General features: G+C 71.5%; 45 protein-coding genes (1 of these 45 running past the window's edge). 15 read left to right on the top strand and 30 right to left on the bottom strand.

The features are described from left to right. Nucleotides 1–1,517: the 3' portion of an ATP-binding protein gene (locus tag NCG93_RS08705; protein ID WP_194414377.1), read on the top strand. 1,369 nt of this gene lie to the left of the window's left edge; the window shows 1,517 of its 2,886 coding nt (coding positions 1,370–2,886); its start codon lies beyond the left edge, outside the window; the stop codon is at nucleotides 1,515–1,517. 40 nt (nucleotides 1,518–1,557) lie between these two features. Here NCG93_RS08705 and NCG93_RS08700 read toward each other — a convergent pair whose 3' ends face one another. The 5 genes from NCG93_RS08700 to NCG93_RS08680 all read right to left on the bottom strand — a co-directional run bounded on the left by NCG93_RS08700 (nucleotide 1,558) and on the right by NCG93_RS08680 (nucleotide 8,867). After that, nucleotides 1,558–2,088: a GNAT family N-acetyltransferase gene (locus tag NCG93_RS08700; protein ID WP_194414378.1), complete on the bottom strand. Its 531-nt coding sequence runs from the start codon at nucleotides 2,086–2,088 to the stop codon at nucleotides 1,558–1,560. 213 nt (nucleotides 2,089–2,301) lie between these two features. Next, complete coding sequence (locus tag NCG93_RS08695; protein WP_194414379.1) at nucleotides 2,302–4,344, bottom strand: vWA domain-containing protein; 2,043 nt, start codon at nucleotides 4,342–4,344, stop codon at nucleotides 2,302–2,304. 225 nt (nucleotides 4,345–4,569) lie between these two features. Continuing rightward, nucleotides 4,570–5,961, bottom strand: coding sequence for an AAA family ATPase (locus tag NCG93_RS08690; RefSeq protein ID WP_194414380.1), 1,392 nt, complete (start codon nucleotides 5,959–5,961; stop codon nucleotides 4,570–4,572). 93 nt (nucleotides 5,962–6,054) lie between these two features. Then, the gene (locus NCG93_RS08685) at nucleotides 6,055–6,513 is read right to left on the bottom strand and encodes a hypothetical protein (RefSeq protein WP_194414381.1); all 459 of its coding nucleotides are present in this window, start codon (nucleotides 6,511–6,513) and stop codon (nucleotides 6,055–6,057) included. Next, a complete protein-coding gene (locus NCG93_RS08680) occupies nucleotides 6,510–8,867 on the bottom strand; it encodes a molybdopterin oxidoreductase family protein (protein WP_194414382.1) in 2,358 nt (785 codons plus the stop codon). Before NCG93_RS08680 ends, NCG93_RS08685 begins: the two co-directional genes overlap by 4 nt. A 172-nt stretch (nucleotides 8,868–9,039) precedes the next feature. Here NCG93_RS08680 and NCG93_RS08675 point away from each other — a divergent pair, with 172 nt between their 5' ends. The 3 genes from NCG93_RS08675 (at nucleotide 9,040) to NCG93_RS08665 (ending at nucleotide 10,664) form a co-directional block, all read left to right on the top strand. Then, the gene (locus NCG93_RS08675; RefSeq protein WP_194414383.1) at nucleotides 9,040–9,516 is read left to right on the top strand and encodes an SRPBCC family protein; all 477 of its coding nucleotides are present in this window, start codon (nucleotides 9,040–9,042) and stop codon (nucleotides 9,514–9,516) included. Nucleotides 9,517–9,636: 120 nt separating this feature from the next. Further along, on the top strand, nucleotides 9,637–10,101 hold the full coding sequence (locus NCG93_RS08670) for an Hcp family type VI secretion system effector (RefSeq protein WP_194414384.1): 465 nt from the start codon (nucleotides 9,637–9,639) through the stop codon (nucleotides 10,099–10,101). Nucleotides 10,102–10,181: 80 nt separating this feature from the next. Beyond that, complete coding sequence (locus NCG93_RS08665) at nucleotides 10,182–10,664, top strand: hypothetical protein (protein WP_194414385.1); 483 nt, start codon at nucleotides 10,182–10,184, stop codon at nucleotides 10,662–10,664. 34 nt (nucleotides 10,665–10,698) lie between these two features. Here NCG93_RS08665 and NCG93_RS08660 read toward each other — a convergent pair whose 3' ends face one another. Further along, nucleotides 10,699–11,727, bottom strand: coding sequence for an NADPH:quinone reductase (locus NCG93_RS08660; protein WP_194414386.1), 1,029 nt, complete (start codon nucleotides 11,725–11,727; stop codon nucleotides 10,699–10,701). 149 nt (nucleotides 11,728–11,876) lie between these two features. Between NCG93_RS08660 and NCG93_RS08655 the strand changes: the two genes are divergently transcribed. The 4 genes from NCG93_RS08655 to NCG93_RS08640 are packed head-to-tail and all read left to right on the top strand — an operon-like array spanning nucleotide 11,877 to nucleotide 21,953. Next, nucleotides 11,877–14,171 (top strand): DUF6603 domain-containing protein, encoded by a 2,295-nt coding sequence (locus tag NCG93_RS08655; RefSeq protein ID WP_194414387.1) that lies wholly within the window; start codon nucleotides 11,877–11,879, stop codon nucleotides 14,169–14,171. 2 nt (nucleotides 14,172–14,173) lie between these two features. After that, nucleotides 14,174–16,777, top strand: coding sequence for a hypothetical protein (locus tag NCG93_RS08650; RefSeq protein WP_194414388.1), 2,604 nt, complete (start codon nucleotides 14,174–14,176; stop codon nucleotides 16,775–16,777). Next, the gene (locus tag NCG93_RS08645; protein ID WP_194414389.1) at nucleotides 16,774–20,430 is read left to right on the top strand and encodes a hypothetical protein; all 3,657 of its coding nucleotides are present in this window, start codon (nucleotides 16,774–16,776) and stop codon (nucleotides 20,428–20,430) included. Before NCG93_RS08650 ends, NCG93_RS08645 begins: the two co-directional genes overlap by 4 nt. Further along, on the top strand, nucleotides 20,427–21,953 hold the full coding sequence (locus tag NCG93_RS08640; RefSeq protein WP_194414390.1) for a hypothetical protein: 1,527 nt from the start codon (nucleotides 20,427–20,429) through the stop codon (nucleotides 21,951–21,953). Before NCG93_RS08645 ends, NCG93_RS08640 begins: the two co-directional genes overlap by 4 nt. 42 nt (nucleotides 21,954–21,995) lie before the next feature. On the opposite strand, the gene NCG93_RS08635 is transcribed toward NCG93_RS08640, so the two are convergent. Beyond that, nucleotides 21,996–24,356, bottom strand: a complete 2,361-nt coding sequence (locus tag NCG93_RS08635) for a glycoside hydrolase family 65 protein (protein WP_194414391.1) — start codon at nucleotides 24,354–24,356, stop codon at nucleotides 21,996–21,998. A gap of 153 nt (nucleotides 24,357–24,509) precedes the next feature. On the opposite strand from NCG93_RS08635, the gene NCG93_RS08630 reads away from it, so the two are divergent. Beyond that, a complete protein-coding gene (locus NCG93_RS08630; RefSeq protein WP_252787493.1) occupies nucleotides 24,510–25,379 on the top strand; it encodes an SAM-dependent methyltransferase in 870 nt (289 codons plus the stop codon). A gap of 47 nt (nucleotides 25,380–25,426) precedes the next feature. Here NCG93_RS08630 and NCG93_RS08625 read toward each other — a convergent pair whose 3' ends face one another. The 13 genes from NCG93_RS08625 to NCG93_RS08565 form a co-directional block, all read right to left on the bottom strand. After that, a complete protein-coding gene (locus NCG93_RS08625; RefSeq protein ID WP_194414393.1) occupies nucleotides 25,427–26,773 on the bottom strand; it encodes an amidohydrolase family protein in 1,347 nt (448 codons plus the stop codon). Next, nucleotides 26,770–28,026, bottom strand: coding sequence for an amidase (locus NCG93_RS08620; RefSeq protein ID WP_194414394.1), 1,257 nt, complete (start codon nucleotides 28,024–28,026; stop codon nucleotides 26,770–26,772). Before NCG93_RS08620 ends, NCG93_RS08625 begins: the two co-directional genes overlap by 4 nt. Then, nucleotides 28,023–29,288: a M24 family metallopeptidase gene (locus NCG93_RS08615; protein ID WP_194414395.1), complete on the bottom strand. Its 1,266-nt coding sequence runs from the start codon at nucleotides 29,286–29,288 to the stop codon at nucleotides 28,023–28,025. The genes NCG93_RS08620 and NCG93_RS08615 overlap by 4 nt, the downstream gene beginning before the upstream one ends. 30 nt (nucleotides 29,289–29,318) lie before the next feature. Then, nucleotides 29,319–30,380 (bottom strand): sugar phosphate isomerase/epimerase family protein, encoded by a 1,062-nt coding sequence (locus tag NCG93_RS08610; protein ID WP_194414396.1) that lies wholly within the window; start codon nucleotides 30,378–30,380, stop codon nucleotides 29,319–29,321. Further along, a complete protein-coding gene (locus tag NCG93_RS08605) occupies nucleotides 30,377–31,816 on the bottom strand; it encodes an FAD-binding oxidoreductase (RefSeq protein WP_194414397.1) in 1,440 nt (479 codons plus the stop codon). Before NCG93_RS08605 ends, NCG93_RS08610 begins: the two co-directional genes overlap by 4 nt. 14 nt (nucleotides 31,817–31,830) lie before the next feature. Continuing rightward, complete coding sequence (locus NCG93_RS08600) at nucleotides 31,831–32,928, bottom strand: sugar phosphate isomerase/epimerase family protein (RefSeq protein ID WP_194414398.1); 1,098 nt, start codon at nucleotides 32,926–32,928, stop codon at nucleotides 31,831–31,833. After that, nucleotides 32,925–33,794, bottom strand: a complete 870-nt coding sequence (locus NCG93_RS08595) for an ATP-binding cassette domain-containing protein (protein WP_206687621.1) — start codon at nucleotides 33,792–33,794, stop codon at nucleotides 32,925–32,927. Before NCG93_RS08595 ends, NCG93_RS08600 begins: the two co-directional genes overlap by 4 nt. Further along, on the bottom strand, nucleotides 33,791–34,705 hold the full coding sequence (locus tag NCG93_RS08590) for an ABC transporter ATP-binding protein (RefSeq protein ID WP_194414399.1): 915 nt from the start codon (nucleotides 34,703–34,705) through the stop codon (nucleotides 33,791–33,793). The genes NCG93_RS08595 and NCG93_RS08590 overlap by 4 nt, the downstream gene beginning before the upstream one ends. Continuing rightward, on the bottom strand, nucleotides 34,702–35,664 hold the full coding sequence (locus NCG93_RS08585; protein ID WP_194414400.1) for an ABC transporter permease: 963 nt from the start codon (nucleotides 35,662–35,664) through the stop codon (nucleotides 34,702–34,704). Before NCG93_RS08585 ends, NCG93_RS08590 begins: the two co-directional genes overlap by 4 nt. After that, complete coding sequence (locus NCG93_RS08580; RefSeq protein WP_194414401.1) at nucleotides 35,661–36,686, bottom strand: ABC transporter permease; 1,026 nt, start codon at nucleotides 36,684–36,686, stop codon at nucleotides 35,661–35,663. Before NCG93_RS08580 ends, NCG93_RS08585 begins: the two co-directional genes overlap by 4 nt. A gap of 71 nt (nucleotides 36,687–36,757) precedes the next feature. Next, complete coding sequence (locus NCG93_RS08575; RefSeq protein ID WP_194414402.1) at nucleotides 36,758–38,326, bottom strand: ABC transporter substrate-binding protein; 1,569 nt, start codon at nucleotides 38,324–38,326, stop codon at nucleotides 36,758–36,760. A 43-nt stretch (nucleotides 38,327–38,369) separates the two neighbouring features. Next, nucleotides 38,370–39,659 carry an amidohydrolase gene (locus NCG93_RS08570; protein WP_194414403.1) on the bottom strand — a complete coding sequence of 430 codons (1,290 nt, stop codon included), beginning with the start codon at nucleotides 39,657–39,659 and terminating at the stop codon, nucleotides 38,370–38,372. Between the two features lie 117 nt (nucleotides 39,660–39,776). Further along, nucleotides 39,777–40,451, bottom strand: a complete 675-nt coding sequence (locus tag NCG93_RS08565) for a GntR family transcriptional regulator (RefSeq protein ID WP_194414404.1) — start codon at nucleotides 40,449–40,451, stop codon at nucleotides 39,777–39,779. 175 nt (nucleotides 40,452–40,626) lie between these two features. On the opposite strand from NCG93_RS08565, the gene NCG93_RS08560 reads away from it, so the two are divergent. Beyond that, a complete protein-coding gene (locus NCG93_RS08560; protein ID WP_194414405.1) occupies nucleotides 40,627–41,403 on the top strand; it encodes an alpha/beta fold hydrolase in 777 nt (258 codons plus the stop codon). A 6-nt stretch (nucleotides 41,404–41,409) separates the two neighbouring features. Here the strand turns inward: NCG93_RS08560 and NCG93_RS08555 are convergent, their stop codons facing one another. Then, complete coding sequence (locus NCG93_RS08555) at nucleotides 41,410–41,733, bottom strand: ArsR/SmtB family transcription factor (RefSeq protein WP_194414406.1); 324 nt, start codon at nucleotides 41,731–41,733, stop codon at nucleotides 41,410–41,412. A gap of 16 nt (nucleotides 41,734–41,749) precedes the next feature. Between NCG93_RS08555 and NCG93_RS08550 the strand changes: the two genes are divergently transcribed. Beyond that, a complete protein-coding gene (locus NCG93_RS08550) occupies nucleotides 41,750–42,214 on the top strand; it encodes an SRPBCC domain-containing protein (RefSeq protein WP_194414407.1) in 465 nt (154 codons plus the stop codon). Nucleotides 42,215–42,244: 30 nt separating this feature from the next. Here NCG93_RS08550 and NCG93_RS08545 read toward each other — a convergent pair whose 3' ends face one another. Next, complete coding sequence (locus NCG93_RS08545; RefSeq protein ID WP_252787492.1) at nucleotides 42,245–43,270, bottom strand: glycerophosphodiester phosphodiesterase family protein; 1,026 nt, start codon at nucleotides 43,268–43,270, stop codon at nucleotides 42,245–42,247. 159 nt (nucleotides 43,271–43,429) lie between these two features. Here NCG93_RS08545 and NCG93_RS08540 point away from each other — a divergent pair, with 159 nt between their 5' ends. Together NCG93_RS08540 and NCG93_RS08535 are read left to right on the top strand one after the other, a co-directional pair. Further along, nucleotides 43,430–44,350 (top strand): Bax inhibitor-1/YccA family protein, encoded by a 921-nt coding sequence (locus tag NCG93_RS08540; RefSeq protein ID WP_194414409.1) that lies wholly within the window; start codon nucleotides 43,430–43,432, stop codon nucleotides 44,348–44,350. Between the two features lie 235 nt (nucleotides 44,351–44,585). Continuing rightward, entirely contained in the window at nucleotides 44,586–44,963 is a 378-nt protein-coding gene (locus NCG93_RS08535) for a DUF8738 domain-containing protein (protein ID WP_241741876.1), read from the top strand. A 137-nt stretch (nucleotides 44,964–45,100) separates the two neighbouring features. Here the strand turns inward: NCG93_RS08535 and NCG93_RS08530 are convergent, their stop codons facing one another. Then, nucleotides 45,101–48,217 carry a S8 family peptidase gene (locus NCG93_RS08530; protein WP_241741878.1) on the bottom strand — a complete coding sequence of 1,039 codons (3,117 nt, stop codon included), beginning with the start codon at nucleotides 48,215–48,217 and terminating at the stop codon, nucleotides 45,101–45,103. A gap of 258 nt (nucleotides 48,218–48,475) precedes the next feature. Here NCG93_RS08530 and NCG93_RS08525 point away from each other — a divergent pair, with 258 nt between their 5' ends. Further along, nucleotides 48,476–48,835, top strand: coding sequence for a helix-turn-helix domain-containing protein (locus NCG93_RS08525; protein WP_194414411.1), 360 nt, complete (start codon nucleotides 48,476–48,478; stop codon nucleotides 48,833–48,835). A 49-nt stretch (nucleotides 48,836–48,884) separates the two neighbouring features. Then, nucleotides 48,885–50,126: a non-homologous end-joining DNA ligase gene (gene ligD, locus NCG93_RS08520; protein WP_194414412.1), complete on the top strand. Its 1,242-nt coding sequence runs from the start codon at nucleotides 48,885–48,887 to the stop codon at nucleotides 50,124–50,126. A 256-nt stretch (nucleotides 50,127–50,382) separates the two neighbouring features. Here the strand turns inward: ligD and NCG93_RS08515 are convergent, their stop codons facing one another. The 7 genes from NCG93_RS08515 to NCG93_RS08485 form a co-directional block, all read right to left on the bottom strand. Continuing rightward, on the bottom strand, nucleotides 50,383–50,976 hold the full coding sequence (locus NCG93_RS08515) for a ClpP family protease (protein WP_194414413.1): 594 nt from the start codon (nucleotides 50,974–50,976) through the stop codon (nucleotides 50,383–50,385). After that, entirely contained in the window at nucleotides 50,973–51,617 is a 645-nt protein-coding gene (locus NCG93_RS08510; protein WP_194414414.1) for a ClpP family protease, read from the bottom strand. Before NCG93_RS08510 ends, NCG93_RS08515 begins: the two co-directional genes overlap by 4 nt. A 147-nt stretch (nucleotides 51,618–51,764) precedes the next feature. Continuing rightward, nucleotides 51,765–53,192: a glycosyltransferase gene (locus NCG93_RS20340; RefSeq protein WP_194414415.1), complete on the bottom strand. Its 1,428-nt coding sequence runs from the start codon at nucleotides 53,190–53,192 to the stop codon at nucleotides 51,765–51,767. A gap of 97 nt (nucleotides 53,193–53,289) precedes the next feature. Continuing rightward, entirely contained in the window at nucleotides 53,290–54,909 is a 1,620-nt protein-coding gene (guaA, locus tag NCG93_RS08500; RefSeq protein ID WP_206687735.1) for a glutamine-hydrolyzing GMP synthase, read from the bottom strand. A 5-nt stretch (nucleotides 54,910–54,914) separates the two neighbouring features. Next, the gene (locus tag NCG93_RS08495; RefSeq protein WP_194414416.1) at nucleotides 54,915–55,415 is read right to left on the bottom strand and encodes a DUF3817 domain-containing protein; all 501 of its coding nucleotides are present in this window, start codon (nucleotides 55,413–55,415) and stop codon (nucleotides 54,915–54,917) included. An 83-nt stretch (nucleotides 55,416–55,498) separates the two neighbouring features. Then, entirely contained in the window at nucleotides 55,499–56,317 is an 819-nt protein-coding gene (locus NCG93_RS08490) for an SURF1 family protein (protein ID WP_194414963.1), read from the bottom strand. Nucleotides 56,318–56,397: 80 nt separating this feature from the next. Next, nucleotides 56,398–57,516 carry a GuaB3 family IMP dehydrogenase-related protein gene (locus NCG93_RS08485; RefSeq protein WP_194414964.1) on the bottom strand — a complete coding sequence of 373 codons (1,119 nt, stop codon included), beginning with the start codon at nucleotides 57,514–57,516 and terminating at the stop codon, nucleotides 56,398–56,400. Nucleotides 57,517–57,671 lie beyond the last annotated feature (155 nt).

Raw genomic sequence — 57,671 nt, 5'->3', positions numbered from 1 at the left:
AGGCCGCGCCGATCATCACCCGACTGCTCGACAGTCAGCAGCTGACGCAGGCGGCTCGAGGCGAACTGCGGTTCGCGCTCGGCCGGCTGTACCGACAGCAGGGCTTCGCCCGCGACGGCTACGGCGAGATCGAGCGTGCGGTCGACGACCTCTACGACCGGCCCGACCTCCAGGCGCGCGCGCTGGCCGTGCTGGCGGCTCCCGAGACCGTGGTAGACGTGCCCCTCGAGGTGCATCTCGCCCGATCCGTTCAGGCGGAAGAGGCGGCGAGGCGAGCCGGATCGCCGGAGGTCGAGCTCGGTGTGCGCATCGCGCGGGCATCGCTCCTTCTGGAGCAGGGCGATCCGTCCGCGTGGGAGCTGATCGAGTCGGCCCGTCACGACATCGTCCTGCTCACTCAGCCTCGGGAGCACGCGAGAGCCGCGATCAACTGGGCACAGGGGGCGCTCCACATCGGCGACGTGAAGCGGGCCGACGAGCTGCTGGGCGAGGGGCGGTCGATCGCCGAGCGGTCGGGTTCACCTCGGCTGCTGGAGGTGTACGAACTCGTCTGCGCCATGGTGGACCATGCCGCCGGCCGCTGGGACGGTCTCGCCGAACGCACCCACGACCTGGCCTCGCGCGCGTTCGGATTCGGTGCGGCATCCATCGAGGCGCGGTACCTCGACTGCCTCATGCTCGGCTCGCTCGGCAGCACCGTGGAGGCCGCCGATCGCCTCGCCGACCTCATCCGCGACTGCGAAGAGGTGGGCACGGCGTGGCCCCTGATCCCGGCGCGCGCCGCACTGGCCCGTGTTCGGCTGATCCTGGGCGATGCCGGCGGCGGCTTCGACGAGGCCGCGGCCGCCCTGGACCAGATCCAGCGCAAAGGGATGTGGACCTGGGCAGCCGATGCTCTCGTCTGTCTGGTGGATGCCGCGGCCGCACTGGACCGGACCGACGACGTACGAGCCAGAGTGGAGGCGATCGGCGCGCACGCCCGTCAGGTCGAAGCACCGGCGATCTCGGTGGCGGTGACCATGTGCGACGCGCTGATCGCACAGCTCGACGGCGGCGGTGACACCGCCGAGGAGCTGATGTCCCGCGCGCGGAGCATGGCCCACGCGGCAGGCCTGGTCCAGGTGACGGCGCAGGCGACCGAGCGCCTGGGCGACTGGCGGTGCACCCGCGGGGCCGCCGACGGCCCGGGCCTCCTGACCGAGGCACTGACCATCTACGGCCGACTGGCGGCGCGGCAGGACATCGCCCGGGTCACCCGGACGATGCGCCGCCACGGTGTTGCGGTGCCTTACCCGTGGCGCGGCGGGCGCCCGGCCCACGGCAACGACCTGTCGCGACGCGAGCGCGAGGTCGTCGGACGAGCGGCCGCCGGACGGACGAATCGCGAGATCGCCGCAGAGATGTTCCTGTCGCCCCGCACGGTCGAGACCCACATGTCCAACGCGCTCCGCAAGCTCGGCCTGCGCTCGCGCGACGAGCTCGACGCCGACGTCCTGGAGATCGAGGCCGACGACTGACGGGGCGGCCCGACTCGTCGGCGGCGGGCCCGTCGGATCCTCAGAGGTCCTTGACCGTCAACAGGCTGTAGCCGTGGGCGGACTCGGGTTCCACCCGGCCGACCTCACGGAACCCGAGCTTCTGCAGGACTCGGCGTGACGCGGCGTTCCAGTCCCAGACGCCGGCCCACAATCGCCGGTAGCCCGCCGTCCTCGCCCAGGCGACGACAGCTTCCCCGGCCTCCGTGGCGTACCCGTGATCGTGCGCGGCCTGAACCAGCTCGTAGGCCAGCTCGGGCTCGTCGGCGGATCCGTTCCCGCGGGCGATCAGTCCGCAATAGCCGATGACCTCAGCCGTGTCTTTCAGCTCCACCGTCAGGAGCCTCACACCCGCGTCGTCGCTCTCAGCACCGATCTGAGCGGAGATGTCCTCGACGGTCGGTCGCCCCTCCGCATCGATCCGCCGATGCGGAGGCACCCGCGGATCACGCTCGGTCCAGAGCCGGCGATAGACCACGGCATCCTCCGCACGCGCGCGCCGCAGGATGAGGCGATCCGACTCCAACGGCTCCTCACCTGGCACCAGCGGCATGAAGGCATTCTGTCAGGGCCCCGAAGGCCCGCGGAGTTCCGGAGGGGACGGCGTTGTCGGCGCCCGATGCCACGCTGAGATCAAGACGCGCACGCAAGGCGCGGGCAACGATCGACGCGGTGATCGCTGACCACCGGCTCTCGCAATGACCCCGATCGCGGCATCCGAAAGCACCTGAGCCACCCGAGCGGCGACCCGCATCGCTGAACCGGTCTACCACCACCAGGATCGGCCGTGCAGCATGTCGCCGAAGTCTTCGGGCGAGCCGCGACCCGTCTGCCGCGAGCCCAGGTAACTGTCGACGACCGCCCGCCCGAGGTCGTCGAGTTCGGGGGCGACGACGTGTGCTTCGGCACGCCGCGCCAGAGCGTCCACGAACCGGGCGAGGCCGGGGTCGTCGCCGAGCCGGAAGAACGTCGTCTGCGCGCCGAGCCGGTGCACCGTGTCGAGCTCGCGCACGGTGGCCGCCACCGTGCGCGGGTCGGGCGGATACGCGAAGTGCACGTGACCGTCGGGGCGCAGGTGCGCCGTCGGCTCGCCATCCGTGACGATGAGCAGCACCGGCTGCGCCGTGGGATGGCGACGGAAGTGCCGCTGTGCCAGCATGAGCGCGTGCTGCAGATTGGTGCCCTTGTCCCAGACGGAGTCCTTGGCCGTCAGCTGCTCGATGTCCATGACCTCCGCATAGCGCGCGAACGCGATGAGCTGCAGCTGGTCGCCGCGGAACCGCGACGAGATGAGGTGATGCAGAGCCAGCGCCGTGCGCTTCATCGGAACCCACCGGCCGTCGAGCGCCATCGAGAATGAGGTGTCGACGAGCAGGGCGACGGCGGCCTGCGTGCGCTGCTCGGTCTCGACGACCTCGACATCCTGCGTCTCGAGGCGCACGCCGGCTGAGGCATCTCCCCCTTCGAGCACGGTCCGGAGGACGGCGTTCGACACCGTGCGAGGGATGTCCCACGGCTCGGTGTCGCCGAACGCCCACTCGCGCGTCGAGCCGGTGCGGTCGCCGGCCGCACCCGCATGCCGCGTCTCGCGGCCGCCCGTGCGAGCCGACTGCCGGGTCGCGATATCGCGGAGGAGCGCCCGCCCCAGCTGCCGCATGGCCCGTGGCGTGAGCCTGAGCTGTCCGTCGGAGGCCCGCTGCAGCATCCCGGTGTCCTTCAACTCACGCTCGAGGTCGCGAAGCGTGCGTGCGCTGACCGCGGCGTCCTCGCCGATCAGCCGCTCGATGGCGTCGAGGTCGATGTCGTCCATCCGCGCGCCGGGATACGACTGGCCCAGCTGATCGGTCAGCGAATCGAGGTCGGAGAGGTCCTGCATGATGCCGGTCGCTTCGCCGAGCCCCGTCGGCTCGTCTCCCGAGAAGGATGCCGAACCCGTCCAGTCCTCGCCGGGACGGAGCGAGCGCAGATTGTCGTCGAGGCGCGACAGCGACTGCATGAGGTCAGGTGAGCCGAAGGCCTGAGCCGCGAGGTTCATGAGCTCGTCGCGCTGCTCGGGGGTCATGGAGTTGAGCATCCGCTGCGCCGCGGCGGAACGCTCCGCGAGCGTATCGAGGAGCTCGTCGAGGTTCTGCGGATTCTCGGGGAACTGATCCCCGTGCTTCTCCATGAAGTCGTCGAAGTCCTCCTGCGTGTCGTCGCCCAGCCGGCGCTTCTCGAGCAGGTCGTTGAGGTCGTTCAGCATGTCGCGCACGGCCTGGCGGTCGGCATCCGTCGCGTTCTCGAGCGCGTTCTTCATGCCGGCGAAGCGCTGGTCGAGGAGCTCACGGCCGAGCAGTTCGCGGATGCGGTCGTAGTCCGCCCGCGCGCTCGGGCTCTGCCAGTCGTAGTCGGCGAGCTCGTTCACGGCCGCGGCGGTGCTGGTGGGCAGGTTCTCGAGGCGCATCTCGGCGAAGGCGCGGACGTCGTCGTCGAGCTGCACGTCGCGCACGAGGTGCTTGCGCTCCTCGAGCACGGCGCGGTCCAGCAGCTGGCGGACCTCCTCGAGCGTGCCGTCGAGCCGGTGCCGCCGCACCAGCTCGGCCCGGCGCTCGCGCACCCGCCGGGCGAGGTCGTCGAGGCCCTCCCGGTCACGGTCTCCGCGCCGCAGGTACTCGCGCATCGCCCGTTCGGCGGAGGTTCCGGCCATCACGTCCTGCCCGATCGCCTCGAGCGCCGTCTGCACCTCGACCGGCGGCGCGAGCGGATCGCCACCCGTGTAGCGCCCGTACCGCGCGGCGTGGCCGGGCGTGCGGTGGAAGCTGCGAGGCATTACGGGGCGCCTCCTCCCGGGCTGAAGAAGAGCGACGGATGCCGGGGGCCGCGGTTGCGCGTCTCGCGAGTCGGTCGCTTAGCGAGCGCCAGCGAGACGAAGCGTCCTCGCTCGCTCAACGACCGGAAGCCAAGGCGCTTCGACTGGCTCAGCGACCAGTAATGAGTCGGTCGCTGAGCGAGCGCCAGCGAGACGAAGCGCGCCCGCCCGCCCGAGGACCGTGTCTCAGCCATAGACCGTCTCACCGCCCGCGGTGTCCTTGCCGATGCGCTTCTCGAGGTAGAGCGATTCGAGCAGCAGCTCGAGCGCGCCGGCACGCTCGCCCGCGGTGCGGGCCTCGAGGCGCTCGGCCACCTGCTCGTAGAGGTCGGACTCACCGAGCACCGGCATCGCCGCGAGCACGTCGGCGGCGGTCACCTGTTCGCCGGTCATGACCGTCGCGCCGTCGTGCAGCGCATCGGCGAGCACGCGGGCGTCGAGCCCGCGCAGATGAGCGCGGGCGGTCTCGGCCACGGCGGTGCGGAGCAGATGCTCGAGGATCGCGCGCTCACGACCCTCCTCCCCCGTCTCGAACTCGATCTTGCCGCCGAGCACGTCGACGGCGGTCTCGAGGTCCACCGGGCGCGCGACGGCGACCTCTTCGTGCTGCCGCGTCGCGCGATGCAGGGCCGCAGCCGCGATCGTCTCGGCGCCGGCGATCGCGAACCTCGCGGACACGCCTGCACGCTGGTCGACGGCATCCGATTCCCGAAGGTTCCGCGTGAAGCGCGCGAGGATCTCGAGGAGGTGCGCGGGAACCTCGGCCACCAGGTCCGCCTCCTGGCGGATGACGGCGATCTCCTCGTCGACCGTCTGGGGGTAGTGGGTGCGGATCTCGGCACCGAAGCGGTCCTGCAGCGGCGTGATGATGCGGCCGCGGTTCGTGTAGTCCTCGGGGTTCGCGGTGGCGACCACGAGCACGTCGAGGTCGAGGCGCAGCACGTAGCCGCGGATCTGGATGTCGCGCTCCTCCATGACGTTCAGCAGCGACACCTGGATGCGCTCGGCGAGGTCGGGCAGCTCGTTGATCGCGACGATGCCGCCGTTGCTGCGCGGCACGAGCCCGTAGTGGATCGTCTCAGGGTCGCCGAGGGAACGGCCCTCGGCCACCTTGATCGGGTCGACATCGCCGATGAGGTCGGCTACCGATGTGTCAGGCGTGGCGAGCTTCTCGGCGTATCGCTCACTGCGATGGCGCCACACGACGGGCAGGTCGTCGCCCCGTTCGCCGGCGCGACGGACGGATGCCGGGGCGATCGGGTGGAACGGATGCTCGCCGAGCTCCGACCCCTCGATCACCGGCGACCATTCGTCGAGCAGTCCCACCAGGCTGCGCAGCAGCCGGGTCTTGCCCTGCCCGCGCTCGCCCAGCAGCACGATGTCGTGGCCGGCGAGGAGGGCGCGCTCGAGCTGCGGGATCACGGTGTCGTCGAACCCGTGGATGCCGGGCCAGGGGTCGCGGCCGTTCGCGAGCGCGTCGAGGAGGTTCTCGCGCAGTTCGACCCGCACCGGCCGGTAGGTGTGACCCGACGCGCGCAGCTGTCCGGCGGTGGCGATTCCGGTGGGCGATGGTGTCATGCCGGGAGGCTACGCTGCCTGCGCAGCCGTGAGGGCCGGATCGGCGAAATTCCTCGAGCTCTCTGCGCGGGCGAGGTGAGCCCGCGCGACGGTTCACGGCCCGACGAGCACCTGCGGCGCGGACTGCTTCATGCGCGTCTGCAGCCAGACGAGCTGCGCGGCGGTCTGCTGCTCGCAGGCGTCGACGACGCCGATCAGCTCGCTGTCGCGCAGAGCGTGGGCGGACTGGCCGACGACGGTCCACGTCATGTCGACGAAGCCGGCCAGCACGTAGACGTCATGGAGGTCGCGCAGCATGCCGAGCGGCCCGGAGCGGGGCTCGCCCAGCCCGCGGGCGTGGAGGCGCTCGGGCTCGTCGTCGACCGGTGCGGCGCCGAGGCGATGCACGACCGGCACCAGCTGCTGCGCGTGATCGACGCACTGGCGGGCGAAGCTGAGGCAGAGGAAATGGATGTCGGGCTCGTGGCCGTGCGCCTCGGCGACGTCGAGGTAGGCCTCAGCGAGCGTCGTCTCGGCATGGCCGAGCAGCGAGAGGTAGATCGGCAGTCTCATGACGCGTCCTCGATCCGCGACAGCTGGACCGCCGCGACCTTGTACACCGGCTGCTTGGAGACCGGGTCCCACTCGGTGATCGTGAGCTCGTTGGCGGCGGTCGGATGCCGCTCCTCGGCGCCCTCCGGGGCATCCCAGTAGCCGTAGTGGAACGGCGCGAAGACGGCGCCCTCGCGGATGCGCGTGATGCGCAGCGGCGCGACGATGCGGCCACGGCGGGAGCGGACCTCGACCACGTCGCCCTCGTAGAGGCCGCGGGCAGCCGCGGTCGCGGCATCCGTCTCCACCCACACCGAGGGCGCGGCAGCGACGAGTTCGGGGGTGCGGCCCGTCTTGGTGCGCGTGTGGAAGTGGTACACCGAGCGCCCCGTCGTGAAGGTCAGCGGGTACTCGGCGTCGGGCGGCTCGTGCGGACCGGTGTAGGCGGTGGTCTTGAGCAGCGCCTTCCCGTCGGGCCGCTGGGCCTTGAAGGACTCCGCGGTCACGGCGCCGCCCGTCGCGAGGTCGTGCCCGAAGGTCTCGCAGTAGTCGGGCTGCGTCGCGAACACCGCGTCGGCGTAGAGCCGGTCCGTGCTGGCGGACTCTCCCTCGCGGCGCGGCCAGCGGATGCCGCTCTCACGTCGCAGGTCGTCGTACGAGATGCCGGTGTAGTCGCAGGGGCGCCCGCGCGAGCACTCCTGCCACGCCCGATAGGCGTCCTCGGGCGTCGTCCACTCCAGGAGCGGTCGGCCGTCGTCGCGACGGAAGTCCATGCGTCGCGCGTAGTCGAGGAAGATGTCGAGATCCGAGCGCGCCTGCCCGGGCGGGTCGATCGCCTTCTCCGCCAGGTGCACCGTGCGCGTCGCGTTGGTGAATGTGCCGGTCTTCTCGCCCCACGCGGCCGCGGGCAGGACGACGTCGGCGAGCGCGGCCGTCTCGGTGAGGTAGAGGTCCTGCACGACGACGAAGGTCTCCGGCTTGGCGAGGATGTCGCGGATGCGAGGCAGCTGCGGCAGTGAGACCGCGGGATTGGTCGCCGAGATCCAGAGGAAGCCGATCGTTCCCAGCTCCACGTAGCGGAACAGCTGCATGGCATGCGTGGACTCCGCCCAGTGCGGGATGACGTCGGCATGCACGCCCCACAGCTCGGCGAGCCGGCGGATGTGGTCGGGGTTCTCCCAGTTGCGGAAGCCGGGCAGGTCGCCGTCGGCCCCGCATTCGCGGTTGTTCTGCGCCGTCGGCTGACCGTTCATCTGAAGGATGCCGCATCCCGGCCGGCCGATCATGCCGCGCAGCAGATGCAGATTGTTCACCTGGCACGACGACGCCGTCGCCTGCGCCGACTGGTAGAAGCCCTGCAGCACCGTCGACACCACGCGCTGCGAAGTGCCGAAGATGCGGGCGGCGCGGCGGATGTCGTCGGCGTCGACACCGCAGACCTCGGCGGCACGCTCTGCCGTCCACTCCGCCACCTGCGCCCGCAGCTCCTCGGCGCCCAGCGTGTGCGCCGTCATCCACTCCTCGTCGACCCAGCCGTTGACGAACAGCTCGCGCACGAGGCTGTGCATGAGCGCGAGGTTGGTGCCTGGGCGCACGGCGAGGTGCACGTCGGCCCGGGCCGCGACCGGGGTCTCGCGAGGATCGACCACGACGACGGCGGGCGGCTGCGCGCCGTCCAGCCGGTCGAGCACGCGGGCCCACAGCACCGTCTGGGTCGCGGCCGCGTTGTGCCCGAACAGGAACAGCGCGTCGCATTCGTCGATGTCCTCATAGCAGCCGGGCTGACCGTCCGCACCGAAGGACTCCTTGAGCGACGCGGCGGCCGTCGCCGTGCACAGCCGCGTGTTGCCGTCCATGTGCGGGGTGCCGATGCCGGCCTTGCCGATGACGGCGAGTGCGTAGTACTCCTCGAGGAAGAGCTGCCCGCTCGTATAGAACGCGTGACTCAGCGGTCCCTTCTCGCGCAGCAGGCGCGAGCTGCGCTCGACGACGAGCTCCATCGCCTCCTCCCAGCTCACGGCCACCAGCTCGCCGTCCCGGCGGACGAGCGGAGTCGTCAGCCGCTCGTCGTTCTGCACACCCTGCCAGCTCGCGTACAGCCCCTTCGGCCCCAGCCGGCCGCGGTTGATCGCGTCGTCGGCACGGCCGCGGATGCCGACCATCCGGCCGTCCTTGACGGCGATGTCGCAGCCGCATCCGTTGCTGCACAGCACGCACGCCGAGCGCACCCACGTGTCGACATCCCCCTCGGCGATGCCGTCCGCCAGCTGCTGGTCGACCCGCGTCGGCCATGCTTCTCCGGGCGCATGCGGAGTGCGCGCCCCCCAGATGTCTTTGACCCGCTCCGCCGGCTCTGCACGCAAGGTCTCCTCCATGGGCACCATGGTGAGACGACGGATGCCGCGGCTCGACCCCCTTGACGAGCGGCGTTTTCGCGCACCCACGGATCGCCCACCGGGCCGCCGTCAACCGGTGGTCCGCTCGGCGCCGTCCCCGCCCCGCACGCACCGCCACACGCGGGCGGCCCCCCGGTCGTACTCTGAGCGCATGGGTGTCATCGAGTTCCAACTGACCCGCACGATCCCTGCGGGCATAGACGACGTGTTCGCCCGCCTGGCCGACATCGAGGGATACAACGAGTGGATGCCCGGCGCGGGAAGCATGCTGCGAGGCACCACGCTGACCTCGCCCGGCGCCCCGGCGCTCGGCACGACCTATCTCGATGACACATCGTTCGGTCCCACCCCAGGTGAGATCACGGAGTTCGAGCCGCCGCACACGCTCGTCTACCACTGGTGGAACAGGACGAAGGCGGGCAGGCTCACGGTGGAAGGCTGGCCCGCGTACCAGCTCGAGGCCACCCCCGACGGGACGACGCTCGTTCGCCACCACGCGGAGGTGCGCACCTACGGCCTGTACCGGCTGGCGACTCCCTTTCTGCGGAGGATCGCGAAGAAGGAGCGCACCGCCACGCTCGCGGCGCTCGCTGCGTCGTTCGAGCCGCGCCGGCGCGCCGACGGCTGATCCACCCCCTTGCGCAGACGCACCTCTTGAAAGTGGTGTCGGCGGGGAGTATCCCTGAGGTGGTCGTGCGAGCGATCGCGCGGCCGGGGGACCGCGGATACGGACGGGGGCGAGCCTGCCATGGCCGAAGACCAGTTCCTCACCATCGCGTCCATTCCTGGTGAGGCCGCGGACGACCGTCATCCGGGTGCCATAGAGGTGCTGAGCTGGAGCTGGACGGTGTCGAACCCCACGCCCGCCGCCGGTGGCGCGGGAGGCAGGGTGGGCAGGCCCACGCTCTCGGATATCGTCGTGTCGCTGCGCTTCGATGCTGCGACGCCGCGCCTCTTCGACGCCTGTGCGCGCGGCATCCGTATGGATGACGCATTGCTGTCGGCACGCCGCGCGGGCATGATCGGCGACTATCTCACGGTGCGGATGCAGCACGCCGTCGTGACCTCGGCGACCACCGCGCTCTCGGGCGATGAACCCGCGGTGCAGGTCACCTTCGGGTTCGACGACGTGACGCTGACCTACCAGCCGCAGCTGCCTGACGGCTCCCTCGGCGACCCGGTCGCGGTCACGCTCAGTCGTCGCCCCAGGTGATCACGTCGCCCGCTGCCTGGTTCGGCAACGGCGCACAGGAACGTGGACATGCCGTCCACCGATCCGAAAGGGAACCACCCATGAGTTGGAACGAGATCAGCAGCACTGTCCGCATGCTGTCCCTGCTGGGGCGCATCAGGCCCGAGATCTTCGACGTCTACCCGCCGCACAGCCACCGGGCGCACCTGCAGAGCAGATTCGACGCGGTCGCGCTCAATCCGCAGCCGCTCCCGCCCAGATGGCTCGTGGCGGCCTCTGAACTGTCGGGCCATATCGCCGAGGCTGTGCTCGACGCCGATCTGCGGGGTGAGGATCGCCCCGGGTGGGTGAGCGAGGTGGTCGACGACTGGTGCGGCACCGGCTGGCCGAGGAGGCTGCCCATTCCGCTGCCCGGTCCGCGCGCCGACGGCCCACAGCCGGATCCGTGGGATGTCGCGGCGGCGCAGCTTGCCGGCGCCGTGGCCTTCGCCTCGCTCGCTGCCCGTCTCGGCGGCGGAGGCGCACAGGAGACGTTCGCCCGGCTGGCCGAGAGCCTCGCCGAGGCATCGAGTCGCGAGATGTAGTCGGCGGCGCCGCCGCGCGGGGGCGCCGCCGGCGTCAGCGGTTGTCGCCCGCGACGTCGATGAGCACCTTGCCCACCGCGCCGTGCTCGACGGCGTCGTGAGCGGCGGCCGTCTCCTCCAGGGTGAACCACGTCAGAGGCAGGCCTGCCTGCTCGCCGACGGGGAGGGCGCCGTCGCCCAGCGCCGCGGTGATGTCTTCAGCGGCGGCGGTCAGGGCGAGGTCACCGACCGTGTACAGCAGGAGACCCTGGGTCCGCACGTTCTTCGCGAAGGTCGGCCGCACCGGGAGGGTGGCCTGGTCGCCGCCGTTGTCGGCGTAGTACGCGATGGATCCGTGGTTCGCGACGACCTGGCCGTCGAGCGCGGCGTTCTGCGCAAGAGACACCTCGACGATGTGGTCGACGCCGGCGGGGGCGAACGCGGCGATCTGTTCGGCAGTGTCGCCCTCCCGGTAGTTCACGACGTGGTGGGCCCCCGCAGCGAGCGCGAGCGCGGCCTTCTCGTCGCTCGAGATGGTGGCGATCACCGTCGCGCCGGCCCAGACCGCGAGCTGGATGGCGGCGTGGCCGACGGCACCCGCTCCCCCGGCGACGAGCACCACGCGGCCCTGGAGGGCGCCCGGCGACAGCCGCGCCGGCCCGGCCTCGTGCACGGTGAGCGCCCGGTGCGCGGTCATGGCGGGAACCCCGAGGCTGGCCGCGACGTCGAAGCCGACACCCTCGGGAAGCCTCACCGCCCGCGCGGCGGGCACGACGGTGTACTCCTGCGCCGTCCCGGTCGGGCGCTGATGCTGAGCGAGGTAGAGCCAGACGCGATCGCCGACGGAGAGTTCTGTCACCCCGTCGCCGAGGGCGTCCACCACTCCTGCCCCGTCCTGATTCGGCACGATCTCGTCGAACGCCAGCGCTCCGCTGGATCCCACGCGCGCCTTCCAGTCCGTCGGGTTGACGCCCGACACCGCGACCTTCACCCGCACCTCTCCCGGGCCGGGCTGCGCGGGTTCCCGCTCCGCGAGCGAGAGGACGGACGACGTGCCAGGGCGGGAGTAGACGATCGATCGCATGCGGGAGACCAACGCCGGGGAGGCGGCGGGCATTTCCCGTGCCGCCGATCGCTTCCCCTCTTGCGGGTCCCGCCCGCGGGGAGTATCTGTGGGGTGTCGTGCGCGTGATCGCGCGATCGGGGGAATCGGGGAACGGACGGGGGCGCAGCATGGCGTCCGACGAGTTGCGCGCGTATGCGGATCGGCTGCGGGGCACCCTGACGGCCCTCGGCGTCGATGCCGGGTCCCTGACCACGCTCGCCGACGCCGCGCAGCGCATCGCCGAACTGATCGATCACCCCGAGACCGCCACCGAGGCGGCCTGGCGCACCGCGGTCACCCAGTGGGAGAACGCCCGTGGGGCGGTGCTCGACGGGCTCCGCCGGGCCACGCTGGGCACGCTGGCCGAGATCCCCCTCCTGAATGAGCTGACGGATGCCGCGTCCCTCGCGACGAACGGCATCAACGCGGATCTCGACATCGGTCCTGTCCACGTCGCCGTGCGCACCGCCGTGCTGTACGTGGATCCTCCCGTGATCCCCGGGATCGACCTTCCGCCGGTCCCGATCGGCCCCTTCGCACTCGGTGCTGTCGAGGCGTCCCTCACCCCGCCGAGTTCGGGGGGAGGCGCCTCTCTCCCGGGCGGCGGCTCGCTGGTGCGCCTGCCGCCCAACGCGGGCGGTGCGCTCGAGCGCGGCTGGGGAGGATCGATCTCGGTGCCGGTGCCACCCGTGCTCGTGACCGCCTCGGCGATCCTCGCGGTGGACGGCGCCGACCCGAGCTTCCTCGCCGTGCTCGGCATCCAGTTCATCCCGCCGATCCAGCTGTCGTTCGGCTTCGCGCTCGACCGGGTCGGCGGCATCGTCGGCGTCAATCGCGGCATGGACACCGACGCACTGCGAGTGGCCGTGCGCACGGGCGCCGCGGGCGACGCCCTCCTGCAGGTGCGACCACCGGACGACCCGCTCGCCGTCGCCACCACGCTCGACCGCATTTTCCCGCGGCGCACCGGGATGCATGTCTTCGGGCCGTCGCTCCGGTTGACGTGGCTGTCACTGGGCCCGGCAGGCAGCATGGTGTCGCTCGATCTCGCCGTGGTGGTGCAGGTCCCGGACGGCCGGGTGGCGATCCTCGGTGTCGCGCGCATCGGCATCCCCAGCCTCCCCCAGGTCCTGAACCTCCGCGTCGACATGCTGGGACTCATCGACCCGGTCGAGAAGCTCGTGTCGATCGACGCCAGCCTCGTCGACAGCCACGTGCTGGGTGTATTCGAGATCTACGGCGACGCCGCCCTCCGACTCAGCTGGGGCAGCGAGGCCTACGTCGTCGTGTCGATCGGAGGGTTCTTCCCGGGCTTCGACCCGAAGCCGGCGAAGCTGCCGGCGCTGCGGCGGGTCGGGATGTCGCAATCCGTGCCCGGCAGCGGCATCACGCTGCGCGTCGAAGGCTACTTCGCCGTCACCGCCAACACGGTGCAGCTCGGTGGCCGCATCGAAGCGGGCATCGACGTCTCGGTGCTGGCCGCGCACGGTTTCATCGAGACGGACGCGATCCTGCAGCTGCGCCCATTCCGGTTCCAGGCACGCGTCGCAGCCGGGTTCTCGGTCTCGGCCGGCGGCTTCGACTTCGCCTCGGTGCAGCTGTCCGGGCAGATCTCGGGACCCGGGCCGGTCGTCGTGCAGGGATCGCTCTCGGTGTCCGTGTTCCTGTTCGAGGTGGAGTTCGACCAGACCTTCACGCTGGGCAGCGGCCCGGCCGATGCGCTCCCCGTCGCAGAGCCGATTCTCGACGTCCTCGCAGCGGAAGTGGCGAAGAAGGAGAACCTCCACGCCGAGAGCACCGCGGATCGGCTCGTGGCGCTGACGCCCCGCAAGCCGGTGCCGGGCAAGGCGCTGGTCCCGCCGACCGGGACGCTGCTGGTGCAGCAGAAGATCCTGCCGCTCGGCATCCCGATCTCGCGCCTCAAGGGCGTGCCGCTGACAGCGACCGCCGGCGCACGCATCACGGGCACCGGGCCGGACGTCCGCGATTCCTTCGCGCCCGCCGTCTTCCTCACGCTGAACGATGCCGAGCTGGTGAACCGCCCGCCGTTCGACGTGCTTCCGGCCGGCAAGGTGCTCACGCCCCCGCAGCCCGCGCTGAGCACGTTCCCGCACGCCGACGAGGAGCGCACGCTCGAACAGATCGTGATCGACACCCGGACCGGCGGGAAGCGGACGATCACCGCATCGCCGCCCATCGACCTGCTCGCCGCCTTCGCGATGGTCTCGGCGGCGCGCTCCGAGCCGGCGCTGTCCGACCGCACTCCGGTGATCTCGGCCGTCGCCGAGCAGTGGACCGTGATGGGCGTCGGGCAGGTGCACGAATCTGCGACAGAGGCCCACGAATGGGCGCGGGCTATCGGCACCGTCGCGGTGCCGAGCGCCGACCTCGCCGCCGCTGTTCCACTGGCGGGGGTGCTGTAGCGATGGCGATCACGGGCCAGTACTTCGGCAGGTTCGATCGGCCGCTGCGGGTGAAGGCGGGAGCGGCGGAGGGCGGCCGGCTGTCGGCGAAGGTCGACATCGGGATCGCGAACCTCGACGGGTCGGACCCGCGCACCGTCCAGGCGGAGTTCCAGCTCATGGGACCCGGGGACGTCGCCCGGCTCACCCCGGGAGCCATCGTCAGGCGCTACCCCTCTCCCGGCGCCGACGACGCCGAGTCCGAGAAGCTCGCCCACGTGGAGTTCGCAGAGAGCGACCTGCCCTGGCGCTACACGCCGCAGCATCCGTCCGGCGAGCGGCTGGCCCCCTGGCTGGCCCTGATCGTGGGAGTGCAGGGAGCTGAGGGCATCTCCACCCGCCCCGACGGCTCGGTGCGGCTCTCGCCCGCCATCCAGGCCACGCACGGGCTCGACGGCTCGTGGGCGTGGGCGCACGTGCACACCGTGGGCGCGTTCGAGCGCTCGCGCCTGGTGAGCCCGGCGCAGCTCTCACCCGACACGTCCTACCTCGCGGTCGTGGTGCCCGCTTTCACCGCCGACGGATCGGCCGCCTGGTCGGGCGCAGCGGCCGTCACGCTGCCGTGCTACGACCGGTGGGAGTTCCGCACCGGCGCGGAGGGCGACTTCCCCGGGCTGGCGAAGAAGCTCCGCAAGGCAGATCTGGCTGAGCTGGCCCTCCGCGGCGGCCGCCCGTTCGGACGAGCCGACGTCGAGTACCGTCCGCGCACCGGCGACCCCGCTGTTGTCCTGTCGGCCGCCGGTGCCCTCCGCGTGCCCGCCGACCCTCCGCCCGACCCCGCCGACGCGCCTCCTCCGGCCGAGGTCGCCGCCGACGTGGCCGCGCTGCAGACCCCGATCGTCTCGCCGGACGGACGGGACGTCATCACCGCGCCGGACTATCCCGGGGCGTTCCGACCACTCGAAGCCGCGCCGGCCGCCGCCGGGAGCTGGCCGGCGCAGCTGACCGATGATCCGCGGCTGCGCGGCGCCGCGGGACTCGGCGCGTGGACCGCGATCGCCTGGCAGGACCGTATCGCGGACGCCGCCGCGGTGAGGCTCGGCGACACGACCTCGGCGGCCGAGCGCATCCGCGCGCTCGCACTCGGCGTGTGGGCGAGTCGATCGCTGTGGCGTCGACGTGTGCCCGCCGACCCCGCGCAGGCCCTCGCCGTGCTCGCGCCGGCGCTCGGCCGCCTCCCGGCCGGGGGCGTCGGCAGCACGACGGTTCTCGGCGCCGTGGGGGTGCGCCACATCGACGACCCGGGTGGTCCCACTTCGCCGCAGCTCGCGCCCGCGCTGTTCTCGTCGGCCGCACGGCGCGCGCTGCGGCCGGGCACCGCACGGTCCTCGCTCGCCGCGCCCGGCCAGTCGGGCGTCGCCGCACTCGTCTCCGTCGCTGCCGGCTGCCCCGACCCGACGGATCCAGAGGACGTGCTCGGGCGGCAGCATCCGGATCCCGAACCTGATCCGCTGCGCCGTGCGAAGGAGGCGGTCCATGCGGCGACCGACGATCCCGGTTTGGCCGAGAGCGTCACCGACCGGCTGCTCAGCGACGGGGCGGTCGATCCCGCGGGCCTCGCCGCCGTCCTGTCGGCGATGCAACCCGGGCCTGACGGCCGGGTCGACGAAGAGCTGCTGAATCGGCTGCTCGACTCCCGTGACTTCCCGGCGTTGCCGGAGCCTGATGCAGCGTGGGAGGAGACGCCCGACGAGTTCGCGCCCCGGTGCGAACCCGTCGACGTGGGCCGGCTGGGAGGACTGGTCTCCGGCGCGATCGATCCCACGGTGCCCGAGCCGCCGGCCGCTGTCAGGGTCTACGCCACCCTCCCCGGCGTGCGATCGATGCGCCCGCTCGAGGTGGAGCCGGAGCTCGACATCCCGCTGTGGAGCTTCCTCTCGACGGCCTCGCCGGACTGGATGCTGCCGGGCGTCGGCGACCTCGCGACGCACGAGGTGATCGCCGTCGAGACGAACCCGCTGTTCGTCGAGGCCCTCCTCGTCGGCGCGAACCGCCAGGCCGCGGCGGAGCTGCGGTGGCGCAACGTTCCGATGCGGGCCCGGAGCTCGCCGCTGCGGCGCTTCTGGCAGCGCACGGATCGCACGCCGGGTGGCGACCCGGACGCCGTGCACGACATCCGTCCCATCCGCCAGTGGCCCGACGGGTCGGCGCTCGGGGATCCGGGACTGACTCCGAGCGGGCGCAGCAGCGAGGCGGTGGTGGTCTTCCGCTCGCCGATCTTCACGCGGTACCCGACGACGGTCGTCTATCTCTACGACGCCCGCACGGCACCGGGCGGTGCACCCGACTGGGACGATCCCCCTGATGAGAACGTCGCACTCGCACGGCCGCGCCGCGTCGACTTCACGTTCACCGGCACGATCGGGCCCGAGGTCACATTCTTCGGGTTCCCCGTGCCCATCGCCGAGCTCGCCCACCACTGGGTCGTGCTCGAAGAACCGCCCGCCGGCTATCGATTCGCCCACGCCCCCGCCGCGGGCATCGCCGCGACGGAGGACCACAGCGGCGACTTCGCCCACCGACGCTTCGCTCTCCCGGTGCGCGTGCTGATCGGACCTCTCGCATGACGCGCGTCGAAGTCCTCACCCCACTGCGCCTCGAGACCCGTTTCCAGGCAGACGGCGCCGGCGGCTGGATCCTGCGGCTGCGGGCGTATCCCGATGACGTCGCCCTCGCACGTCCGCCGGCGGCGCCTCTCGGCGAGGAGCTCGACATCCTCGAAGACGCGCTCGCCGCCATCGACCCGGCTGCCGACCCGGCGCCCGCCGCCGACGCGGCCTTCCGATCCGTCGCGGCCTCGCTGGGCGGGCGGCGTGCCTGGTGGTTGTGGCGAACCGCGACGACGGTCGAGGCGGGGCCGAACGGGATGCCGCGCCGCGTCGCCGATCGCTCCGCCCAGGCGGCGGCGAGGACGGCCGAGGTCAGGACGCCGCTCGGGCTGCCCGAGGCGCTGGACGTGTGGCTGGTGCTCGACGGCGGCACGCGGCTGGCCGACACCCTCGCGGTGGACCGCGCGCAGATCGCGGCGGAGCTGGGCTTCGGGCCCCTCGAGCCTCACGACCGCACGCTGCCCCGCCTGTGGTGGCTCGACTACGAGCGCGCCAGGGATGTCGGGCTCGCGACCGAACTCGCCCTGACCCAGAGCGAGGTCGACACGCTGAGAGCCCTCGTCGTCGTGGGCGCAGGCGACACGCCCGCTGCCGATCTGCTCGCGTCGCACGCCGCGGCCGGTCGACTCGGAGTGGTGGCGCAGGGCACACCGACGAACACGGTCGCGGGTCGGGACGCGGCGCCGCTCGCCGACGACCCGGAGACCTGGCTCCCGCTGCTCGACGTCGACGGGACCGAGCAGCCGGGCACGGTCGACGTGCTCCGCGCTTTCGGTGCGGACACGGGAGCCGGCACACCCATGCTGCCCCTTCCCGGTGGTGAGTCCGGGCATGGCCGGGCGGCCGCTCTCGCGGTGCGGGGGCTCTGGCCCGTGCTCTGGGGCCGCACGATCCGCGACGTCGTCGGGACGATCGCGGGCTCGACAGCCGAGCCCGACCTGGCCGAATGGGCTGCGCGCACGCTCGCCGTGCAGGGCCCGTGGCCGGCGGTCCGCGTCGGCGATCAGCCGTACGGGCTGCTGCCGACGTCGGACTTCGGCGACGCCGACCTGCCCGGGCCCGGCGATCTCGACGTGCGCTGGCAGGATGCTCCGGGCGACGATCCCATGGCGAGCGATGTCGAGCGGTCGCTCGTGCAGTGGGCGGTGCCCTGGCGCGACGGAGCGGCCCGCGCCGCCGCAGCGGCGACGACGGTTCCGGATGCCTCGCCCGTCGTCGGCGCGGATTCCGCCACACTCCTCGCCCTGCACGGACGGCACGCACCGTCGATGTTCTGGCGGGTCCGCCGCGTGGACGACCTGCCGACCGTGCAGGCCCAGCAGATCGCGCAGGGCCTGGTCGTGAGCCACGCGACCGGCTATGACCGGTCGACGGCACGTGCGTGGCACGGTTCGCCGTTCGCGTTCTCGGCTCTCACCGCCGCGGGCGCACGGCGGCACCTTCCCGGTCCGCCGCGCGACGAGGAGCCCGACCCCGATCGCCTCTTCGAGATGCTCGACGAGCACCCCGAACCGCTCTACTTCGGCGAGCACGTCGAGTTCGGGCTGTTGGGTCACCTCCTGCGCGAGGCGCTCATCATCGCGCGCGCCACGGTGGGGCGCGCGGCGCTGGACCTCGACGCCGGAATCACTCCCGATCCCGGTCGGCGGATTCCGCTGGACGACGACTATCCGAACACGGTCATGCGCGGGTCGGACGACGCGATCGGTTTCGTTGCAGGGTCGGGTCGGGAGGGCGAGCTCATCGTCCGCCGGTTCGATGCGGTGCGCGAAGCGCTGAAGGAACTCATCGAGGAGTACCGCAACAACCCCGCCGACACGCTCCGCGGCATCAAGGCCGCGCTCGACGCCGCCTCTTTCCGCGCCGATCCGTGGCTGATGGGCATGGCCGCACGGCGTGCCGGGCTCATGGCGAACGCGGGCGCGCCGTTCCTCCTCGGCGCATACGGCTGGGTGGATCGCCCGCAGCCGTGGTCTCCGGCACGCCCGGGTCTTCCGCCGGGCCCGACCGAGGCCGGTCTGCTGCACGCCCCCTCGTTCGCCCAGGCGCAGGTGGCCGCGGTGCTGCGCGATGCCGCGGTGCGCACGAGAGACGAGGGCCGCTGGGACCTGACGTTGACCGCCGACAAGGTGCGCGCCGCCATCCGACTCAATGAGCGCGTGCGGCTCGGCGTGCATCCGTTCGAGGCGCTCGGTCTGGAGGTCGAGGCGGTGGCGGGGGACCCGAACGACGTGAGGATGCTGCGGCGTGCGTTCCCGACGACCGGCGAGACGGCCGGGACCGACGACGTGACCCGTCGCGTGTGCGACGGCGCTGCAGTGCTGGACGCCGTGCGGGCGAACAAGCTCCCGCCCGGCCTGCCGGCCGACCTCGGAGACCGGCTCGCGCCGCTGGATGACGTCCTCGACGCCTACGCCGATCTGCTTCTCGTCGATGGCGTGCATGCTCTCGTCACGCGCAGCCCCGAAGCCGGCGGCGCCGCCATGGAGGCGGCCGCCGGACTGGCGACGCCGGTGGAGCTGCTCGGCATCCGCACCCCGCGCGAGGCGACCACCGTCCCGGTCTCGTGCTGGCTCGTGCTGCCGGCCGGTCAGCCCGCGGCACCCGGGGCGGACCCCGTCGCCGTCGCCGACCCGGTCTTCCACGCCCTCGCGGGGGACGCGATCGACGATCTCGCCGATCCCGTCGTCTCCGGTGCGCTCCGGCTCCTGGGCGGGTCGGAAGCGGCGCCGGACGGAATGGACGATCACCCCGCCATCGTGCCCGCGATGATGCAGAGCCTGAAGGATCGGCGGGCCCAGCTTCTGGCCCGCGCCGAGACGCTGCGGGCGGCGCTCACCGATGAAGTCGATGTCGTGACGGATGCCACGGTCACGGATCTCGCCGAGCGGTGGAAGCTGGAGCTGCACGAGGTGACGGAGGACTGGACCGCCGGCGACCGGCGGGCGGAGGCCGCGGCGGCCTTCGCCGCACGAATCGACGAGACGGACGACGAGCCCGCGTCGATCCCGGCGCTGCAGGATCAGCTGCGCACCCTCGTGGGGCGGCGGCATCTGCCCGTCGTCCCCGTGGTCGATCGCGGACTGCTGCCGCCGTGGGTCGCGGTGGCCGACGGCAGGCTCGACGCCGAGTGGCTCGAGATCGTCGCAGCCGTCCGGCCCCGGGTCGCGGCGCTCGAGGCGCACCAGCTCACCGCCGCGCAGCCGTGGCCCGCGGCGATCGACGCTCCCGCAGCCGAGCCGTGGAGCAGGACCGGCCCCGTGCGCATCGCGTACGGCCCCGAGGTGGCCGGAGCCTCGGCACGCGTCGGTCTCGCGCTCCTGGATCGCTGGGTCGACTCGGTGCCGTCGCAGCACCACGTCACGCAGGCGGCCTTCGGCTTCAACGCCCCCAAGACCCGCGCTCCGAACGCCGTGCTGGTGGCGGTGCCGCCCGACCCTGATCGTCCGCTCGAAGGCGAGGCGCTGCTGCGCGTCGTCATGCAGGTGCGACGGCTCGCGCTGGCGCGCGCCGCACGTCCCACCGATCGCGAGGGACTTCCGTGGGCGACGCCGTCGCCGATCGTGCAGGCAGATCCGCCGGTCGACATCAGGCAGGGATGGCCGACATGACGAATCTCCGGCGAGCCTGGTTCGAGCCCGGCCGCACCGACCCCGAGCTCGGGCTGCGCGCCGAGGTCGCCGACCCGGTGTGGTTCCTCGCGCGGCAGTGGGAGCTCGGCGAGTTCCAGGGCGAGGATGCCTCCTCCCCCGTCCGGGTGACGCTCACCCCGCAGCAGATCCCGCTCCGCTACGACGCCGCGCGTCCGCACCTCGATCCCACCGTGATCCCCGGCGAGGCCCTCATCGAGGCCGAACCCGGCGAGTGGTGGACGATCGGAAGACGGGCACGGGCCGGGCGCGCTGCCGCTCCGCTGCTGCCGCCGGAGGATCTCGACGGCGTCCGCTTCGGACCGCTCCCGGCACCGTACGAGGCCCTCGCGGATGCGGTCGACGGCCAGGCGGTCTTCGAAGCGGGACTCCTCGCCGGTGACGCCATCTGGGATGAGCTCGGCGTGCCCTCGCCGCCGCCCGACCGCTTCTCGCGACGCGACCTGTCGTACAGCGCCACCTTCGCGGCCGGCGACATGGGTCTCGAGGTGCGCGAGCACCGCGGCGGCGACGTCGACTGGTTCAGCGTCGACACCGCTGAGGCCGCAGGCGTCCCTGTCGGCGACGCGCCGTTGGAGGCGGAGGTCGTTCCCACACGTCTCACCTTCCCCGGTGCGCCCCATCCGCGCTGGTGGCAGATCGAGGACGCCGCCGTCGACCTCGGAGCGTTCGCCCCAGATCGCTCGCATCTGGCGACCATGCTGCTGTCGGATCTCGCGGTCTCGGACGCGGAGGACTGGTTCGTGTTCCCCGTGCCGGCCGGATCCGACCCGGTCGGCGGCACGGCGCCCCCGACGGCAGGGGTGCTCGCGCGTCTCGGAGCCGTCGTACGGGTGACCGATTCGTTCGGTGAGACGCACGATCTCGCCGCCCCGCCGACCGAAGGACCCGGCGGGTGGTCGCTGTACTTCGTCCGAGGCCTCGCCGCGACCGACCTCGTGGTGTGGCCGGTCGCCGTCGCGTCGCACAGCGGTCCACCCCTCGACGACATCGTGATCGGCGTCGATGAGGACGCCAACATGGCTTGGGCGGCCGAGCTGCGGGCGGACGGCGCCGAGCTGCTCGCTGACACGTCGACGGCGGAGGCCATCGCCGAGACGACGCGCACCGGCACGCGGCGGTTCCGCTACGAGCCGATGACGACACTGCCGTCTCATTGGCATCCTTACACCCGGTCGCAGGACTGGCGGCAGGCGATCCTCGCCGATCTGACCGGACCGGTGCCGCAGCCCCGACCGGGACCGGTGTCACGGCTCATCGGCGGCCCCTCCGGCATGGGCGCCGGCACCGGTCATGAACTCGACATCCGGGCCATCCCGAGCGCGGGCGTGCGGGTCCGGCGCCGCGCCCGACTCGCCCGCGACACGAACGGGGCTCCCGTCCTCTGGGTCGAGCGCAGCGCGCTGCCCGTGGCCGGTCCGCCGGTCTCCCATCTGCGCTGGGACGTCATGGTCGAGGCGCCCCAGCCCGATCCGAACCCATGACAGCCTGAAGCGCGCAGCAGAGCGCCGCCGGCGACGTGACGGCTAATCGCCCCACGCCGCACGCACCTCGCGCGGCGACCGCCCCGGAGGCTGCGAAGGGCGCGGGCCGGGTTCGCTCTGCGGCGGGGTGTTCAGCCTCACCGGCGTCCCGGGTTCGAGGTCCACGACGTCGCCGAAGTGACGGATGCGCAGCGTCCCCTCCCCGACGAGCTCGTAGGTCGTCGCGTCGGCGCCGACGTCCACGCGGAGCACGGATCCGGCCACGCGGACGCCGAAGGCCAGCCGCGTGAGCGGAGCCGCCAGGCGAGGCGCGAACGCCAGGTCGCGGCATCCGTCCCGCATCCCGCCGAGTCCCGACACGACCGCGGACCAGACGCCCGCGAGCGCTGCCACATGCAGGCCGTCGTCGACATCGTCGCGCAGATCGTCGAGGTCGATCGTGGCGGCCTCGCGGAGGTACTCGATCGCGAGATCGAGGTGTCCGACCCGCGCCGCGACGACCGACTGCGACGACGCCGAGAGCGACGAATCCCGGACGGTGAGCTCCTCGTAGTAGGCGAAGGCGCGCGCCGTCTCGTCGGCCGAGAACTCCTCGGGGAAGAACTGGAGCGCCAGCACGAGGTCGGCCTGCTTCACCACCTGCTTGCGGTAGAGGTCGAAGTAGGGGAAGTGGTCCTGCAGCGGGTACTGGTCGTGCGACGTGGCGGCGAAGTCCCACCGCTCGAGGTCGGTGAAGCCCGCCGACTGCTGATGCACGCCCCGTTCCTCGTCGACCGGGACGGCGATCGCGGCGGCGATGCCCTCCCACGCGCCGATCTCGTCGTCCGTGACGCCGAACCGGCGGGCGTCCGCGGGATGCCGGCGCGCGGCCTCGGCGGCGCCCCGCAGGTTCCGCCGGGCGGCGAGGTTCGTGAACGTGTTGTCGTCCACGAGCGCCGAGTACTCGTCCGGCCCGGTGATGCCGTCGATGTGGAACACGCCGTCGCGACCGCGATACCCGAGCGACACCCACAGTCGCGCCGTCTCGACGAGGATCTCGAGCGCCACCTCGCGCTCGAAGTCCGCGTCGCCGGTGACACGCACATGCCGCAGGAGCGCGACCGCGATGTCGGCGTTGATGTGGAACGCGATCGTGCCGGCGGGCCAGTAGCCCGAGCACTCCCGTCCGCTGACCGTCCGCCAGGGGAACGCCGCGCCGGCCAGATGCAGCTTCTCCGCCCGCTCCCGCGCCAGGTCGAGCGTGGAGTGCCGCCAGCGCAGGGCGTGGGCCGCGGCATCCGGAATCGTGTACGTGAGCACGGGCAGCAGGAATGCCTCCGCGTCCCAGAAGGTGTGCCCCTCGTACCCCGGGCCGGTGAGCCCCTTTCCGGGGATCGAGCGGACCTCGGTGCGCGCGGCCGACTGCAGCACCTGGAAGAGCGCGAACCTCACCGCCTGCTGCAGGCGCGCGTCGCCCTCGAGCACGATGTCAGCGGAGTCCCAGAAGCGGTCGAGGTAATCGCGCTGCTCGCGCGCCAGCCCTTCCCAGCCGAGCCCCGTCGCGGCCGCCACGGCGGCCTGCACGCGGTCGCGGAGTGCAGCATCCGTGAGCGCATCCGACCATTCGTGGGCCACGATCTTCACCAGACGGATGCTGTCGCCCGCGGCGAGCCGGGTCGTCACCGTCGTGCGGGCCACGTCGTCGGATGCCGCGGTGCCGACGGTGCAGTCGGCGCCCTCCAGCACGTGGTCCATCGCCACCGCGACACCGATCCCGCTGCGTCGAGTGCGGAGCAGGAGCGTGGCCCCGGAGGTGCCGGCGAGCTGCTCGATGGGCTCGAACGGGTGCTTCAGGGGCTCCATCACGCGGTCGTCCGGATGCACGCGGGGCGGCGGCTCATCTGCCACGATCTCCGAGAGCACGGTGAGGTCGATCGGCCCGCCGACGGCGGTCACCCGGTACTCGATCGCGGCGACCGGGCGGTGCGTGAGCGACACCAGGCGGGTCGATTCGACGTGCACCGTGTCCCCGGCGGGCGACGTCCACCGCAGTTCCCGCCGCAGCGTCCCGGCGCGGAAGTCGAGGCGCTGCTCGTGGTGCGCGAGCCGCCCCTCACGGATGTCGAGCGGCTCATCTCCGACCAGCAGCCGGATCACCTTGCCGTCCGGGGCATTGATCAGCGCCTCGCCGTGCTCGGGATAGGCGTATCCGTCCTCGGCGTACGGCATCGGGTGCTCTTCGAAGAGCCCGTTCAGATAGGCGCCGGGAACTTCGCACGGGTCGCCTTCGTCGATCGTGCCGCGCCAGCCGATGTGGCCGTTGGAGAGCGAGAACACGGACTCGCGTCGGGCCTGGCGGTGCGGATCCCACCCCGACCGGCCGATCCCCCACGGCGAGACGTCGAAACCCGAGCTGTGAGGCATACGGCCAGTCTGCGGGTAGGCCGCGGGGCTCGCGAAGGCCTTGCAATCAGCGCGACGGCCCGGTATCGCCCGGGTTGCGCCGTCAGCGAATCCGGCGGGTCTGCCCCTTCCGCCGGTATGAGGATGGACCGCGTGTCCGTAGAAGGAGTAGGAGTGACCGCCGTCGCGGTCGCCGCAGCCCGTGCGCTCGAGTCCGATCGCCCCGACGCGCTCGTCCAAGACCCGTGGGCGGCCACGCTCGTGCGGGAGTCAGGCGTCGCGGTGCCGTTTCCCGAGCGCTGGCCGGTCGACCTGGGGGACGCGCCTGCCGTGGAGCACTCGATGCTGCTGGGCGCGATGTACATCGGCCTGCGCACGCGGTTCATCGACGACGAGTTGCGCGCCGGCGGGGTGTCGCAGGTCGTCGTCCTCGGCAGCGGCCTCGACACCAGGTCGTGGCGGCTGGACTGGCCGGTCGGCACCCGCGTGTTCGAGCTCGACTCCCCCGCCGTGGTCGAGTTCCTCGACAGGACGATGGATGCCGCGGGTGCGACGCCGACCGCGGACCGCACGGCTCTGGCCGCCGACGTCACCGCGCCCTGGGCGTCGGCGATCGTCCGAGCCGGTCTCCGCCCCGATCATCCGACGCACTGGGTGCTCGAGGGACTCCTCCCCTACCTCAGCGCGCACGATCAGTCGGCGCTCCTCGACGACATCATCGCGCTGTCCGCCCCCGGCTCCCGAGCCGTGATCGAGCGGGCACCGGCACTGACCGACACCCCCGAGACGCGGGAACGGCTCGAGACGTTCTCGCTGGCCACCGGCATCCCCTTCGACGAACTGCTCGCGCGCACCGATCCGCCCGATCCCGCTGCGGTGCTCCGCGCCGCGGGCTGGATGGTGGAGGAGGTCGACGTGGGCGATCTGGAGCGCCGATACGACCGGCCCCTGCGCATCGACCGCAACGACGAGCCGCCCGCGTCCGCGTCGTCGGAGCCGTCGCAGCGCGGCGGGTTCGTGAGCGGGCAGCTCGCCGATCGGTGAGGGGCGCGCCGGCCCCACCCATCGGTCCGGGGCGGCGCAGATCCCGATCAGACGCCGTGGACGTGCTCCGCGCGCCGCGCCTCGCCGAAGCCCTTTGCCGTCTGAGCGTCGAAGTGATCGGCGGCCGTCCCGTGGAATCGCTCCGATACCGCCGAGGTGTAGACGATGCGCCCCCGAGCGATGACGAGCCGGCGCGCCGGCTGGTCGACCACCACGGACTCCGCATCGTGCGTGTCGAGCACCACGAGCTCGGCGGGCGCGCCGACGGCCAGGCCACGCGCCCGCTCGGATCCCATGACCCCTGCGGCATCCGTGGTCACGGCACGGTGGAGGGCCGCGAAGTCGGACGGATCCGAGGCGAACGTCACGCGCCCGAGGAGCAAGGCCATGTCCAGCGGATCCGCGGTCCCCGTCGGGGTGAAGGCGTTGCGGATGTTGTTGGACGACACGGCCGTGCGCACGCCGTGTCGCCGCAGCTCCCCGATAGGCGCGACGCCACGGCGGACCGACCTCCGATCGTTGCGGCCGACGAGGTACAAGTCGGTGGCCGGAAGCACCACCACTGCCACGCCGGCGCCGGCCAGCGCGTCGAGCGTGCGCGCGCGCCGGTCGGGCTCGAGCGCGCCCAGCGTCGTGACGTGGCCGATCGCGACCCGCCCGTGCAGTCCCCGGGCCGCCGTCGCCCGGGCCACGTATTCGGCGAGCGCGAAGCGCTCATCGGTCGCGTCGTCTGCGAGGTCGAGATGAAGGTCGGCGAGCGTCCCGAACTCGACCGCGAGGTCGAGCACGGTGTCGACGTGCGCCCGCGCATCCGCGACATCGGCCTCCGTGTACGGACAGCCGCCGACGACCGTGCCCGGCAGCTGCAGCGCCTCGTGCATGAGCGCGAGGGTGCCGGGGCGGGACCGGATGCCCTCCTGCGGGAACACGGCGATCTGCAGGTCGAGCCAGTCCCGGTGCCGCGCGGCGAGGTCGTGCATGACCTCCACGCTCAGGAGGCCGACGGTCGGGTCGACCTCCGTCTGCGCCCGGATCGCGGTGGTACCCGCTCGCAGCGCCGCCCCCAGGACGCGCTCGGCCCGCCCCTCGACATCCGCGTGGGTGAAGTCGCGCTTGCGCCCGGCGGTGTAGGCGATCGCCGCATCGAGCGCGCCGCCGCGGGACGGGCCGCCGAGCAGCGCCTTGTCGAGATGGAGGTGGGGCTCCGAGAACGCCGGCGCGACGACGCACCCGCCGACGTCCACGATCTCGGCGGAGGGCGGAACCATCCCCTGGCCCGCGGGCGCGATGCCGGAGATGCGACCGTCCTCCAGCAGGATGTCGACGAGCCCGTCCGCGTCGCGCACCGACGCGCGCGACAGCACGAGTGCGCCGGTGCGCGCGTCGGTGCTCATGCCGTCGTCGCCGGCACCGCGCTCGATGCGCGCGCGCCGGTCAGCGCATCGGCGGAGCGTGCGGCCGCCAGCAGCAGCTCGTCGTCGCCGGGGCGGCCGACGAGGCAGACGCCCACCGGGAGCCCATCGAGCTCGGCGAGCGGCAGCGAGACGGCGGGCAGACCCGCCAGCCCCGCGATGCACGTCATGGCGATCGTCCGACCGCGGAGCGATCCCTTCGCCGCGGCATCCAGCTCGATGAGAGGCGCCGGACCGGATGCCGCGGCGAACGCGAGGACCGCACCTTCCGGGAGGATCTCCGCGAGGCGCGCGCGGATCTCGTCGCGCGCCTCGTCCGCGAGATGCATCGCGTCGGTCGGGGCGCTACGAGCGTCGTTCATACGCGCGGTGATGCCGGGGCCGAAGGCCGGCTCCCGCGCCGTGACCCACTCGCCGTGGGTACGCCAGATCTCGGGGAGCTGACGCGCCATGAACGCCCCGCGCCAGCGACCCAGGGTCTCCGGGCCGGCGAGGTCGACGACGGTGCGCTCCGCCCCCAGCTGCGCCGCAAGCCGATCGACGGCCGCCACGACGGCGTCGGCCGCGTCGGGGTCGGCGAGGGCCAGCACGTCCTGTGCGAGCACGATGCGCGTCACCGCGGGCGCGGCCTCGGGCACAGGTGCGGAGCCCAGCAGCACCCGCGTCGCACGCTCGAGGTCGTCGCCGGTGGCGGCGAGCACCCCGACGGTGTCGAAGCGGGGCACGAGCGGCACCAGGCCCGCGGTGGGCACGCGGCCGTGCGTCGTGCGGATGCCGAAGATGCCGCAGTACGAGGCGGGCACGCGGGTCGATCCGCCGGTGTCGGTCGCCAGCGCGTAGTCGACGAGCCCCGCGGCGACCGCGGCCGCCGAGCCGCTGGACGAGCCGCCGGGGATGCGGTCCGGATCGTGCGGGTTGCGCGGGGTGCCGTAGTGCACGTTGGTGCCCGACAGGCTGAACGCGAGCTCGTCGCTGTGCGAGATGCCGACGACACTCGCCCCGGCGTCGACCCAGCGCTGCACGGCAGCCGCGTTGCTCGTCGCCACCTCCGCATCGGCGAGCCAGTCGGGGTTTCCCGCAGCGATGCGCTGGCCGGCGATCTCGAACAGATCCTTGGTGACGGTGACCGTGCCGGCGAGCGGGCCGGTCGCCGCACCCTGTGCGAGCATCGCCGGCCCGACGCGGAGGGCGCCGGTGGCCGCGGCCGCCTCCGTCGAAGGGACGACGGCGCTCATGCGTCGACCGACACGAGACGGTTGGGGATGGTGTTGAGCTCTTCGATGCCACGGTCGGTCAGCATGACGGTGCCGCCGATGCAGACGCGCTTTCCGTCGCGGAGGGCGTTCGGCTCGAAGGCGAACGCAACGCCCTCGCCGATCTCGAAGTCGCCGTCCAGCGCCACACCCGACGGGAGTTTGGGCAGGTGCCCGAGCGCCGGGTCGACGCTCGGATCGATGCGCGTCGCGGAGTTGTAGAGCACGCCCGACACCGTCTGAACCATCGGCCCGGTGTTCCACGTCTTCGAGCGCTTGAGCGGCTCGTCCATGATCTCGGCGAGTTCCGCGAAGCGCATGCCGGGACGCAGCGCCGCGATGCCGGCGTGGTACGACTCCAGGCACACGTCCTCGAGTTCACGCAGCAGGCGGTCCGGCTCGCCCAGGACGACGTCGATCTGCTGCTGCGACTCGAATCCGCCGTAGTACGCGAAGATCTCGGAGGCGATGCTGTCGCCCGCCTCCAGGATGTACGGGGCTCCGCCCATGCCGAACCACTCCGGCTGTCCCCAGCCGAAGCGATGCGAGCCGGCACGCTCGAGGATGAAAGGCGCGCGCATCCATCCCCCGGCCGCGACGATGGCGTTGATCGCCGCAGCCGTCACGACGCTCTCGCGCACGCCGACCCGGGTGGCCTCGACGTAGGCGGCGCAGGCGGCCTCGCCGATGGCGGCGGCCTTGCGGATCATCTCCTGCTCCTCGGCGCTCTTGAACTGCGTGAGCGTCTCGAACGCGTCGGCCACGTCCACCCAGGTGACCTTCGGAAGGGCGGCCAGCACGTTCGTCCACGTGCGGAACGGGATGACGCCGTTCCATTGCCCGACAGCTCGGCTGGTGAGCCCCACGACGCCGATCGTGGCCGCATCCAGCGACCGCTCCTTGAGCACTGCGGTGAGGTTGCCGATCGGGTTGCCGTGCAGCCAGCTGTCGGTCCAGCGCTCGTAGCGCGCGCCGGCGCCGTCGTAGCGGTTGATCGGCACGTCACCGACCAGCATGAGCGGCTCTTCGGTGGGGGTGAAGAGCACCGTCGCGTGGGACTCCTCGTTGGTCAGATACGAGTCATTGGCGTTGCGCCCCTGGCCGAAGATCACGAGGGCGTCGATCCCCTGTGTGGACAGGAACGCACGCACGTTCGCCCAGCGGCGGTCGCGTTCGGCGAGGGTCAGGGTGGGAAAGTAGTCGCTGTCTACGGCGACGGAGTTGGGGACGATGGTCAGGGTCATGTTCGGCTCCTCGGAGTGGTCGGATGCGGCTCAGGCCGCGGTGGATGTCGGGACGCGGGCGGCGAGCGCGGCACGCAGCGCGGCCGCACTGTCGGTGATGAAGGCGAGCGCCTCGTCGGAATCGACGCGGGCACGGAGGTCATCGAGCCCGGGAGCCGTGCCGGCCCGCGCGCGCTCCTCATAGCGGGCGGTGTGGCCTTCGACGACCGCGAACTCGTCGGCCGTGAGATCGGGATGCCCCGCCCACCAGCGCGGGTCGTCGACGTACAGCGGCATCTCCGCGTTCATCCCGATGACGCCTTCGATCGACAGGTTGGCCGTCGCGCCGCCCCGGTCGAGCTCGTCGAGGAGCGCTCCCCAGTCGATGACTCCCTTGCCCACCGGGGCGAGGAAGCGGCCGATGCCGTCGTCGGTGCGATGCAGGGCGACGTCGCGCACGTGCGTCGAGCGTGTGTAGGGCGCGACGCGGCGCGCGGCGGCCACAGGGTCCTCGCCGCGCACCAGGACGTTGGCGGTGTCGAACGTGATGCCGAAGGCGTCGGGTCCCGCCGTCTCGACCAGGCGCACCACCTCGAACGAGCTGATCTCCTCGTGGGTCTCGATGTTGAGGTGGGCGCCGGTCTCGCGCAGCAGCGGAGCAAGCCGCTCGAGCACCTTGGCCGTGGCGGCCAGCTGATCGGCCCAGTCCACGTCCGTGCGGAACCGGTCGCAGGCGTAGAGGCCGCGGATGCGGAACTGGTAGTTCGCGGTCGCGGTCCAGAGCTCCGTGATGCCCGCCGCGGTCACGGCGCGGATGATCCGCTCCATGCCGAGCAGGTAGTCCCCCTCGCCCAGGCGGCGGATCTCAGGCGCCTCCGGCGTCGCGAACGGGTTGACCTTGGCGACGCCGACCTCGAGGTACAGTCCGAGGTCGGCGGCGGCATCCGTCACCTCCGACAGCTCGCCGGCATCGAGCGTCGGGCTCAGCGCGAACGCCGAGCGGAAGAACGCGCCCTCGAGCCCGAGCGCGGCGACCTGCTCGAGGGTGCCGATGGCGCCGAGATCGGCAGCCCCCGGGAACTTGCTGGTGTCGGTGCCGACGCGGCGGATCATCCGAGCTCCCCCGCGGTCGGGCTCAGGTCGACAAGACCGCGCGAGAAGACATTCGCCGGGTCGTAGGCGCGCTTGACTGCCACGAGACGCTCGTACTTGGCGCCGTACACGGCCCTCGCGACCGCCTCATCGCCGGCGACCGAGGTGAAGTTGATGTACGTCCCGGCCTTGTAGGGCGCGAGCGCCTCGTCGAACCGCTTGGCCCACGCGACGAGCGGCGCCTTCTCGCCGGGATACTCCCAGTCCGCCCCGATGTTGGCGCCGAACGGGGCGCCGACGCCGGCCGTCGAATCGTTCGACGAGTCCCGCGGCGTGCGCCTGCCGGCGATGATCTCGAAGGGGCACATCACCTGATGGGCGATGTGCGCGCTCGAGTTGAGGGCGCGCCCCGTGTAGGCGTCGCTCATCTCGATCACGGTGTCGATCGCGGCATCCGAGAAGTCCTGCAGGAACAGATGCTTCCAGTAGTGCGAGATGCCGTAGCGGAACTCGTCGTCGGTCGCGTGCTGCAGCGTCACGTGCGGCATCGTGCGCAGGCTCTCGTAGATCGGGGCGCCGAGCGCGAACATCCCCGCCGTGGCCGCCGGCTCGTCGGCCGGGTCGCCGTAGAAGACGGTCGCCAGCGACAGGATCGGCCGCCCGCGGTGCTCTGCGGGGATCTGCGACCAGTACTCGGGGGCCCGGAGCAGCCGCAGGTAGGTGCCGATGTTGGCGGGGGCGTCGAGACCCCACTCCCGGAAATGCCGCATGATCGCGGCGCGGTCGGATGCGGGGAAGAGCGCCTGACGCACCGTCGCGAGCCCCGGGAGCGGGACCGTGCGGAAGGTGAACCGCGTCGCGATCCCGAAGTTGTGACCCGCGCCCTTGAGCGCCCAGAACAGGTCGGGATTCTCGTCGGCGTTCGCGGTCAGGATGCGGCCGTCCGCGACGACCACCTCGATCTCGACGACGTGATCGACGGTCGCGCCGTGCATCCGCGCCAGGTAGCCGAAGCCGCCGCCGAGCGTGAGCCCGGCGACACCGGTGTGCGAGACGACGCCGGCGGGAACGGCGAGGTCGTACGGCTGGGCGGCGCGGTCGACGTCGCCCCACCGGCATCCCGCCCCGACCGTGGCCGTGCCTGCCCCGAGGTCGAACGCGATCCCGTCGAGCAGCGCCGTGTCGATGAGCACCGCGCCGTCGGCGACCGCGGTGCCGGCGAGGTTGTGGCCGCCGCCGCGCACGGTGACGGGCACCTCGTTGCCGACGCACCAGCGCAGCGCGTCCGACACGTCCTGCGCATCGCGGCATCGCACGATGGCGGCGGGGAGCCGGTCGATGTCGGCGTTCCAGACGCGGCGCAGGAGGTCGTAGTCGGGGTGGTCGGGATACACGACCTCGCACGAAACGGCGGCAGCCAGTTCGGAGAGCGCGGCAGTGGCATGGGTGAGGGTCATGTGGGCTCCTTCGGTCATCGGGTCGGCACGGGGACGGCCGCGGATCGCGCGGCAGCCGCGGACATGGCGGGGGTCGTGCGTGCGGCGAGGGTCGCGCGCAGGTGGGCGGCGCAGCGCAGCAGGAACTGCTCGAGCTCGCTGTCGGGCCGCAGCGCCCGCAGCTGCGCGAGCGACTCTGCGTCGCCGGCGGCGGCGCGCGCCTCGTAAGCGACGGCCAGCGCATCGAGGCTCTGCAGCGCTTCGTCGGTGAGGTCGGGATGCCCCGCCCGCCACGTCGGGTCGGCCACGTGCAGCTTCATCTCGGCGCGGACGACGCCGATCGGCTCGATCGTGAGGTTGATCGACGGGTTCTCCGCGAGGACGAGGTCGAGCGCGGCATCCCAGTCGATGACCCCCTCACCGCAGGGGGCGATGAAGCGCGACAGCCCCTCCGCGGTGCGCCAGAGCGCGGCGTCGCGGAGTTGGGTCGTGCGCACGTGGGGAGCGATGCGGGCGATCCCCTCGAGCGGGACCTCGGCCCGCACAGCGAGGTTGGCAGGATCGAGGCACACGCCGAGCACGTCCTCGCCGACCGCGTCGATGAGCCGCAGCAGCTCGAACGTGGTGATCTCCTCGTGCGTCTCGAGGTTGAGTCGCACCCCCGTCTCACGGAGCACCGGCGCCAGTCGCTGCAGGAATCGCTCCGTCGCGGCCAGCTGGTCGGCCCAGTCGGCGTCGGTGCGGAAGCGGTCGGTGAAGAAGATGCCGGGGTAGGGCTTGTAGCCGCCGACCGCCGTCCAGGTCTCGGTCCAGCCGAACTCGGCGCACGTGCGGATCATCCGCTCCATGCCCGCGAGGTAGCTCCCCTCCCCGAGGTCCCGCACCCGCGGCAGCTCCGAGGTCATGTACGGGTTGACCTTGCCGACTCCCATCTCGACGTAGAGGCCGAGCTCGTCGGCGAGCTGCGCGAAGTCGCGGAGGAACCCCGGGTCGAGGGTCGGCGCGATCTCGTCGAGGGTGCGCACGTTGACGCCCTCGAGCCCCATGGCGGCGACGGCGCGGAGAGTCTGGAGGGGGTCGCCCCATCCGCTCCTGCCATCGGTGAACTTGACGTCGGTTCCCACGCGGGTCATGCGGCGATCTCCTTGTCGATGTGCGGGGTGAGGGCGGCTGCCGCTCGGCGGCGGGCCTCGCGTCGCTGGCGCTCCGTGATGGGATCCGCCCGTGGCACGGCCTCCAGCAGCGACCGCGTGTAGGGGTGGGTGGGATGCTCGTAGACCTGCGCGCGCGTCCCCTGCTCGACGACGCGGCCCTTCTCGAGGATGACGAGGCGGTCGCACAGGTACCGGACGACGGCGAGGTCGTGCGCGATGAACAGCACCGAGAGGCCGAACTCGGCCTGCATGTCCTTGATCAGGTTGAGCACCTGCGCCTGCACCGACACATCGAGCGCCGAGACCGGTTCGTCGCACACGAGCACGCGCGGCCTCACGACGAGCGCCCGCGCGATCGCGATGCGCTGTCGCTGGCCTCCCGAGAAGCTGCGCGGGTACCGCTTGACGTGCGCGGAATCGAGGCCGACCCGCTCGAGCATCTCGACGGTGCGGGCGCGACGGCCGGCGGCGTCGAGGTCGGTGTGCACGCGGAGCGGCTCCGACACGATCTGCCCGATCGTCATGCGGGGATCCAGGCTCGAGTACGGGTCCTGGAACACCATCTGCACCTGGGAGCGGAACACGCGCTCGGCGCGATAGGTCATGCGTCGCAGATTGAGACCGTTGTAGACCAGGGACCCGGCCTGTGGCCGCTCGAGTCCCATCAGACAGCGGACGGTGGTCGACTTGCCCGAGCCCGACTCGCCCACCAGTCCCACCGTCTCCCCCGCGCCCAGGCGGAAGGAGACGTGATCGACGGCGGTGAACTCCCGCGATCCCCGCCCGAAGCGCTTGACGAGGTCTTCGACGCGGAGGTCGACGCCATCCGTGGTCAGCATGTTCATGGCCGTGCCTCCTCGAGAAGGGTGTCGCTCAGGAGTGCGGGTGCGACGGATGCCGCGGCATCCGCTCGCATCACGTCCTCGACGGTCTGCAGCCTGACGTCCGGATCCGCGTCGACACTCGGAATGGACGCCAGCAGCCCGCGCGTGTAGGGGTGCTCGGGCGACCGGAACAGGTCGTCGACCGGGCGGTCCTCGACGATGCGACCGTGGCGCATCACCGCGACGCGATGGGCGAGTCCCGCGACGATCGCCAGGTCGTGGGTGATCAGCAGCACGGCGAGCCCGAGCTCGCGGGACTGCTCCTCGAGGAGGTCGAGCACCTGCTCCTGCACGCGCACGTCCAGAGCGGTGGTCGGCTCGTCGGCGATGAGCAGCTGCGGTCCGGCGATCAGCGCCGCGGCCATCACCACCCGCTGGCGCATGCCTCCGGAGAACTCGTGGGGGTACGCGCCTAGGCGTGTGGCCGCGGAGGGCACACCGAGCCGGTCGAGCATCTCGACGGCCTGCCGCCGCGCCGTCCGGCGACCGACGCCGCGGATCACGAGCGGCTCGGCGACCTGGTCGCCGATCGTGAGGACGGGGTTGAGGGCGGTCATCGGGTCCTGGAACACCATCGAGACCGTCGATCCCCGCAGCTGCCGCAGTCGGCGCTCCGGTGCACCCACGACCTCCTGACCGGCAACGCGCACGGAGCCGGACAGCTCGACGGTGGGGTCCAGCCGCAGCACGGCCTTCGCGGTCATGGACTTGCCCGAGCCGGACTCGCCGACGAGCGCGACGCGCTCGCCGCGCGCGATCGTCAGGCTGACCCTGTCGACCAGCGTGAGGTCGCCGCGACCGGAGTCGGTGCGGGTCGCCGCGGGCACGCGCACCGTGAGATCCGTGATCTTCAGGACGGGGACGTCGGTCATCGCTTCCTCCGCAGGCTCGGGTCGAGACGTACGCGCAGCGCATCACCGAGCAGCCCGAAGGCGATCGCCGCGATCGTGATGGCCAGTCCCGGGAACGTGGTGACCCACCACGCCGTGGTGATGTACTCGCGGCCCTGGGCGACCATGGCGCCCCAGTCGGCGCTGGGCGGCGGTGCGCCGACGCCGAGGAACGCGAGACCCGCCATGAGCACGACGGCGCCGGAGATCTCCATGCTCGCCTGGACATACACCGAATCCATCGAGTTGGGCAGCACGTGGCGCACGAGGGTCGGGATGCGGCGGATGCCGTTCACCCTCGCCGACTCGACGTAGGCCGAGTTCATCGACACCCGCAGGATGCCGCGGACGAGCCGGGTCGTGCCGGGCCACATCGCGATGACCATGGCCAGCACGACGGAGCCGAGCGACGGGCCGAGAGCCGCGGCGATGCCGAGGGCGAGCACCATCGACGGCAGCGCCATGAACATGTCGCAGATCCGCATGATGGTGGCGTCGACGCCGCGCGGCGACAGCACCGCCGCGCAGGCGACGACGACGCCGACGAGCGTGGACAGGGCGACCACCGCGATCGCCGCGAGCAGCGTCATGCCGGCACCGGCGAGGAGCCGCGAGAGCACGTCGCGCCCGGCGTCGTCGGTTCCCATCCAGTGCGCCGCGCTGGGCGGTAGCAGCGCGTCGGACGGGACGGCGAGGTAGGGGTCGTAGGGAGCGAGCAGCGGCCCGAAGATCGCGACCACCACCAGCATCGCCGAGACGACGATGGCGATGCGGTCCAGCGCTCCGGCGTGCGTGCCGAACAGACCGCGCAGCCCCTTCGAGATCCCGCCGCCGAGGCCGGCCGGCGTGAGCCACTCCGCCGTGCGGGGCGGGCGCGGACGCGGGTCGTCGGACGAGGAGGTCTCCTCGTCGAGTCCGGGGGGATCGGTGGTCAGCGTCATGCGCGAGCTCCCGTCAGATGCGACTCGCGCACGCGCGGGTCAGTCCAGATCTGCACGACGTCGACGATGAGGCTCGCGACGGTGAAGACGACGCCGATGACCAGGACGCAGCCCAGCACGGCGAAGGTGTCCTGATTGAGGACGGCCTGATTCAGGTAGGTCCCGATGCCCGGCAGGGCGAACACGCTCTCGACGAGGAGGGCGGCGCCCATCATCCAGCCGAACTGCATGCCGAGCAGCGTGAGAGTCGACCCCATGGTCGACCGCAACCCGTGGTGCAGCACGACGCGATACGGTCCCGCGCCCTTCGAGACGGCGAACGAGACGTAGTCCGAGTCGAGGGCGCCGATCATGTTCGAGCGCACGTTGCGGGCGATGGTCGACATGAAAGGAGCGCTCAGCGCCAGGGCCGGAAGGATGAGGTGCGACAGCGAGTCGGCGAACATCGGCGGGCTGCCGGCGAGCAGCGAGTCGACGAGCGTGAACCCGGTGACCGGCGGCGGTGCCATGCCGAAGGAGTTGGCTCCCGAGATGGGAAGCCACCCCAGGGTGGATGCGAAGCCCCACTGGAAGAGGATCGCGAGCCAGAACACGGGCACGCCCCCCGCGAGGACGAACAGGATGCGCGCCGACACATCCGGGGCGCGATCGCGGAGCGCGGCGGACACCGCGCCGAGGGGCACGGCGATGATGACGGTGAGGATCATGGTGACCACGACCAGCTGCAGTGTCGTGGGGACGGTCGCGGACAGATCGCTCACGACGCTCTGGTGCGTCGACGCGGACTGGCCCAGGTCGCCGCGCAGTGCCCGACCGAGGAACACCAGGTACTGCTCGACCACCGGCAGGTCGAGACCGAGTCTTTCGCGGGCCTGCGCGATCTGCTCGGCGGTGGCGGTGCGTCCAGCGGCAACGCGCGCCGCGTCGCCGGGGATCAGCTTCGTCATGAAGAAGACGATGGTGATGATGCCCCACACGCTCAGGAGCGCGAGTCCCAGCCGCTTGGCGATATAGGTCGCCATTCGGGCCTCCTCGTTTCGGGTCGGTCGGGGGGTGGTCGGTGGCCCCGCCGTGCGGCGGGGCCACCGCGGCGTCATTCGGTGACGACGAGCATCGTCGGGTCGAACAGCTGGTAGGTCGGCGAGTAGCGGATGCCGCCGACGCCGTCGCGGAGCATGATCGTGGTGACCGGGTTCGAGACGTTGACACTGACGTCGTCGGCGAGGATCTGCTCCTGCGCCTGTGTGAAGAGGTCGCAGGCGGCGTCGGGGTCGACGGTCGAGATGCCCTCCTCCAGCAGCGCGTCCACCTCGGGGTTCGAGTAGAGCGCGTAGTTCGTCTGGCCGATGAACTGCGAGTCGTAGACCCGGAAGAGCATCGGTCCGATCTCGGGGTAGTACGGGAAGTCCCAGAGCAGGCCGAGGTCCGGCGTCGTCTCGGGAGACTCGATCATCGCGACGTACTCGGGATAGGTCACGGTCTGCAGCTCCAGCGTCAGCCCGATGTCCTTGAGGTTCGACTGCAGGAGCGTGGCGGCCTTCTGGTGCTCGGGGATCTGCGCCTGATAGGCCATGGTGACGGTCGCGCCGACGGCGCCCGCCTCTTCGAGCAGTGCCTTGGCTTCGTCGACATCCTGTTCCGTCGGTCCCGCGTCGACACGGCAGGCCACGGTCGGTGCCACCAGGCCCGAGGCGACCGACCCGCGACCGCTCAGGATCGAGGTGATGTGTCCGTCGTAGTCGTAGGCGAGCTTGATCGCCTCGCGCACTCGGGGGTCGGCGGTGATGCCCTCCTGCGTGTTCATCATGACGAACAGCTGGAGCGGGCTCGGCAGCTCCTGCGCCTCCAGGCCGTCGACCGAGGCGAGCGCGTCGAGGTCGGTGCCGACGATGCCGGTGGCGACATCCACCCCGCCCGACTTGAGCTCGTCGCGCAGGGTCGAGCTCTCGGTGATGTAGCGGTAGACGAGACTCGCGGGTCGCGCCTCGTCGAAGCGCCACGAGTCGTCGTAGCGCTCCAGCGTCGCCTGCTGGTTCGCGGTGTAGTCCGTGATGACGTACGGCCCGGAGCCGGCGTCGTTGGTGGCGAGCCAGGCCTGGGCGTGGTCGTCGCCCTCGTGCTCCGACACGAGTGCCGAGTCCAGGATGTAGACCTTGCTCAGCGCGCCCACGAACGTCGTGTTGGTGCCCGACAGTGTGATCTCCACGGTCGTGTCGTCGACGGCCGTACTGGAGGCGTACGACGACAGGAACGAGGCGACGCCCACGCCGAGCGCCTTGATGCGGTCGAGCGTATACACGACGTCGGCTGCGGTGACCGGGTTTCCGCTGTGGAAGGTCGCGTCGTCGCGGAGGGTGACCGTGACGGCCGTCGCGTCGTCGTTGTAGACCCACTCGGTCGCGAGCATCGGCACGATCGCACCGTCCTCGTCGTAGTCGATGAGCTTGTCGTAGGCGCCGCCGACGGTGAAGTCCGTCTGCACGTCCGACGCGAGCACCGGGTCGAGCGTCTGGGGCGTCGCTCCGGTGCCGATGATGACCGTCTCATCACGAGCGGCCGTGGTGGGCGCGGTCCCCGAGCCGCCTGCGCAGGCGGTGGTGAGCGCACCGACGGCGAGCGTGGCGATGAGGGCGGTGGCGAGGCGGGTCCTGGTGGTTCTCATGTTCACTCCGGGTTCGGGGTCGGGTGCTGCAGGAACGGATGGATCACGGCCGGGCGGCCAACGCGCCGAGAGTGCGGGGCGCGAGTCTGTGGGAGGCGGAGGTCTGGGCGGCGACCACGCGGCCGGCGTGCAGCACCAGGCGGTCGCTCGGGTTCGCGGCGACGACGGCAGCCGTCGAAGGGCTGTCGACCACGAGGAGGTCGGCGGGGGCACCGGGCGCGACGCCGTACGGACCGACCCCGAGCGCCTGAGCGGCGGCGCCGGTGACCATGTCGAGCGCAACGGCAAGCTCGTCGTCGGTGCGGAAGTTCGACTGGTAGGCGACCTGGCGGGCCACCGCGAGCATGTCGCCGTCTCCGAAGGGCCACCACGCGTCACGGATGTTGTCGGACCCCGAGAAGACGATCGCGCCTTCCTCGCGCAGGGCCAGCACGGGAGGCATCGGGCCCGCCGGGCCGTTGGTCATGATGGCGACGCCGGCGTCGGCGAAGTCTGCTCCGACGTGGCGCGCCGCCTCGGTCGAGATGGAGCCGAGCCCGTACGCGTGGCTGACGGTGACGCGTCCGTGGAGCCCGATCTCGCGCGTCTTCGCGGCGATGAGCGCGTACTGGCGCACCGCGCTCTCACCCAGATCGTGCAGATGGATGTCGACACCGACGCCGTGGTCGGCCGCCAACGCGAACACGATCCCGAGGTGGCGTTCGGCATCGTCGTCGAACCCCGCCGGGTCGAGCCCCCCGACGACGTCGGCGCCGGCCGCGAGGGCCTCGGCGAGAAGGCGTCCGACGCCGGGCGATGCGAGGATGCCGCTCTGAGGGAACGCGACGATCTGCACGCGCAGAACGTCGCGCAGCTCCTCGCGCAGCTCGAGCAGCGCGTCCAGCGACGACAGGCCGACCGCCGTGTCGATGTCGACGTGGGTGCGCACCGTGCCCGTGCCGAACTCGATCATCGCCGCGGCGAGTGCAGCCGCCCGTTCGGCGACGGAGTCCGTGAGCTCGTCGCGGATGGCACGTTCGGCGGCGACCCGCTCACGGACGGTCGCACCGGGGCGGTGCGGCTGCCACGGCGAGCCGGCGAACGTCTTGTCCAGATGTGCGTGGCCGTTCACGAGCGCGGGCAGCACGAGGCGTCCCTCGAGATCGATGGCCGCGAGCTCGCTCGCCGTCCCCTCCTGCAGTGCCGCGGCGAATCGCGGCGACGACACTCCGGGTGCGTCGATCGTCACGACGGATGCCGGTGACACCGATGCGATGCACCCGTCGCTGATCGTCAGGTCGGCGCGGGAGCCGTCCGGCAGCGAGCCGTTGAGGAGGAGGAGCGAACGTGGCACCGAGGACCCTTCGGGAAGACGAGGAACTTGGTATACAAGATTCCATTCCCGTGTTTCGCTCGATCAGGCGCTACGTAAACTGCATGTTTCGATCTGCTTGGTAGGCCAACCGTGTCGTCAGTGCTCGAGGCGCTGCCGCATGAGCCGCAGCGAGTCGACCCGGCTGTGCTCGACGTGCGCGTATGCCAGCGCTCCGGCCCACTCGACGTTGCCGTCGGCGATCGCGTGGCACAGCTCCCGGTGCTCGGCGCAGAGCACGCGCTGGTCCCGCTCGCTCTCCAGCCGGAAGAGGCGGCGGACGCGGCCGTTGATCGGGCCCATCAGTCCGATCAGGAGCGTGTTGCCTGAGAGGTCGAGGATCTCCTCGTGGAGCGCAGAATTGGCGCCCGCGATGTCGCGGTCGTCGCCGGCGTCCAGTGCGGCCTCTGCTCTCGCCAGTCGGGCGAAGAGCTCATCGGACGAGGCGCCGGCCGCGCACGCCTGTGCGGCGAGCTTGGCGGCGAGCACCTCGAGGCTCGAGCGCACCACGAACAGCTCCTCGACGTCGTTGAGTGTCATCTCGGTCACCACCGCGCCCCGGCGCGGCAGGGTCTTGATGAAGCCCTCGGCCTCCAGCCTCGGCATCGCCTCTCGGATCGGGATGCGGGAGACGTTGAACTCCGCTGCGAGCTCCCGCTCGCGTATGCGCTCGCCCGCGGCGAGGGCGCCCTCGATGATCCGCTCCCGCAGCTCCTCGTAGATCTTGACGGACAGCGACTGGTCGGCGAGGCCGAGCGGAACGTCGTTCGCCATGCAGAGCACCTTTCGACGGAGAGCGAGTGTGGAGGGTGCCTACTGTATGCCAGGGGATCCGACCCTCGCCCGCCATGAGAACAGCCAGGGGTGCCGGTTCCGCGCTCGCGAGCGCGGAACCGGCATGCACCTGGGAGGGGGTGCGGATGTCGGGGGCCCGTGGTTTGCTGGCGCCATGCGCACCGCGACCTCTGCTGACGGCACTCCCATCGCGTACGACGTCACCGGCGACGGCCCCGTCGTCGTCATCGTGAACGGCGCCATGTCGACCGCCGCCGACGCGGGCGGATTGGCGGAAGCCCTGACGAATGCCGGCTTCCGTGCGGTCACGTGGGACCGCCGCGCCCGCGGCGGGAGCGGCGACGCCCGTGGCTCGACGCCCGACCGCGAGGTCGAGGACCTCGCCGCCGTGATCGACGCGGTGGGCGGCGACGCGGCCGTGCTCGGGCACTCCTCCGGAGCGGTGCTCGCCCTGGTCGCGGCATCCCGCGGCGTCCCCGTCCGCGCGCTGTTCCTCTCGGAGCCGCCCTTCCGGTTCGGGGTCGACGAGCCCGCCGACGACCTTGCCGACCGCCTGCAGCGGTACGTCGACGAGGACCGCCCGGACGACGCGATCGTCACCTTCCAGCTCGAAAGCGTCGGCCTGCCGCGCGAGATGGTCGAGGGCATCCGCGCGAGCGACCAGTTCGCCGCCCTGCTGCCGCTCGCCCAGTCCACGGTGTACGACACCAACCTCGTGCGTGAAGCGTCGATCCCGACGGACGAGATGCTCGCCGTCCGGGCTCCGGTCACGATCCTGCGTGGCGAGCAGACGTTCCCGATCCTGCTGACCGCCGCCGACCGCCTGGCCGACGCCATGGACGCCGCGGAACTCGTCGTCGTGCCCGAGTCGGTGATGCATCGCCCCGACCCCGCGGCGACGGCCCGCGTCATCAAGGAGCGGCTGGCGTAGGCCACGTCAGTCGTTGAGGCGGTCCAAGAGGTCGACGGCCGCCCGCGCGTAGTCCCCGATCCAGCGATCGTGGATGCGTTTGATCGGCAGCGGCGCGAGCGCGAGGTGGCGCTCGCGGCCGATCCTGCGGCCGGTGACGAGCTCCGCCCGCTCGAGGACGCGCAGATGCTGGAGCACCGTCGTGCGATCCACCTCCGGGAAGCGTGCGCAGAGCGCCCCGGTGGTGAGCGGCTCGGCCTTCAGGGCATCGAGCATGCGTCGGCGAAGCGGTGCGGCGAGCGCTTTGAACACCATATCGTCGTCTGATCCCTTGCGCTCGGCATCCATCATGTTATAAAACTATAACATGTCTCACCAACTCTCAGAACTGTCGTTCACCGTGTCGGGACGAGTGGCCCGGCCCGCCGCCGAGGTGTACGAGGCCGTCGCCGACCCGGAGCAGCTCTCGCACTACTTCACGACCGGGGGTGCCCGCGGAAGGCTCGAACAGGGTGCCGACGTCACCTGGGACTTCGCGGACTTCCCCGGGCGGTTCCCGGTGACCGTGGTCGAAGCCGACCCGCCGCAGAAGCTCGTCATCCGGTGGGAGGCCCGCGCCGGCGTCGCGTCGGAGACCACGACCACCTTCGAGTTCGAGCCGATCGACGACGGCGCCCGCACCCTCGTGACGATCACCGAGTCGGCGTGGGAGGCCACCGCGGACGGCGCGAAGCACGCGTTCGGCAACTGCGAGGGCTGGACCGGCATGCTCGCCGCGCTCAAGGTCTGGGTCGAGCACGGGATCAACCTGCGCGACGGCTTCTACGCCTAGGCCCACCACGCGCGGATCAGCCGCCGAGGATCAGCCTCGGAAGAACGCGACGCCGAGATCGGGGTGGTCGACGAACACTCCGTCGACGCCGCTGTCGCGGATCATGCCCCACTCGGCCTCCCAGTCGCCGAACGCCGACGGGCCGCCGCGCCCGCGGAACTGGCCGATCAGAAAGCGGTTCTCCGGCCGGCAGGTCCACGTGAAGACCTGCAGGCCGCGCTCGTGCGCGTCGGCGACGACGGGCGACGGCCCGCCGGCGCGTCCGAGCTTGTCGGGGGCGAGGATCGCCCGCTTGTCGACGCTGATCCCGTCCACCCGCCCGACCAGCGCGTCGAGTCCGGCGGGTGCGGCAGTCTGCCGATAGGTCGGCGCGGACTTGCCGTGGGCGACGAACAGGTCGAACGGCCGGCCCGATGCCTCGAGCAGATACACGTACGCCGCACGGATGCCGCGTTCCCGGAGCGAGAGCAGCACGGTGGACTCGAACGACTCGATGGTCAGCGGCAGCTCGCCGCCGGCCCAGCCGGCCTCGCGCAGCTCGGCATCCACCAGCGCGGCGATGTCCCATCCGTCTGCGGCGCCGAAGCACGTCGCGAAGTAGGTCGCGTGCTTGATCTCCAGCACGACGCCGATCTCGCGGCCCTGTTCGAGCGACGCGGCGCGGACCATGTCGAGCACATCGCGCAGCCGCAGCACCGGCTGCTCGTCGTCGAAGCTCGCGCTCGAGGGTCGCAGCTCGGGGAGGCGCTCACGACAGCGCAGCGTCGCCAGCTCGTCCCACGTGAAGTCCTCGGTGAACCAGCCGGTCTGCTCGGCGCCGTCGACCGTCTTGGTGGTGCGGCGGTCCGCGTACTCCGGCCGGTCGGCGACATCCGTCGTGCCCGAGATCTCGTTCTCGTGCCGCACGACGAGCACGCCGTCGCGCGAGACGACGACGTCCGGCTCGACCGCATCGACCCCCATCGCGAACGCCAGGGCGTACGACGAAGGCGAGTGCTCGGGGCGATAGCCTGGCGCACCTCGATGACCGATGACGAGCGGCTTGCGACGAGGCACCGTTCCAGCGTAGTCAGCGCGGTGCACTCCCTCGGGCGGTTGCGGCATCCGTTCATAGCCCTCTCACAGCGCCCACCCGTGCCGCCCGCGCACCCGTCGGATAGTGTTGATCAACAGCATCCTGCTGGGATTCCCTTGACATTGGAGTGTGAGAGAGCAGTGGCCCTCAACAACCCCGCGTTCAACAACCCGGCCTTCCAGGACCCGAAGGCCGTGCAGACCTACCCCGGCGGTCCTCAGGCGGCGAACCTGGGGGCACAGACGCAGTTCGCGACGGCTCAGAGTGCCGGAACGGATGCCGCAGCCCAGGCGCGTCTCGAGGGCATGTACGCCGCTCCCCCCGCCGGCGCCGTCGAGACCGGACGCATGTCCGTCGAAGACACGGTGTGGAAGACCCTTGGACTGTTCGCCGTCCTCCTCGTCGGCGCAGTCGCCGGCTGGATCTGGACCATGGCGGGCGTCACCCCGGCGAACCCCGACCCGTCGATCGCCCCGTGGGCGATCGGTGCCCTCGGTGGCTTCGTGCTCTCGCTCGTCGTCATCTTCACGTCGCGCAAGAAGATCCGCCCCGCGCTCATCTTCGGCTACGCCGCGTTCGAGGGTCTCTTCGTGGGAGGCATCTCGGCCTTCTTCGAGATGATGTTCGAGGGCATCGTCCTCCAGGCGACGCTCGCGACCCTCTCGGTCGTCGGCGTCACCCTCGCCCTGTTCGCCAGCGGCAAGATCCGCGCGTCGAAGAAGGCCACCAAGGTCTTCCTCATCGCGATGGTCGGCTACCTGGTGTTCTCGCTCATCAACATCGGCCTGATGATCTTCAACGCCCCGATCGCGGGCGGCGCGTTCGGCCTGCTGAGCCAGAAGGGCCCGCTCGGCATTCCGTGGGGCGTCCTGATCGGCGTCTTCGTCGTCATCATGGCGGCGTACTCGCTGGTGCTCGACTTCGACAACATCCAGCAGGGCGTGCGCAACGGCGCTCCCCGCCAGTACGGCTGGCTCGGCGGCTTCGGCATCATGGTCACGGTCGTCTGGCTGTACATCGAGATCCTCCGCATCATCGCGATCGCACGCAGTAGTAACTGACGCTCCGCGCGCAGCGCTCACGAACGGCCGTCCGGTTCTCCGGGCGGCCGTTCGGCGTCTCAGGTCGCGTCCACGGCAGCCGGGAGCCTGCCGTGCATCTCTTCGGCACGCTTCCGGGGTCGATGGACCGCGCCTAGGCTGAAGCCGATTCGAGGAGTGGCATGTCATGGCTCGGCGTCTTGCGGTCTGCGCCGTCTCCGTGGTGCTCTGCCTCACCGGCTGCGCAGGAGGATCGATGACCGAGCCCACACCTTCCGAGCCCACGTCCTCCGCGCCGAGTACCTCCGAGCCCACGCCCTCGGCGCACACCCGCCCGCCTTTTGCGACGACCCCGCGCGGACCGATCGAACCCACCGGCGAACCCGCCAACGTCCCGCCGGCCCGCTGGGATGCGATCGTCGCTGATCTCGCCGCTCGCGGGGTCACGGGGACGCCGGAGCTCGTCTCCGCCCACGCGGTGACCTGGCGCAACGGCGCGCTCGGCTGCCCGCAGCCGGGAATGTCGTACACGCAGGCGCTCGTCGACGGCATGCGCGTCGTCGTCTCGGTCGACGGCACGGCCTACGACTACCACTTCGGAACCTCCGACACCCCGCGGCTCTGCGAACGCTGATCGCAGAGGTCGCCGCGGCAGCTGACCGCGACGGCAGCGGGATGCTGCGGGCATCGGCCGCCGGCATCCGTTCCGCCTTCACGCACGAGGTGGCGCCCCGCCTTTCGACGGGACGCCACCTCGGTATCCTGCGGCTGTTACTTGGCCTTGACCAGGATCGCCTCTTCCTTGCCGGCGGCGTTGTCGGTCGCGACGACCATGACGCCCAGCGGGTTCTGCTCGGCGAACGCCGCAGCGCTCACGTCGACCGGCACCGGGACGGTTCCGCCGACGGGCACCGACACGAACTGCCCGTTGGTGAGAGCCGGAGCCCACGGGTTGTAGGTCGCGGTGCCGTCGATGGTGTCCGACCCGTCGTTGACCGACGAGAAGCTCTGCACCGTGTAGTCGAACGCACCGGCCGTGAGGCCGAGGTCGCTCGCGACCACCGGAAGCAGGATGGTGCTGCTGTCGGTCGGCGCCGAGGCGTTGAATCCCGTGGCGAGCGTGTCGCCGGTCGCCACCTCGTAGGCGAACACCTGCGAGATGCCGTTGGCGTCGCCCGCCGTGACGAGACCGCCGTCCGCCGAGAAGACGATCCACTCCGGCTCGCCGTCACGGTTCGTGTCGATGACGACGTCGAACTCGTTCGCCGCCGCGTTCGACCACCGGTTGTGCGTGCTGACCGCGAACACCAGCAGCTGGTCGCCGCCGATGTCGAACGACTGCGCGCCGGCGGCGCGAAGGTCGTAGCCGGTGTCGGTGAACGACTTCGGTGCGTCCTTCTTGTCTTCCAGGCCCCACGTGTAGAAGTCGGCGTCGGCCGCGAAGGCACCGGCCCTGTTCTTGAGCGTGACCTGCACCTGGCCGTCGACGGGCTTTCCCTTCTTCGTCACCTTGAGATCGCCCGACGCCGAGACGTCGCTCGTCGCGCGAGGCACGAGCAGGTACGGAACCCGCAGCTTGTCCGCAGCCGACGTGAAGACCACGTCGCCCGAGAACTCGTAGAAGGCGAAGCCGCCCGCCGTCGAGCTGCCGACGGCGGTGGCCGGGGCCTTCAGCGAGACCGTCACCTTGGCGCTGCGACCGGCCGGGACCGTCACTGAGCTCGGGCTGACGTTCACGGTGGCGGCTTCCGACTGCGCGGACGCCTCGACGCCGACGTTGTACGTCACGGGCTGCGTGCCGTAGTTGGTCAGCAACACCGTCTTCTTGCCCTCGAACGACTTCGAGCTCTCCTGGAAGCCGAAGCTGAGCGCGGCCTCACGCAGTCGTCCGTTCTCGGTCTTGAACGCGTCACCGGTGGCTGTGACCTGCTGGTTCACGGCCTGCGCCGGGTCCACGAGGCCCACGCCGCCGCGAACGAGGTTCTGACCGACGACCTCCTCGGGGTCGGCCGTCGACACGATCACCGAAGCGACCTCGCCGGCCGTCCAGGTCGGGTGCGCCTGCACCGCGAGCGCCGCGACGCCTGCGACATGCGGCGCCGCCATGGACGTTCCCGAGATCGTCGCGGGACCGTTGCCGGTGCCGACGCCGGTCGAGACGATCGAGACGCCCGGGGCTGCGACGTCCACGCCGAGGGCGCTGTCACCGCTGCGCGGACCGCTCGAGCTGAACGACGCATACCCGCGGAAGCCCGGGTTGGCGAGGTCCGCCGGGGTGACCGTGGCGGGCGTGTCGTCGACGAGCTTCGGGCCGTCCGACGACCGCACGCCGAGGAACGGGATGGTGACGACGTAGTCCTCGCCGGTGTCGGGGTTGGCGGTGATCGCTCCCTCGAACGGCGGGTAGTCGTTCGTCGTGTTGATCATGACGGCAGCAGCCGCCCCGGCCTGCTGAGCGAAGATCGCCTTGGCGACGCGGGCGCAGACGCCGCGTGTCGAGACGGCGAGCTGGTTGCCGCCCGAGGTCACACCGGCGTATTGATACGCCTCGACCGAGCAGCCCAGCGCCTCGTTCTCGTCGGCGGTGGCGGGGTTGTCGGTCAGACGCACCACGGTCATCTCCGGCAGTCCCGTGAGCACCGCGCCGTTGGCGTTGATCGCGGGGATGGCGACACCGTCCACCGTGATCTCGGCGCCGGGGAACGACTCCGTGCTGTCCACGGCCGAGACCGAGATCACACCGTCGCCGTTGCCGGCCAGGTACGGGCTCGGGCCTTCGTTGCCGGCGGACTTGACGACGACCACACCCGCACCGACCGCGTTGGAGACCGCGACCTCATCGGGGTCGTCAGCGCGGCCGAACGGCGAGCCGAGCGACATGTTGATGACGTCCATGCCGTTCTCGACGGCCCAGTCGATGGCGGGCACGACCACGTCGGTCGAGCCTTCGCAGCCGAAGACGCGGAGCGCGTAGACGTCGGCCTGCGGCGCGACGCCCGGACCGATCGTCCACTCGGCCGAAGCCGTCGACGCGTCGTACGGACCGGTGTAGGTCTCGCCGTCGGCCGTCACGCCGCTGCCGGCTGCAGTGCCGGCGACGTGGCTTCCATGGCCGTTGCAGTCGAGCGGGTTGGCGTCCGGCATCGGGACCGGCTGGTAGCTCTCCGACGCGGGATCGGCGTTGTACGAGTCACCGACGAAGTCGTAGCCGCCCTTGACGCGGGGGGCGTCGGGACCGAACTGTGCCGGGTCGGCGGGCTGGGTCTCTGCCGCGTTCGCCGCCTCGTAGGCCTCGGTCGTTCCGACGCCGCCGAAGTTGGCGTGGGTGTAGTCGACACCGGTGTCGATCACCGCGACCTTGATGTTCTCGCCGGTGTATCCGGTGTCCTGCCACACCTGCGGCACGCCGAGGAACGGCACCGAGACGGCGTTGTCGAGCGTGTAGGTCTTGACGGCGTGGACCGCGACGACGTTCGGCAGGGCCGCCACGGCGTCGACCTGATCGGCGGGAAGGGTGGCCTGGATGCCGTTGTAGGCGGACTGCATCGTCGCCGCGACGTCGCCGTCCTTGCTCTCGATGGATCCGACGACCGCATCCTGCGCGGACTTGAGCGACTTCTTGATCGCCTTGCGCTCGGCGGCGGAGAGGTCGCTCCCCTTCTTCGCCTCAGCGACGGCGACGGGATCGCCCGCCATCTCGACGATGACCGTGACACGGCCGTCGGCGCCGACGCTCAGGGGACGGACGGTCGTGCCGACCGCGCCCTTCGTGTCGGACTTCTCGAATTTCGACGACGGATCGTCGTCAGGAGTGGCAGCCATCGCTGCGGTGGGTGTGGCGATCGCAAGCGCGAGCGCGCCGACAACCGCCAGAGAACGTCGGATCAAGGGGGAGCCTACTTTCTACATGCACGAGAACATCGCGGTATGGGCGCGACGCTATGTGCGAATTCTCAAAAGGTCAACAGGAATCTCCCAGGCTGAGCAGACCGCGCAGTCACCGCGGCCTCGCGACGGCGAAACAGCCCATCACGCACCGTTGGGCGGCGGGTCCACATGGCGCACGCGACGCCGCGGAAGTGCCCGACGTTCTGCTCTGAGCGGAACAACGTCGAGCGCTTCGCGCGCGCGTTCTATCGTGAGCGCATGGCCGAGATCATCCCGCTGCCGACGAAGATGCGTCCCTCTCGTGAGCCCGAGCCGCGCCCCTCTCGTGAGCCCGAGCCGCTCTGGCGCGATGCGCTGGGCGACCGCCTCCGGAGGCTCAGACATGAGCGCGGCGAGCGCCTCGCCGACACCGCCGACCGTGCCGGGGTCTCGCCGCAGTACCTGTCCGAGATGGAGCGCGGGCTCAAGGAGCCGTCGAGCGAGATGATCGCCGCCGTCGCGGGTGCGCTCGAGGTGACACTGATCGAGCTCACCGCGGGTGTCGTCGACGATCTCCGCACGCGCGTCGCCGAGCGTGCCGCGGTCGGATGCCGCACCACGTTCGCTCTCGCCGCTTGAGCGGGCTCTCGCCCTGGCCGATGTCGCGGGCCGCCGCTAGCCTGGCCGGGTGACGCCCGCGAAGTCCGAAGCCGAGATCCTCGAGATCGACGGTCACGACGTGCGCATCTCGAGCCCGTCCAAGATCGTCTTCCCCGAGCCCGGCATCACCAAGCTCGACATCGTCCGGTACTACCTCGCAGTGGCGGACGGCGCCCTCCGCGGTGCCGGCGGCCGGCCGATGGTGCTCAAGCGCTTCCCCAAGGGGATCGACGCCGAGCCGTTCTTCCAGAAGCGCGTCCCCGAGAACCATCCCGACTTCATCGACACCGCAACCCTCCAGTACGCCCGCGGCACGTCCGCGGAGGAGGCCGTGATCCGCGATGCCGCGGGCCTGGCGTGGGTGATCAACCTCGGGTGCCTCGACCTGAACCCGCACCCGATCCGCGCCGAGGACCTCGACCACCCCGATGAGCTGCGCATCGACCTCGACCCCATGCCCGGCGTGGACTGGTCGCAGATCGTCGACGTCGCCTTCGTCGCCCGCGAGGTGCTGGACGATGTCGGCCTCGTGGGCTGGCCGAAGACGAGCGGGTCGCGTGGCATGCACATCCTGGTGCGCATCGCGCCGCAGTGGGACTACAAGCAGGTGCGGACCGCCGCCGAGACGCTCGCCCGCGAGGTCGAGAACCGGGCACCGGGTCTCGCGACCGCCCGCTGGTGGAAGGAGGAGCGCGGCGAGAGCGTGTTCGTGGACTTCAACCAGAACGCCAAGGACCGTACGGTCGCCTCCGCGTACTCGATCCGTCCCCTGCCGGACGCCCGGGTGTCGACACCGCTCGACTGGGACGAGGTGCGCGAGCGCCGCCCGGCCGAGTTCACCGTGCTGACGGTGCCCGAACGGTTCGCCGAGCTCGGCGACCCGCACGCCGGGATCGACGACGCCGTCGGCACGCTCGATGGGCTGCTGCGCCTGGCCGACGAGCTCGGCCCGGCCGAGAAGCCGCCGCGCGGCGGTGACGGCTCGGGCCGCCGCCAGTCCACGATGCCGCTCATCGAGATCGCCCGCACGAAGACCAAGTCCGAGTCCATCGCCGCGCTGGAGGAATGGACGCGGCGGTACCCGGCCGCGAATGCCCAGCTGCATCCCGCCGACGTGCTCATCGACGGGATGCGCGGCTCGAGCTCGCTCTGGTACCGCGTGCGCGTCAACCTGCAGCACGTCACCGAGGCCGAGCGTCCGCCGCAGGAAGACCTGATCGCCGACTACGACCCCTGGGAGGGCAAGGTCTGGCCCGGCTCGCCCGGCTAGCGGGTCGTTGAGCCAACGAGCCCTCACCCGGTCGTTGAGCGAGCGAGGAACGAGCGAGACGAAACGCGCCGAAGGATCGCGCAGCGCCTCGCCGCGCTTCGTCTCGCTGGCGCTCGCTCAGCGGCCGGGTGGTCACCGCGCAGCGCCTCGCCGCGCTTCGTCTCGCTGGCGCTCGCTCAGCAGCCGGGTGGTCACCGCGCAACGCCTGACCGCGTTTCGTCTCGCCAACGCTCGCTCAACGACCGGATCTCCGCGTTCACCGGGGCACCCGCTCCAGCACCTGGTCGGCGAGGCCGTAGGCGACGGCATCCGTCGCCGTGAAGACGCGGTCGCGATCCGTGTCGACGCGCAGCTTCGCGGCATCCCGTCCGGTATGGCGCGCGAGGATCTCCTCGACCTCGCCGCGCACGCGGACGAGCTCGTCGGCCTGGAGGATCAGGTCGGGGATCGCGCCTCTCCCCTGCCCCGCCGGCTGGTGCAGCACGACGCGCGCATGCGGCAGCACCGAGCGCTTCCCTGGTGCACCGGCCGCCAGCATCACCGCGCCCACGCCGATCGCCTGCCCGACGACCGTGGTCGCGACATCCGGCCGCACGTGCTGCATCGTGTCGTAGACGGCGAGCATGGCAGCGGGGTCCCCGCCCTCGCAGTTGATGTACAGCTGGATGTCGCGCTCGGGGCTGTCGGCGTCGAGGTGCAGCAGCTGTGCGATGAGGGCGTTCGCGACTCCGGCGTCGATTCCGGTACCGAGGTAGACCACGCGCTCGGTCAGCAGCTGCGAGTAGACGTCCATGATGCGGTCACCGCGCGGATGCTGCGCGACCACGTTGGGGATCGTGTACGAGGTCATGCCGCCACCTCCCGCTTCGCCGTCACTTCTGCGCCCACGCCGAGACCCGCGGGCCGGCGCCGCCGGGGCACCACCTGCGCGAAGTCCTCGACGATCCCGTCGATGAACCCGTAGTCCTGCGCCTGGGCCGCCGTGTACCACCGGTCGTGCAGCGAGTCCTCGAAGATGCGGTCAAGGCTCTGTCCGGTGTCGTGGGCGATGATGCCGAGCACCGTGTCGCGCATGTGCCGCAGGTCATCGGCCTGCACCTCGACCTCGACGGCGGAGCCGCCGATGCCCGCGGACCCCTGGTGCATCAGGATGCGTGCATGAGGCAGGGCGCGCCGCTTGCCCTTCGTGCCCGCCGACAGCAGGAACTGGCCCGCGCTGCACGCGAGTCCCAGTGCCAGGGTCGCGACGTCGTTGGGAATGAGGTTGATGACGTCGCGGATCGCGAGCATCGACGGCACCGAGCCGCCGGGCGAGTGGATCCACAGGGCGATGTCGGATGCCTCATCCTCGGCCGCGAGAGCGAGCAGCTGTGTCGCGATCAGGGTGCCGTTGTCGTCGTCGAGCGGGCCATCGAGCACGAGCACGCGCTGCTGGAACAGCTCGCGACGCGCCTCGGCCCCGAACTGGGGAATCTTGCCTTCGTCTGCCATGACCCCAGCCTGCGCGGGCACGGCGGTCGCGGCATCCGTTTCCGCTCCCGGCGGCTCTGCCGTCAGCGGAGCCGACACCCTCGCCCCCATCGTTGACTTGCCGTATATGTACGCGACACGCCTGGCGTGTCGTACATACACGGCAAGTCAACCGTGGGGGGCGGGTGAGGGAGGCGGCGTGCGGCGGGAAGGGCGGTGCACCGCGGATCGCAGTGCGGCGACGAGCGCGGGCCGCACGGCGTCGGCGGTGAAGGCGGCGGCGGCGCGGCGCGCGCGCAGCGACAGCGCGGCGCGGTGGGCGTCATCGCGGAGCAGCTCGATGATCGCCGCAGCGAGGCCGTCGACGTCGCCGGGGGTCACCAGCACGCCGGCGTCGCCGATCGCGTCGCGCGGCCCGTAGCGCACGTCGGTCGCCACCACCGGAAGGCCTCGGGCCAGTGCCTCGGCGATCGAGAGGCCCTGCCCTTCGAACGCCGTCGACGTGACGAACAGCGCCGCGCGGTCGAAGATCGCGTCGCGGTCGTCGGTCGCGCCGTGGAGCGTGACGGATGCCGACAGGCCAAGGTCGTCGACGAGCGCTTGCAGCTCGTCCCGCAGCGGGCCGTCGCCGTAGATGTCGAGGCGCGCGTCGGGCAGCACCGCCGCCACCCGTGCCCACGCGCGGATCGCGAGGTCGACGCGCTTCTGCGGCGCCAGGCGGTTCAGCATCACCACCCGGTGCGGGTCGCGGGATGCCGCAGCCGGAGGCTCCGCGCCGAGCTCGATGGTGTTCGGGACGACGTGGAAGGTGCCCGGGTCGCCGAACCGCGCGGCGACCTCGTCGCGTTGGGCTGCCGTCGGGAACAGCACCGCGTCGTAGCGGTCGACCGTCGACAGCCACCGCTGCCACATGCCCGTCACCGGCGCATCCGGATCATCGTGGGGCGCCGGCAGGTGCGAGTTGTGGACGGTGTGCACGAGCCGGACGCGCGGGTCGTCCCACTCCGTCATCGCCTCGCCGATCTGCCGCGACTCGAAGATCACGACGAGCATCCGCTCGGGATCGCCCGCGGCAGCCCGCCGTTCGTCGGCGAGGTGCGTGAGCCACGCGGCGTAGAGGCCGCGGAACCCGCGGAGCACCCGGTCGCCGTCCGGCGCGTGCACGATGAGGGCGGCATCCGAGAGGTGCCAGGTCGGGTCGTCGTGGAACACCGGGAGCGAAACGATCGGCGCGCCCGAGGGTGCCGTCACCTCTCGATACTCGACGCCCAGCTCGCGGGGATCGTCGCGCACCGGCTCCCCGGCTGCGAAGAGCCAGGAGGGATCGGCCACGATGTCGTCGAAGAGGTTGCGGGCCGACGTCGTGCGCTCGAGCAGTCCGGCGTCCACGAACGCCTGCCGCTGAGCAGCGTGCACCTCCGGGGTTGCCCCGTCGACGCTGAGCTGCAGCGGGTCGGGCGCACCGGCGGATGCCAGCAGCCGCAGCCGGGTGGGCACCGCGACGGCGAACCCGCCGTCCAGCCCGAGGGCCACACGGCTGCCCAGCAGCACGTAGTCGGCATCGGGCAGCATGTCGTCGTCGCGGGCACGGCTCACGCGTCCATCCTCCCGCACGTCTCGGCAGCGCCCGTGACCGGCCGCCCGGGCGAAAGCAGTGACGCCCCGGACCCGAAGGTCCGAGGCGTCTGCGGAATCACTCCCACTCGATGGTCCCCGGCGGCTTGGAGGTCACGTCGAGGACGACGCGGTTGACCTCGCGCACCTCGTTGGTGATGCGGTTCGAGATCTTCGAGAGCACGTCGTAGGGCAGGCGCGTCCAGTCAGCGGTCATCGCGTCCTCGGACGAGACAGGACGCAGCACGATCGGGTGGCCGTAGGTGCGGCCGTCGCCTTGCACACCCACCGAGCGCACGTCGGCGAGCAGCACGACGGGGCACTGCCAGATCTCGCCGTCGAGGCCGGCCTTGGTCAGCTCCTCGCGGGCGATGGCGTCGGCATCGCGCAGAATCTCGAGACGGTCAGCGGTGACCTCACCCACGATCCGGATGCCGAGGCCGGGGCCCGGAAACGGCTGGCGGGCGACGATCGCCTCCGGAAGGCCGAGCTCGCGGCCGATGGCCCGCACCTCGTCCTTGAACAGGGTGCGCAGCGGCTCGACGAGCTCGAACTGCAGGTCTTCGGGGAGGCCTCCGACGTTGTGGTGCGACTTGATGTTCGCGGTGCCGGTTCCGCCGCCGGACTCGACCACGTCGGGGTACAGCGTGCCCTGCACGAGGAAGCGGATGGGCTCGCCGTCGGCCGCAGCCTCGGCGACCAGCTCGCGCTCGGCGGCCTCGAACGAGCGGATGAACTCGCGGCCGATGATCTTGCGCTTCTGCTCGGGGTCGCTGACGCCCTCGAGCGCCGACAGGAACTGCTCGCGCGCGTCGATCGTGACGAGGCGCACGCCGGTCGATGCGACGTAGTCGTTCTCGACCTGCTCGCGCTCGCCCTTCCGCAGCAGCCCGTGGTCGACGAAGATCGCCGTCAGCTGGTCGCCGACGGCCTCGTGCACGAGCGCAGTGGAGACGGCCGAATCGACGCCGCCCGAGAGGGCAGAGATCACGCGGCCGGAGCCGATCTGCGCGCGGATGCGCTCGACCTGCTCGGCGATGACGTTGCCGCTGTTCCAGTCGGCGGGCAGCCCCGCGGCCTTGTGCAGGAAGTTCTCGATGACGTTCTGCCCGTAGTCGGAGTGCTTCACCTCGGGGTGCCACTGCACGCCGTAGAACCGGCGCTCATCGCTGCCGAACGCGGCCACCGGCGTCGCACCGGTCGAAGCGAGCACCGCGAAGCCCTCGGGGGCCTTGGCGACCTGGTCGCCGTGGCTCATCCAGACGTTCTGCTCCACCGGCTGCCCGCCCAGCAGCACGCCGCCGTCACCCGTGACCGCGGCATCCGTCGCTCCGTACTCGCGGAGTCCGGTGTGCGCCACCTCGCCGCCGAGCGCCTGGGCCATCACCTGGAAGCCGTAGCAGATGCCGAGCGTCGGAACGCCGAGGTCGAAGACGCCCGTGTCGAGCGCCGGAGCGCCTTCTTCGTACACCGACGACGGACCGCCCGACAGGATGATGCCGACCGGGTTCTTGGCGGCGATGTCGGAGGCGCTCGCGGTGTGGGGCACGATCTCGCTGTACACGCCGGCCTCACGCACGCGCCGTGCGATCAGCTGCGCGTACTGGGCGCCGAAGTCGACGACGAGCACCGGGCGCTGCTCGGTGGCGGCCGCCGGCTCGACGGGGGTCTCGGCCTGCGCCGCGGCAGAGGTGGGCAGTTCGGTCAACGCTTGTTCTCCGTCGGGATCGCTTGAGTGAGGGACGAGTGCTCGGCGCGCGAGTGCAGCTCGGCGGCCTCGCGCTCGGACAGGTAGGTCTTCACGTCGCGCGCGACGCGCGCCTCCATGAAGAACGACAGCAGCGGAACGATGCCGCCGGCGGCGAGCATGGCCAGGCGTCCGAGGTTCCAGCGCATGAGGCTCCACACACGGAAGCACGAGATGAGGTAGACGACGTAGAACCAGCCGTGGCCGACGAGGATGCCGAGCGAGAGGTTGAACCCGTCGCCCGTCGACTCGAGACCCGAGGCGGTCTCCACGACCGGCGCGAACCACAGGAACCCGCCGGAGCCACCGAGGAACAGCTCGTACCCGAGCGCGTACTTGACGATCATCTCGGCGACCAGCAGGAGCAGCATCGTGCCGGTGATGATGGAGCAGACCTGGTAGAACTTCAGGGCTCCGCGGATCGCCGGAAAGGAAGCGAGCTTCGGGGCGCGGGGCATGGCCCCCAGTCTACCCGCGGGATTCCGCCGCGATCGTCGGGCGTCGAGACCTCACGAGCTGCGCCCGACGCGCGGTTGCGGAGTCAGGATGCCGCAGGCTCCGGTCCGCCGTCGGGTTCGCGTCGCGCATCCTCGAAGTCCTCGGTCTCCTTCTCCCAGGCATCCTTCGCGAGGCGGTACCAGAGGTAGAAGGCGAAGCCGGCGAAGATCGCCCACTCCAGCGCGTAGAAGATGTTGAGCCAGTTGATGCCCGACCCTTCCGCGGGGGCCGGCGAGGAGATGGCTTCGAGCCCGGCTAACGGGTCCACCGACGCCACGTAGGGGCGGTAGACGAAGAGCCCGTCGACGTCGTGCCATTGACCCAGCAGCGCGGCCGGCGACATGCGGGTCAACGTCTGCGGGTCACTGCCGCGCGGCGGCAGCAGCGGGCCCTCGTCCGAGATGAGGCGCCCCGTCACCTCGACGGCGTCGGCGTCGGATGAGGACGCGGATGCCGCTTCCTCCAGCTCCGCGATCGCGGCGCGCGCGTCCTCCTCGGTTGCGGCCCAGCCCACTGCGACCGCGACCGAGGTCGGTGCGGATGTCTCGGTGCGAGCGGGGTCGATGCGCAGCTGACCGGTGACCCAGTAGCCCTCGACGTCGTCGTTGAAGCGCGACTGCACGACGATGAAGTCGCCGGGCACCCATCGGCCGGCGGTCTCGACGCGCTGACCCACGAGCGGCTCGGGAAGATACTCACCGGGAGCAGCGACGGTCGCGAGCTCCTGCACCTCTTCCGTGGCGCCGGGCGGCAGCGGATTCGTCTGCACCGCACGGCCCAGCTGCCACTGCCCCAGCCACGCGAACACGCCCGCCACGACGAGGCAGAGCAGCAGCATCCCGATCCAGCGGGGTCGCAGCATCACCTCGCGGAGCGTGGGCGGGAACGCCTCGGGAACGAGGTCCGCCCCACCGTCCGGGCGGGCGTCGGTCATGGCATCCGTCATCCCGCGGCGTACGGCGCGACGACGACCTCGACGCGCTGGAACTCCTTGAGGTCGGAGTATCCGGTCGTGGCCATCGACTTGCGCAGTGCCCCGATGAGGTTCGCGGTGCCGTCGGCGACCGGCGCCGGGCCGTACAGGACCTCTTCCAGCGAGGCGACCTGATCGACCTTCACGCGGCGGCCGCGCGGCAGCTTGGAGTGGTGCGCCTCCGGACCCCAATGGAAGCCCTTGCCCGGGGCATCCGTCGCCCGCGCGAGCGCGACACCGAGCATGACGGCGTCGGCGCCCATGGCGATCGCCTTGACGATGTCGCCCGACGTGCCCACGCCGCCGTCGGCGATGACATGCACGTACCGTCCGCCGGACTCGTCGAGGTAGTCGCGGCGAGCACCGGCCACGTCTGCCACGGCGGTGGCCATGGGGGCGTGCAGGCCCAGGGTGGCGCGCGTCGTCGACGCCGCTCCCCCGCCGAAGCCGACCAGCACACCGGCGGCACCGGTGCGCATCAGGTGCAGCGCGGCCGTGTAGGTCGAGGCTCCGCCGACGATCACCGGAACGTCGAGGTCGTAGATGAACTTCTTGAGGTTGAGCGGCTGGTCGACGCTCGAGACGTGCTCGGCCGACACCGTCGTGCCGCGGATGACGAACAGGTCGACGCCTGCGGCGACGACGGTCTCGTACAGCTCCTGCGTGCGCTGCGGCGTGAGGGCACCGGCGACGGTGACGCCGGCGGCGCGGATCTCGGCGAGGCGGTCGCGCACGAGCTCGGGCTTGATCGGCTCGGCGTAGACCTCCTGCATGCGGCGGGTCGCGGCGGTCTTGTCGAGGCCGGCGATCTCCGCGAGGAGCGGCGTCGGGTCGTCGTATCGGGTCCAGAGTCCCTCGAGGTCGAGCACGCCGAGGCCGCCGAGCTGGCCCAGCATGATCGCCGTGCGCGGGCTGACGACCGAGTCCATGGGTGCGCCCAGCACCGGGATGTCGAAGCTGAACGCGTCGATCGTCCACGTCGTCGAGACGTCTTCGGGGTTGCGCGTGCGCCGCGAGGGCACCACCGCGATGTCGTCGAACGTGTAGGCGCGACGCGCGCGCTTGGCCCGGCCGAGCTCGATGTCCATGCTCACCCGCCCAGCCTACCCGCCGGGCTTCGCGCGGCCGGATCCCGCCGCCCCCCGGGGTTCGGGGCGCACCGTGCGCATATGGGGCGCGCACGGTGCGCCCCACACGTCCGTGATGCGCCCCGAACCCCGCGCAGAGCCGAGGACGGAGGGTG

It is taken from the genome of Microbacterium yannicii, assembly GCF_024055635.1.
Lineage (GTDB): Bacteria > Actinomycetota > Actinomycetes > Actinomycetales > Microbacteriaceae > Microbacterium > Microbacterium yannicii.
Note: the sequence above shows the minus strand (reverse complement) of the source record. Positions and strands in the feature narration are given on the sequence as shown.

Coding starts and splice junctions, on each gene's coding strand:
- NCG93_RS08700 (WP_194414378.1), bottom strand. CDS start 2,088: ATGCCGCTGGTGCCAGGTGAGGAGCCGTTGGAGTCGGATCGCCTCATC.
- NCG93_RS08695 (WP_194414379.1), bottom strand. CDS start 4,344: ATGCCTCGCAGCTTCCACCGCACGCCCGGCCACGCCGCGCGGTACGGG.
- NCG93_RS08690 (WP_194414380.1), bottom strand. CDS start 5,961: ATGACACCATCGCCCACCGGAATCGCCACCGCCGGACAGCTGCGCGCG.
- NCG93_RS08685 (WP_194414381.1), bottom strand. CDS start 6,513: ATGAGACTGCCGATCTACCTCTCGCTGCTCGGCCATGCCGAGACGACG.
- NCG93_RS08680 (WP_194414382.1), bottom strand. CDS start 8,867: ATGGAGGAGACCTTGCGTGCAGAGCCGGCGGAGCGGGTCAAAGACATC.
- NCG93_RS08675 (WP_194414383.1), top strand. CDS start 9,040: ATGGGTGTCATCGAGTTCCAACTGACCCGCACGATCCCTGCGGGCATA.
- NCG93_RS08670 (WP_194414384.1), top strand. CDS start 9,637: ATGGCCGAAGACCAGTTCCTCACCATCGCGTCCATTCCTGGTGAGGCC.
- NCG93_RS08665 (WP_194414385.1), top strand. CDS start 10,182: ATGAGTTGGAACGAGATCAGCAGCACTGTCCGCATGCTGTCCCTGCTG.
- NCG93_RS08660 (WP_194414386.1), bottom strand. CDS start 11,727: ATGCGATCGATCGTCTACTCCCGCCCTGGCACGTCGTCCGTCCTCTCG.
- NCG93_RS08655 (WP_194414387.1), top strand. CDS start 11,877: ATGGCGTCCGACGAGTTGCGCGCGTATGCGGATCGGCTGCGGGGCACC.
- NCG93_RS08650 (WP_194414388.1), top strand. CDS start 14,174: ATGGCGATCACGGGCCAGTACTTCGGCAGGTTCGATCGGCCGCTGCGG.
- NCG93_RS08645 (WP_194414389.1), top strand. CDS start 16,774: ATGACGCGCGTCGAAGTCCTCACCCCACTGCGCCTCGAGACCCGTTTC.
- NCG93_RS08640 (WP_194414390.1), top strand. CDS start 20,427: ATGACGAATCTCCGGCGAGCCTGGTTCGAGCCCGGCCGCACCGACCCC.
- NCG93_RS08635 (WP_194414391.1), bottom strand. CDS start 24,356: ATGCCTCACAGCTCGGGTTTCGACGTCTCGCCGTGGGGGATCGGCCGG.
- NCG93_RS08625 (WP_194414393.1), bottom strand. CDS start 26,773: ATGAGCACCGACGCGCGCACCGGCGCACTCGTGCTGTCGCGCGCGTCG.
- NCG93_RS08620 (WP_194414394.1), bottom strand. CDS start 28,026: ATGAGCGCCGTCGTCCCTTCGACGGAGGCGGCCGCGGCCACCGGCGCC.
- NCG93_RS08615 (WP_194414395.1), bottom strand. CDS start 29,288: ATGACCCTGACCATCGTCCCCAACTCCGTCGCCGTAGACAGCGACTAC.
- NCG93_RS08610 (WP_194414396.1), bottom strand. CDS start 30,380: ATGATCCGCCGCGTCGGCACCGACACCAGCAAGTTCCCGGGGGCTGCC.
- NCG93_RS08605 (WP_194414397.1), bottom strand. CDS start 31,816: ATGACCCTCACCCATGCCACTGCCGCGCTCTCCGAACTGGCTGCCGCC.
- NCG93_RS08600 (WP_194414398.1), bottom strand. CDS start 32,928: ATGACCCGCGTGGGAACCGACGTCAAGTTCACCGATGGCAGGAGCGGA.
- NCG93_RS08595 (WP_206687621.1), bottom strand. CDS start 33,794: ATGAACATGCTGACCACGGATGGCGTCGACCTCCGCGTCGAAGACCTC.
- NCG93_RS08590 (WP_194414399.1), bottom strand. CDS start 34,705: ATGACCGACGTCCCCGTCCTGAAGATCACGGATCTCACGGTGCGCGTG.
- NCG93_RS08585 (WP_194414400.1), bottom strand. CDS start 35,664: ATGACGCTGACCACCGATCCCCCCGGACTCGACGAGGAGACCTCCTCG.
- NCG93_RS08580 (WP_194414401.1), bottom strand. CDS start 36,686: ATGGCGACCTATATCGCCAAGCGGCTGGGACTCGCGCTCCTGAGCGTG.
- NCG93_RS08575 (WP_194414402.1), bottom strand. CDS start 38,326: ATGAGAACCACCAGGACCCGCCTCGCCACCGCCCTCATCGCCACGCTC.
- NCG93_RS08565 (WP_194414404.1), bottom strand. CDS start 40,451: ATGGCGAACGACGTTCCGCTCGGCCTCGCCGACCAGTCGCTGTCCGTC.
- NCG93_RS08560 (WP_194414405.1), top strand. CDS start 40,627: ATGCGCACCGCGACCTCTGCTGACGGCACTCCCATCGCGTACGACGTC.
- NCG93_RS08555 (WP_194414406.1), bottom strand. CDS start 41,733: ATGATGGATGCCGAGCGCAAGGGATCAGACGACGATATGGTGTTCAAA.
- NCG93_RS08550 (WP_194414407.1), top strand. CDS start 41,750: ATGTCTCACCAACTCTCAGAACTGTCGTTCACCGTGTCGGGACGAGTG.
- NCG93_RS08535 (WP_241741876.1), top strand. CDS start 44,586: ATGACCGAGCCCACACCTTCCGAGCCCACGTCCTCCGCGCCGAGTACC.
- NCG93_RS08525 (WP_194414411.1), top strand. CDS start 48,476: ATGGCCGAGATCATCCCGCTGCCGACGAAGATGCGTCCCTCTCGTGAG.
- NCG93_RS08515 (WP_194414413.1), bottom strand. CDS start 50,976: ATGACCTCGTACACGATCCCCAACGTGGTCGCGCAGCATCCGCGCGGT.
- NCG93_RS08510 (WP_194414414.1), bottom strand. CDS start 51,617: ATGGCAGACGAAGGCAAGATTCCCCAGTTCGGGGCCGAGGCGCGTCGC.
- NCG93_RS08495 (WP_194414416.1), bottom strand. CDS start 55,415: ATGCCCCGCGCCCCGAAGCTCGCTTCCTTTCCGGCGATCCGCGGAGCC.
- NCG93_RS08490 (WP_194414963.1), bottom strand. CDS start 56,317: ATGCTGCGACCCCGCTGGATCGGGATGCTGCTGCTCTGCCTCGTCGTG.
- NCG93_RS08485 (WP_194414964.1), bottom strand. CDS start 57,516: ATGGACATCGAGCTCGGCCGGGCCAAGCGCGCGCGTCGCGCCTACACG.